Consider the following 57,671-nt stretch of genomic DNA (forward strand, 5'->3'; position numbering starts at 1 on the left):
CCCGGCGCGGGAGCTCGAACTCGCCGTTGTGCACGCCGCTCAGGAAGCCGGCCCACTCGGCGGTGGTGAACAGCAGGACCGGCCCGGACGGGTCCTTCGAGTCCCGGACGGCGACGGCGGCGGGCCCGAAGGCGACGTCCACGCAGGCGTTCGCTTCCGGGCCGCAGAAGCTGGTGCGCCGCCACGCCCAGGCCGCCGAGGCCGTGGTCCCGCCCTCGGTCTCGTCCTCCCGGCGCGGACCAGAGCTGATCGGCTCGTCGGTCAACATTCCCCTTCCTCCTCAATCACGGGGGTGTTGTTGGTGAACCAGTGACGGACGGTGGTTGTCTGGCCCCCCGGTGAGACGGCGGCCGCCCTGGATGTCCACCGCCGCCGTGGCTGTGGACGACTCGATCAAACGAGATGCGCCTGAAGATCACTAGCCTGCGCTGGCGCAGGGTGACCAGGCCCGGCGTGGGCTGGCGGTGGCCGGCCACCAGGCGATATCGTCGCTTTCCGCACCTTTGAGGCCGAGGTCGCCTTCTGGCGTGACCTGGGGCGTCTGGGCGCGGTGGGCCTGCGCCTCCTCGGTGACGTTCCGCCTCGGCCGTGACGTGACACGACGGCATGTATCCGGGGGACCCTTTGTCTGACGGCGACTTCTGGGTGGGTCCCGCGGCGGCTCCCGACAAGTACCGCCTGGTCGAGCAGGTGGGTAAGGGCGGCGAGGGCGAGGTCTGGCGGGCGGTGCTCCCGCTGTCCGCCGCCGGCCGTACCACGGTCGCCATCAAGATCATGCCGGCCCGGCCGGGTGACGAGGCCGAGTGGGAGCAGACCGACCGGCTGCTGAGCACGCTGCACCACCCCGGGCTGGTCCGGGTCACCGACGTGTTCACCGGACCGGGCCAGCACCGCGCCGGTCTCGCCGACCCCGCCACCCGGTCCGGCTACGTCGTCATGGACTTCGTCGAGGGCCTGACGCTGCGGGAGTGGTACAACGAGCACCCCGACACCCTGATCTCCGACCGGATCCGGAAGCTGCGCAACGTCGCCGGCGCGCTCGACGAGATGCACTCCGGGCGGGCGACCAACGTGCCGGTCGCCCACGGTGACGTGAAGCCGGCCAACATCGTGGTGCGCGAGGACGGCGGCACCGTGCTGGTCGACCTGGGCCTGGCCCGGCTCACCGACGCGACCGGAGCGTCCGGGCGCAGCGCGCCCTACGCGGCTCCGGAGATGCGCGTCCCGGGCGCGATGGCGACTCCGCCGGCCGACTGGTACGCCTTCGCGGCGACGACCGCGCAGGTTCTGCTGGGCGCCCGGCTGCCGATGACGCCGGAGGGCTGGCTCGACGAGCGGCTGCTCGCCGAGCGGCTGCACCGCGACGTGCTGACCGCGCGGCGCCCCGCCCTGATCCAGCACATCCAGGACACGCTCGCGTCGCCGCCGCAGGCCAGGACCGGCTCGCTCGCGCTCTGGCTCGACGCGGCCCTCGACACGCTGTCGCAGAAGACCATCACCGACGGCGGCTCCGCAACGCCTCCGTACGTCCTGACCCCGCCCCCGGCCGGCGCGGGGCCGTTCGACGACGGCAGCGACCTGGGGGCGACCCAACCGGATCCGGGGCCCGAGCCGTCGACGCCGGGCGCGCGCCGGGCGGGCGAGGCGGCGACCCGGGTCAGGCCGGACCGTGACGCCTGGTTTCCCCCCGCCGCGCCGGCCTCCGCCGGGCCTCCGCGTCGCGGCCGTCCGGTCTGGGCGGTACCGGCCGCGATCGGCGCGGTGGTCCTGCTGCTGCTCGGCGTCATCGTGGGCATCGTCGAGCTCGGCGGCCGGTCCGGCTCCGGGGCCGGTCCGGCCAGCGGCCCGGTGCCCTCCATCGCCGCGCCCGTCCCCTTCCACGCGCTGGGCAAGCCGCTGGTCGGCCACACCGACCGGGTCCAGTCGGTGGCGTATTCGCCGGACGGGCGGACCCTGGCCAGCGGCGGCGACGACGGCACGGTGCACCTCTGGGACGTCTCCAGACCGGGGGCGCCGCGGGACCTGGGCCGCCTGACCGGTCACACCGCCGCGGTCGACGCGGTGGCGTTCTCGCGGGACGGTCACACCCTCGCCAGCAGCGGCGAGGACCACACGGTGCGGCTGTGGGACGTGTCCCAGCCGTCGGCCGCGCATCTCCTGACCGCTCTGGCCGCTCTGACCGCCGACACTGGCCCGGTCTGGGCGCTCGCGTTCTCACCGGACCGGCGGACCCTGGCCACCGGCAGCGAGGACCACACGGTGCGGCTGTGGGACGTCTCGAACCCGGCGGCCCCGACCGAGCTGGGCGGCCCGCTGACCGAGCCGAACCAGGTCTGGTCGGTGGCGTTCTCCCGCGACGGCCACATCCTGGCCACCGGCAACCACGACGGCCACCTGCGGTTCTACGACGTCTCCAACTGGCGGAACCCGGTCATGGTGGCCGACCTGCTGGCCCACACCAAGCCGGTCCTGTCTGCGGTGTTCGCGCCCAACGGGCACATCCTCGCCAGTGCCAGCACCGACCATCTGGTCCGGCTGTGGGACGTGTCCAACCCGGCCGCCCCGATCCCGCTGGGCAACCCGCTGATCCTGCCCAACGAGGCGTGGACGGTGACGTTCACGCCGGACGGGCGCACGCTCGCCGTCGGCGGCGCAGACAACTCGGTACGGCTGTGGAACGTCCAGGACCCGACGCAGCCGACCCCGATCGGCTCCCCACTGGTCGGTCACACCAACACGGTCACCGGGGTGGCGTTCTCGCCCGACGGCCGCACGCTCGCCAGCGGTAGCTGGGACTACTCGGTGCGGCTGTGGCAGGCGGGCTGACCGGCCTGGCGCGCCCGCGGCCCGGCCGCGAGGCTCATTCGAGCCACGGGAGCGCGACGCGGTGGTTGCGGCCGGTGGGCGGCGCGAGGTAGCCGTTGCTCACCAGGACATAGAGGTACTCGGGGTTGTTGAGCCCGACGTTGTGGTGCAGGCCGAGCCGCAGCGCGCGGTCGTGGGCGTGACCGAGGCGGTCCCGCACGCCCGCCTCGCTGATGCCCAACCGGCTGGCGACCTGCTTGAGCTGCAGCGGCTCGGCCGGTACCTGCGGCGGCCAGGCCAGCAGCGGCTCGAACACCATCCGGACGGCGTCCTCCTGCGGCCTGGACAGCGGGCCCGGCGGCGCGGGGGTGACGGTCGCGCTGGACGTCCGGCTGCCGGGCCGCGGGCCGGCGGGGGTGATGTCGAGCAGGTCGGCCTCCAGCAGCACCCAGTGGTAGCTCGTGTGCGGCTGGTCGAACCGTTGCCCGTTGTGGAACCGGATCGCCACTCGCGGCCAGGCGACGCTCTGGTGGCCGGAGATCTGTTGCGGCGGCTGGCCCCAGGCGTGCAGCGTCGCGCCGTTGGCGTTGCGCAGGTCGAGGTCCCAGCCGGCCTCGGTCGCGGTCACGACGACGGCGACCCGGGAGATGCCGTCACTCGTCACCTCGACGCCGAGCGAGAGCTCCCGTTCCCGCCCGACCTCCACCGACCGGCCGACCGGGAGGCGGGTGCCCACCGGCGGCCTGCGCCGCGCCGGCCCGTGCTCATAGGCCAGGACCCAGCGTTCGTGGGCCGCCGCCGGCTTGGCCGCCGTCCCCTGGGTCGCCATCCCGTCGAACTCCCGCTCTTTACGTGCGTGGAAGGTTTGCGCCTTTCGCCTATCCTGCACGGCGCACGCGTGGAACTGACCGTAGGCGCCGGCAGAAGTGGCCGGTACCCCAGCCGGTTCGCGGGATCGCCTGGTTTCCAGCCGGGAAGAATGACGGCGTGCCCGAACCACGCAGTGAGGCCGGCGTCGCCGGGACCGCCGTCAGCGTCGTGCCCGCCCCGGTCGACCGGAGCGCCGAACGCGGCCCGTTCGACGTCATCGGTGACGTGCACGGCTGCTCGGAGGAGCTGGAGGAACTGCTCGCGAGGCTCGGCTACGAGCTGGACCGCGACCCGGCCGGCCGGGCGGTCGGGGCGCGGCACCCGGCCGGCCGCCGCGTGATCTTCGTCGGTGATCTGATCGACCGCGGTCCTCACCCGGCCGCGGTGCTGCGGCTGGCGATGGGCATGGCCGCCGCGGGCGACGCGCTGGCGGTCGCCGGCAACCACGAGCACAAGCTGGTCCAGGCGCTCGGTGGGTCCGGTGGGTCCGGTGGGTCCGGTGGCCCGGCCAAGGTCGGCCGGCACCTGGCCCAGACGCTGGAACAGCTGGCCACCGAGCCGGTCGCGTTCCAGGCGGCCGCGTTCGCGTTCTGCGCGGGGCTCGGATCGCACCTGGTGCTCGACGGGGGCTGGCTGGTCGTCGCGCACGCCGGCCTGAAGGAGAGCTACCACGGCCTCGACTCGGCCCGGGTCCGCTCCTTCGCGCTGTTCGGCGACACCACCGGCGAGCGCGACGAGTACGGCTTCCCGGTCCGGCGGCCGTGGGCGAACGACTACCGGGGCCGGGCAATGGTGCTGTACGGCCACACCCCGGGCACCGAGCACCGGTGGGTGAACAACACCCTGTGCCTGGACACCGGCTGCTGCTTCGGCGGAGCGCTCACCGCCGTCCGCTACCCGGAACGGGAGCAACTGCGGGTCCCCGCCCGCCGCGTCTACCACCCGCCGACGCGCCCGCTGCATGACATGCCGGCCGCCTAGGCCGCCGGGGCCCGGCCCCCCCGAGCCGGGCCCCGGCGAGTTCTTGATCAGCACCCGCCGGTGTCGTCACCCGGTCGGTCCTGGTCACGGTTCCAGTCCCGGTCGCGGAACCGGTCGGGGTCGCGGCCCGCCCGCCCGGCTGCCGAGCCGGCGCCCACCTTGGCGGAGTCCTCCGCGCCGGCCGGTGCTCGACGGCCGTCGGCCAGGTGGCGCGGGGCACCGACCGGCATCTTCAGCAGCCGGGCGGTCTCCTGTGCGATGCGCGCCTCCGACTCGCTCGGCAGCGCGCGGGCCGCCGTCGACAGCCGGACGCCGGGCTCCGGTCGCAGCACGCGGTGCACGGCCGCGGCCACCAACGCGCCGACGATCGGCGCGACGATGAACAGCCAGAGCTGGCTCAGCGCCCAGCCGCCGGCGAACACCGCCGGCCCCAGGCTGCGGGCCGGGTTCACCCCCGTGTTGTCGATCGGGATCGAGACCAGGTTGCACACCGCCAGCACGAAGCCGATCGCGATGCCGGCGAAGCCGACGGGCGCCTGGATGTGCGTTGCGCCGAGGCAGGTGAAGACCAGCAGCCCGGTGAGCAGCACCTCGGCGAGGAAGGCCCCGCCCAGGCCGAACCCGGCCGGCGAGTGCGCGCCGTACCCGTTCGCCCCGAGGCCCTGCATCCTCGCGGAGTAGCCGAACGGCCCCGCGTCGGCGATGAGATAGATCGCCGCGGCCGCCACGATCGCGCCGACGCACTGGGCGACGATGTAGGCGGCGGCGTCCTTCGGCGCGATCTTCTTGGCCGCGCAGAGCCCGATCGTCACCGCCGGGTTGACGTGGCAGCCCGAGACCGGGCCGATCACGTACATCAGGACCACCAGCGTCAGGCCGAAGGCCAGGGCGACGCCGAGCGTCCCCATGAAGTCCCCCGCCAGCACCGCGGTGCCGACGCCGCCGAGGACCAGCAGGAACGTTCCGATCGCCTCGGCCGCGAGCTTGCGGATCCGTCGCCTGCTCTCGTCGCTCATGCTGCCGTCCGCTCTCGCTTCCCTTCTCGCTTCGGTGGCCGTCCACGCTTTCGCGGCCATACTCGTCCTCCTTCGTCGCGTCGCACGGCCGCCGGCGGATCGTGCCTGCTCACCGCCGGCCGGGTGGCGCGGACGCCGCGGTGGGCCGTCGCTCGCCATCTCGCGCCGGGGTACCCGGCCCGGGCCGGACAACCGCGCGTGTTCGCGATGCGTGGCGAGGTATGCGGAGCGTCGACCGTCCGGCGGCCTGGGCGGCCATCGGGCGAAGAGTGAGGTTGCCGTCGGCGACGGGACCGGTGGGGCGGGGAAACGTATCCTGGGTCCACGCCGTGTTCGGGCAACATCGTCCGTTCGAGCAACATCGTGCGTTCGAGCGGGACCGTCCGTTCGAGCAGCACCGCGGTCGTTTCGCCGTCTGGTCGTGGGGTGGGCCGCCAGACTGAGCGAGACCGCAGACGGGTTGGGGACAGCTCTGACAGGGGCACTGACGTGACCGAGACCGATCCGCTGGCCGGAACCGATCTGGCCGCCGGTACAGCCACGCAACCGACACAGTCGGGTGCCATCCGGCCCGCGATCCTCACCGTTGACGACGACCCGAGCGTCTCCCGGGCGGTGGCCCGCGACCTGCGCCGACGGTTCGGCGAGCGGTACCGCATCCTGCGGGCCGAGTCGGGCCAGCAGGCCCTGGACACGCTGCGCGAGCTGAAGCTGCGCGGCGGCCAGGTCTCCGTGATGATCGCGGACTACCGGATGCCGGGGCTCACCGGCATCGAGTTCCTCGAACAGGCGATGGACCTGTATCCCGACGCCAAGCGGGTGCTGCTCACGGCCTACGCCGACACCAGCGCGGCGATCGACGCGATCAACCTCGTCGACCTCGACCACTACCTGCTCAAGCCCTGGAACCCGCCGGAGGAGAAGCTCTACCCGGTCCTCGACGGGCTGCTCGACGCCTGGTGCCGCTCCGAGCGCCGGACGGTGGTGGAGACCAAGGTCGTGGGTGACCGGTGGTCGGCCCGGTCCTACGAGGTCCGCGAGTTCCTGGCCCGCAACCAGGTGCCCTACCGCTGGTACCTCGCCGACGAGCCGGAGGGCCGCCGGCTGCTCGCCGCGGCCGCCCCTGCCGCCGTGTCCGCGCCATCGAACGGGTCCGCGCCATCGAACGGGTCCGCGTCGACGAACGGGCCCCGGCTGTCGGACGCCTCCGGACTGTTGGACGGGTCGGAGCCGTTGGACGGGCCGGCGCCAAACGGGCAGCCGTGGCCGTCGAGCCTCGCCGCCGCGGCCCTGCCGGTGGTCATCACGCCAGCCGGCGCCGCCCTCATCGATCCGACGGACGCCCAGATCGCGGCCGCGGTGGGCCTGCGCACCATCCCGGACGAGAACTTCTACGACGTCATCATCATCGGTGGCGGCCCGGCCGGGCTCGGCTCCGCGGTGTACGCGGCTTCGGAAGGCCTGCGGACCGTGCTGATCGAGCGCACCGCGACCGGCGGCCAGGCCGGGCAGAGCTCCAGGATCGAGAACTACCTCGGCTTCCCCGACGGCGTGTCCGGAGCCCAGCTCACCGACCGGGCCCGCCGCCAGGCCGTGAAGTTCTCGGCCGAGGTGATCACGGCCCGGGAGATCGTCGAGCTGCGGGCCGACGGGCCGGCGCGCACGGTCCGGTTCGCCGACGGTGGCGAGCTGAGCGCCCACACCGTGGTGCTGGCGACCGGGGTGGCCTACCGCCAGTTGCCGGCGCCGGGGCTCGCTCCGCTGACCGGCCGTGGCGTCTACTACGGCGCGGCGCTCACCGAGGCCGCCGGCTGCGTCGGCGAGGACATCTACGTGGTCGGCGGCGCCAACTCGGCCGGGCAGGCGGCGGTCTACCTGTCGCGGCACGCCCGGACGGTCACGATGCTCGTGCGCGGGCGCTCCCTGACGGCCTCGATGTCGCACTACCTGATCGAGCAGATCGCCGCGGTCCCGAACATCGTCGTGCGGACCTGCACGGAGGTGATCGCGGGCGAGGGAGACGAGCACCTGAGCGGCCTCACCCTGCGCGACAGCGCTACCGGCGCCACCGAGTCGGTGCCGGCCAGCCGGCTGTTCGTGTTCATCGGCGCGGCGCCGCGGACCGACTGGCTCGACGGCGTCGTCGAGCGGGACGGGCACGGGTTCGTCGTCGCCGGCCCCGACCTCGTGGCCGGCGGGCGCCGCCCGTCCGGCTGGACCCTGGAACGGGATCCCTTCCACCTCGAGACCAGCCTGCCGGGAGTGTTCGTGGCCGGAGACGCGCGGTCGGAGTCCGTGAAACGAGTCGCCTCAGCGGTCGGCGAGGGCGCGATGGCCATCGCGCTCGTGCACCGGTATCTCTCGTGAGCGCGTCGTCGTCGGCCGCCGGAGGCCCGCCGCAGGCGGCTGGGTCCGAGGGGCTGCCCTGCGACATCGAGGAGCTGCGGACCCTCTTTCTGTTCGAGAAGCTCGACGAGGACAAGCTGCGCTGGCTGTGCGAGCGCGGCCGGGTCGTCGAGGTCGAGCCGGGGGACCTGACCGTCGAGGGCGAGCCGGCGCGGTTCCTCTACGTGCTGCTCGACGGCGAGGTCGCCATCGTCAAACGGGTCAGCGGCGTGGATGTCGAGGTCAACCGCACCGGCCACCGCGGTGTCTACGGCGGTGCCTGGAACGCCTACCTCGGGGACCGGGTGCCCCAGACGTATCCGCAGTCGATGCGGGCTACCAGGCGCTCCCGGCTCTTCGTGCTCGAGGCGGAGCAGTTCTCGTTCCTGATGCGGGACTGGTTCCCGATGGCGGTCCACCTGCTGGAGGGCCTGTTCTTCGGGATGCGCAACGTCCAGGAGGCGGTCAGTCAGCGGGAGCGGCTGCTCGCGCTCGGCGCCCTCTCGGCCGGCCTGACCCACGAGCTCAACAACCCGGCCGCCGCCGCCGTGCGGGCGACCGCCGGGCTGCGCGAGCGGGTCGCCGGTATGCGGCACAAGCTGGGCCTCATCGCCGCGGGCATCTACGACAAGTCCGTGCTTGTGACCCTCATCCGGCTTCAGGAGGAGGCGGCCGAACGGGTCGCCAAGAAGACGAAGCAGCTGTCCCCGCTGGAGGCGAGCGACCGCGAGGACGAGCTCGGCGACTGGTTCGACGACCACGGCATCGGCTTCGGCTGGGACGTCGCGCCGGTCTTCGTCCAGGCCGGCCTGGACGTCCCGTGGCTCGACCAGGTCGCGGAGCTGGTCGGCGGCGAGCACCTGGGCAGCGCGGTGCGCTGGCTCGGCTACACCGTCGAGACCGAGCTGCTGATGAACGAGATCGAGGACTCGACGACCCGGGTCTCGACGCTGGTCGGCGCCGCCCGGCAGTACTCGCAGCTCGACCGCGGCCCGTTCCAGACCGTCGACCTGCACGAGCTGCTCGACAGCACGCTGGTGATGCTCGCCCGCAAGATCGACGGCATCCGGGTGGTCAAGGACTACGACCGCTCGATCGCCCCGATCGGCGTCTACGCGGCCGAGCTGAACCAGGTCTGGACGAACCTCGTGGACAACGCGCTCGGCGCGATGGCCGGCACCGACGGTGGAACCCTCACGATCCGGACCTGGGAGAGCGACGGGTCGGTCTTCGTGGAAATCGGCGACACCGGCTCCGGGATTCCCGCCGACATCCAGGGCCGAATCTTCGAGCCCTTCTTCACCACGAAGCCGGTGGGCGAGGGCACCGGCCTCGGCCTCGACATCTCCTGGCGCATCGTCGTCAACAAGCATCACGGCGATTTGCGGGTAAGCAACTCCGAGCCGGGCGACACCCGTTTCGAGGTCCGCCTGCCCCGCACCCCACCGTCTTAGCGGCCCCTCGCGCACAAGGTCTCGCGCTCCCGGCCAGCTCGGCCGGTTTCGGCCTCCCATGATCGCCGTTTCGGCCCTCAGGTGGTCGTCCCCGCCGCTGTTTCGTAACCACCAGAGGGCGAAAACAGCGATCAAGGCGACGGGCCGGCGCTCGCCGAGTCATACCTGCTGGTCGTGGAACTGCGCCTTTCCGGCCCACCAGGTATGACCCGATTTGTCCCGTGGCTCCTTTGGGCTATCAGGAGCCGATGACGGGTTCCATGGAATTCGCTCGCTGCGTTGGTGGTTAGGATCGCCGCTGTTGGTCCGGATCGGACCGGCCGTAACGGCCCCACTCTGGTGGCGCCGCACGGCCGAGGGCAGGCGGGGGACAATGCCTCACGACGAAGTACGCCGTGTTCCTGTCACGGAACGTGGCGAGGCTGGGCGCGTCCGTGGTTGGTGACTACGGCCGGCGGGACCGACCTGAGGACACGGTGTCGTCCGGCCGGGCGGCCTCGAGCCGATACGGCCGTGGAAACGGCGAGGAATCGGAACTCCGGCTCTCCTCTCGCGAGCAAGAAGTGCTGGTCAGTGAGCTCGCGCATCTCTACCAGGACGGGCTCGCCGCCCGGCGGTTGCTCGAAGGTCGGCTTCACGTGCCGATGGGCCTGCTTCCGGGCTTCGCGCCGGGTGCGAGTCCCTCGGATGTCTGGTGGGGGATCATCCGGACCCTGGGCGGCGGCATCATTGCCGCGCCGCTGCGGAAACTGCTGGTCGGGGCCCTCACGGACTACCCGCGGAACGATCGTCTCCTGAAGATCGCCCGGCGGCATGACGTCACCGTTCCGGTTCGTCCGGGGAGTCCGTGGCGCCCGTCGGCCGACCGACCCACGAATCCTTCCAGCCGGGGATGGCTTGCAATCGGGGCGGCGGCCATGGCCGTCGTCGTTGTCACGGTCCTGATTTTCGTCGTTCCATGGGGTGGGAAGGCAAACAGTGGTCGGTCGGTGGGGTCGCTGTCACCAACCTCGACGGCACCAGCCGCTTTCCATGCCGTGGGTGGACCGCTGACCGACGCCCACAGTCAGGTCTGGTGGGTCGCGGTGAGCCCCGACGGCGGCACTCTCGCCGCCGCCAGCGAGAACGGCACAGTGCAACTCTGGGACATGTCCCATCCGGCGAAGCCGAGCGTGCTGCCCGCCGTGTCCACCGGCGACGGGACCGGGGCTATGACGGTGGCTTTCGCGCCCGGCGGGCAGACGCTCGCGAGCGGCACCAGAAACGGCACGGTCCAGCTGTGGAATACCTCCAACACGTCATCGGTGACTCCACGCGGTGCGCCGCTCGTCGAGCCAGGCGCTGCCTCGGCCTGGGCGGTGGGGTTCTCGCCGGTGGGGAACCTGTTCGTCAGCGGCGACCACAAGGGCCAGCTCCGGATGTGGAACGTCTCCAACCCGGACGAGCCAAGGTCGCTGGGCGCGTTCGACGGCCAGAGCGGTGAGGTGTGGTCGGTGGCGTTCGCCCCCGACGGTTCGCTCCTCGCGACCGGCGGCCAGTTCGGCTCGGTCGGCCTCTGGGACACCTCCAACCCGAACAAGGCGCCGCGGTTGGTGGGCATGCTGCCTGTCCAGCCCAGCAACGGCACCAAGGCGATCGAGTCGGTGTCTTTCGCGCCCGACGGTCGTACCGTCGCCACTGCCAGTGTCGACCACACGGTGCGGCTGTGGGATGTCTCCAATCCGTCGAGCCCCCGCCTGCTCATCGCGATCAGCGAAGCCAACGAGATGTGGGCGGTGGCGTTCGCCCGCGAGGGTCCTACCCTCGCCGCCGCGGGCGGCGACGGCACCATCCTGCTGTGGGACGTGACCACCCTGAACTCTCCGAGACCGCTCGGCGACCCGCTCTCCGGCCATACCAGCACCGTGACAAAGGTGGCTTTCCTGCCCGATGGCAACACGCTGGTGAGCAGCAGCCGGGATAAGACGGTTCGCGTCTGGGCGACAGGCTGACTGATCGAAGCGAGGCCCGACGCGCGCCTCGGACCTCCTCAGGAAGCAGGCTGGTCGTCGGCCAGCCGCCAGAGCGCGTTCTTCGACGTGACGGGCCCTACGATTTCGGCGAGCCGGGCCCGCCGCAGACTTCCGAGGGCGTTGCGAACCTGAACGTCGGTGAGACCGGTCTGATCGACGATCACGCGGCGGCTGGTCGGCTCGTTGGACAGGCTCGCGAGTACCACGTCACGGTGCGTCCGCGGTGTTCTCTCGTGCGCGACGGCAGGTATGATCTCCTGGCGCGGCTTGTTCCTGCCTTCGCCGGAGGCTAGGCGATAGGTGCTCTGGCCCCGTTCGCCCCGCCGCACCAGTAGACCGCGTTCGCATAGTTCACGGAGGTGCGCAGTAGCTGTCCGGCTGTCGGCGACGCCGGTCGCCTGACGGTAGCTGACGTTGGTCAGGATCTCACCGCGCCGAGCGAGCGCCATCGCGGTCAGCTGCCCTCGGCTCAATGCTTCGACGTTCATCGTCGACAACCAGGAGATGGTTGGCTCGTCGAGCAGCGCGTGGTTCGGGATTGTCACCGCGAACGTCGCGATGTTGTCCTCGAAGCGTGCTGGCTCCATGCCGGCATTGCTCAGCGTGGCACGGACCTGAGCGATGCCCGTGCCCCGATTTTCGCAGACTGTGTGTCCCGGCTCGAGCGGCGTGTCCTCCAGGATCTTGAGCAGCACCAGGTTGCGGGACGAGGCGGGAATGGTGCCTAGTCCGAGCTCCGCGATGTTCAGCGGCCCGAACAGTCCTCCTGGGTTGCGGACGAGCAGCCGGTCCGGATAGAGCTCGACCTGGACCTGCGCACCCTGCGCGGAGGACGAGTAGTCGCGGTGGGCGATGGCATTGACCAGCACCTCCCGCAGGACCTCCTCCGGGTACTCCCATTCCTCGATCCGGAAAATTCCCGCGATGATGCTCCGCTGCTTCATGTGTCGTTTCAGCAGGGCGATGGCGTCCTGGACGATCAGGGGGATCGACCCATCGATCGATCGACTGTCCAGGAACCGCTCGCCGCGTGGACCGGGCTTGGTCGGATCTGGGGTCGGAAAAACCGTGACTGTCACGTTCAGCTGCGGCAGGTGCTGTTGGGGGTAGCGGCCGAACGCAAGCAGCCCGGCGAGCGTGGGTCGTGGTCCGTCCGGGGTGTCACGCAGGACGTTGAGGAGGCGGAGAATTTCGTCGTCGGTGCGCCCGGTGAACACTCCGCGCTGCTCGCGGACCCGCGCCAGGTACGCGTCGACCCGCGGCCGGTCGAGGTCCGCTTCCGATGCCTCGGTCACGACGGACGCATCGTGCCGGACAGGCTTCCGATTCTCCAGGAGGATCTGCACCTCGTACGCCGACAGCTTCCGGTCGCCGTCCGACATGCGGACAAACGAGCTGTCCCACGGCGCCATCGAGGCGAGATGACACGGCCGATGCTCCCGAGGAACACCCGGGATTTCGGCGACGAGCACCTTTGACCCGCTCATGTCCACGATGTCAACCGGAGCGGCGATCGCCGGCTCCATGGACCGGCAGAGCCCCACGAAGCGGTCCCGGATCCCGTCTGGGTCAAGCAGGCCGGTGACCTCGAAGGACGCCTTCTCGTCGACGCCCAGGATGATCGTGCCGCCATCCGCGTTCGCGAACGCGCTGATCGTCTCGTGGAGCGTGGTGGGCATCCCACCCCGTGCCTTCTTCACTTCCACTCGGTAGTTGTCACGCCCGAGCCGGGCCAGGTCGGCGAGGATCCGGCTCACCGTCTCGCGATCCATGCACACCTCATCACTGTGCGGTTCCCCCGTCATGCTACTCGGTAGCATGACGGGAAGTCGGTAGCATGATGAGTAGCATGACGGAATCTGCGGCCGCCGCCCAGTGACCAGCGGGCGATCACGCCCGTGGCTCTAACCGCGGGCGGCTTCGGCTAGGAGGTCTGCCACCGTTTCGAGGTCCTGGTCGGGGATGAGGCCGACCGTGACGCGCAGGTGGTGGGGGCCGAGGGGGCGGCCTCGAAGGGGGTGCCGGGGGCGGCGCCGATGCCGCGGGCGGCTAGGGAGACGAGGGCCACCTGCTCGTCGGCGACCTCCATCCAGAGGTTGATCCCGTCGGGGGCCTGGGCGCGGACGCCGCGGGCGGTGAGGGCCGCGGTCATGGCCTCGCGGCGGTGGGCGTAGACGGCTCGGGCGTGGGCGAGGGTCCGCTCGGTCTCGTCGTCGCCGAGGAGTTCGGCGAGGACGGCCTGCAGCAGGCGGCTGGACCAGCCGGGGCCGAGCATCCGGCGGGTGGCGAGGCCGTTCACCACCGACTCGACGCCACCGACCGCGGCCAGCCGCAGGTCCGGGCCGTGGCTCTTCGAGAAGCTGTGGATGTGGACGGTCGAGCCGGGCAGATGCTGGCCGAGGCTGATCGGGCGCGCGGTGGCGACGTCGCCGCTGTGGTCGTCCTCCACGACGGTGACGGCCCGGCCGGCCAGCAGGTCGGCCAGCTGTTCGGCCCGTCGCGCGGTCATGCTCACCCCGGTCGGGTTCTGCGCCCGCGGCTGTAAGAAAAGGGCGACCGGCTCCGCGCCGGCCGCTGCGCCGAGGGCGGCGCGCAGCGCCTCGGGCCGGACCCCCTCGTCGTCCAGCGGCAGCGCGACCACCTCGGCGCCGACGACGTCCAGCAGGTCGAGCAGCGGTGGGAAGCAGGGGTTCTCGACGAGCACCCGGCTGCCGAAGCCGACCAGCTCCCTGGTCACCCGGTCGAGCCCGTCCAGCGCGCCGTCGACGACGGTCAGCGCGGCCGGCGGGAACGGCCAGCGGATCCGCAACTCCTTCTCCAGGGCCGGGAGCACCGGGTCGTCCAGGTAGCTCAGGGTCAGGTTGCCTCCCTGGGCGACGCGGGCCAGCAGCGGCGCCAGGTCGGGCAGCAGCGTGGCGTCGGGGGTGCCGGTGGAGTAGTCGTGCGGCAGCCGGCCTGGGCTGCGGGTGATCCGGCGATAGCGGCGCGGGTCGGTGGCGGCGGGTGGGCCGGCGAGCACGAACGTCCCGGCCCGGCCGCGCGGGGAGATCACGCCGGCGCGGGCCAGCGTGCGCCAGGCCTGGCTGACAGTGGTCGGGCTGATGCCGAGTTCGGTGGCGAGCTCCCGGACGGTCGGCAGCCGGGTCCCGGCCGGCAGCGCGCCCGCCATCACCAGCCGACTGACGGTGCCCGCGATGCCGCGCGCGGACCGGTCCTCGACCGCCGCGGTGATCGTGCCGAGCATGCGTCCCCGTCTCCCGCCTGAAACAACCCGAACCGCCGCGTAACAAAATGAAACAGAAAGGCGATTGTCCGGCCCCCAGTGTGACAGTAGTCTGCGGTCACGCAAACCCCGTCCACCCGGGCGGATCCGGTCGCTGAGCAGGACGTTCGCGTCGGCGGGGAGCGGACGCCAGCGTGGTGGGCACGACTGTCCGGACGCTGAGAGTGTCGGGGTCGGGACTCTCGGGCGCCGTGCACGTCGGCGCGTCCGGCGTCGTACGTCAGGGTCGGTCGCGCGTCAGGGTCGGCGGAGGGGAGAGCAGCGATGAGCAGGGTGATCCGCGCGGCGCTCGTCCAGGCGAAGTGGACGGGCGACAAGGAATCGATGATCAAGTCGCACGAGGACTACCTGCGCTCGGCCGCCGAGCAGGGCGCCAAGGTCATGTGCTTCCAGGAGCTGTTCTACGGCCCGTACTTCTGCCAGGTGCAGGACCCCGTGTACTACGAGTACGCCGAGTCGGTGCCCGGCCCGACCGTCGAACGGTTCCAGGCGCTGTGCGCCGAGCTCGGCGTCGTGCTCGTGCTGCCGGTCTACGAGCAGGAGCAGCCGGGCGTCCTCTACAACACCGCCGCCGTCATCGACGCGGACGGGACGTACCTCGGCAAGTACCGCAAGACCCACATCCCGCACACGACCGGGTTCTGGGAGAAGTTCTACTTCCGGCCGGGCAACCTGGGCTACCCGGTGTTCGACACCGCGGTCGGCCGGGTCGGCGTCTACATCTGCTACGACCGGCACTTCCCTGAGGGCTGGCGGGCGCTCGGCCTGAACGGCGCCGAGCTGGTCTTCAACCCGTCGGCGACCTCGCGCGGCCTCTCGAACTACCTGTGGAAGCTCGAACAGCCAGCCGCCGCCGTCGCGAACGAGTACTTCATCGGCGCCATCAACCGCGTCGGCATCGAGGACCTGGGCGACGACGACTTCTACGGCACCTCGTACTTCGTAGACCCGGAAGGCAAGTTCGTCGACGGCACCGCCGACCCCCACGAGCCCGAACTAATGGTCCGCGACCTGGACCTAGACCTCCTGACCACAGTCCGCAACCGCTGGGCCTTCTACCGAGACCGCCGCCCCGACCAATACGGCGACCTGACGGCTCCATGACCGACCCGATGAGGCCAGCCCTGGTCTGGCGAGGTGCGGCGGCAGGCGACCACGCCGGCGCGGAGGCGCACCTCGCGGAGGCCCGTCTCCGGAGCGAAGCGACCGGAGCCGGGCCGCAGCGAGGTCGCCGGAGCGCCCGTGAGCGGAGGAGGACGGCGCGCGGAGGTCCCTTGCGAGCGAAGCGAGTAAGGGGCCGGAGCGCGCCGCCCGGACGGAGCGAACCATGAAGATGAAGACGCTCATCACCGGCGGCACAGTCGTAGGCCCGCTGGGCGCGACCCCGCAGGACGTGCTCGTCGACGGCGAGACGATCGCCGCCCTCTACGCCCCGGGTGCCGCGGCCGGCGTCACCGCCGACACCGTGATCGACGCGACCGGGAAGTACGTCGTCCCGGGCGGGGTGGACGTGCACACCCACATGAAGCTGCCGTTCGGCGGCACGTTCGCCTCGGACGACTTCGCCTCGGGCACGAAGGCGGCGGCCTGGGGCGGCACGACCACGATCATCGACTTCGCCGTGCAGCGCACCGGTGAGGTCGTCCAGGACGGGCTGGCCGCCTGGCACGCGCTGGCGGACGGCAACTGCGCGATCGACTACGGCTTCCACATGATCATGGGCGGGGTCGACGACGACGCTCTCAAGGCCATGGACTATCTCGTGGCGCACGAGGGGGTCACCAGCTTCAAGCTGTTCATGGCCTACCCGGGCGTCTTCTACAGCGACGACGGCCAGATCCTGCGGGCGATGCAGAAGGCGACCGACAACGGCGCGCTGATCATGATGCACGCGGAGAACGGCATCGCGATCGACGTGCTCGCGGCCCAGGCGGTGGCCCGTGGCCAGACCGATCCGATCTACCACGGCCTCACCCGGCCGTCGGCGCTGGAGGGCGAGGCCACCCATCGGGCGACCGTGCTCGCTCAGGTCGCCGGGAACACCCCGCTGTACTTCGTCCACATGTCGGCGTCCGAAGCGCTGGCGCAGGTCTCGGCGGCGCGGTCGGCGGGGCGCAACGTGTTCGCCGAGACCTGCCCGCAGTACCTGTACCTGACGCTGGAGGACCAGCTCGGCGCGCCCGGCTTCGAGGGGGCGAAGTGGGTGGCGTCGCCGCCCCTGCGCCCGCGCGACGAGCCGAACCGGGACAGGACACATCGTGACGACCTGTGGCGCGGCCTGCGCACCGACGACCTCGCGGTCGTCTCCACCGACCACTGCCCGTTCTGCTTCAAAGACCAGAAGGAACTCGGTCTCGGCGACTTCACGAAGATCCCGAACGGAATGGGGACGGTGGAGCACCGGATGGACCTCGTCTACCAGGGCGTCGCCACCGGGAAGCTCTCGCTGGAGCGCTGGGTGGAGACCTGCTCGACGACGCCGGCCCGGATGTTCGGCCTCTACCCGAAGAAGGGCGTGATCCAGCCCGGCTCGGACGCGGACATCGTGCTCTACGACCCGCGGGCGACGACCACGATCAGCGCGGCCACCCATCACATGAACATCGACTATTCGGCCTGGGAGGGCTTCGAGATTGCCGGGAAGGTCGAGACGGTGCTGTCCAGGGGCAGTGTCGTCGTCGCGGACGGCGCCTTCCACGGCCGCTCCGGCCACGGCCAGTTCCTGCGCCGCGGCCTCTCCCAGTACCTGCGATGACTGGATCGGCCGAAGGAGATACGTCACAGCCCATGCCAGCCAAGAAACCGGGCTCGTCGAACCCAGGCCACGGATATCAGGGCTTTGGGGGACGAACGTTGGGAGGGCGCGCAGCGCCCGACAGGTAGGGCGCTCAGCGCCCTACCCCACAACCCCTGCGCGAAGGCGGTCCACGGGATACGAAGGGAGCTAAGTAAACGCTCAGTTTGGTGGTGCGGGCGACGCCGGCCAGGATGGGCGTGTCAGGACGAACGGCACCGGGAGAGGTCACCATGCGGGAAATCGGGCACTGGATCGATGGCAAGGCGGTGGCGGGCGGCTCCGGCCGGTTCGGGCCGGTGTGGAACCCGGCGACCGGTGAGCAGGCCGCTCAGGTCGCGCTGGCGAGCCTCGAGGAGATCAACGCGGCGGTCGCGAGCGCGAAGGCGGCGTTCACCGGCTGGCGCCGCACCGGCCTCGGCCGCCGGGCCGAGGTGATGTTCCGGTTCCGTGAGCTGCTGTACGCCAACCGGACCGAGCTCGCGAAGCTCATCACCGCAGAGCACGGCAAGACCGTCGACGACGCGCTCGGCGAGATCGCGCGCGGCCTGGAGAACGTCGAGTTCGCCTGTGGCGCGCCGAGCCTGCTGCGCGGCGGCTTCTCCGAGCAGGTGTCGACCGGTGTCGACGTCCACGAGATCCGCCAGCCGCTGGGCGTCGTCGCGGGCATCACCCCGTTCAACTTCCCGGCGATGGTCCCGCTGTGGATGCTGTCGAACGCGCTGGCCTGCGGCAACGCGTTCATCCTCAAGCCCTCCGAGCGCGACCCGTCGGCGTCGCTGCTGCTCGCCGAGCTGCTCGCGCAGGCCGGCGTGCCGGACGGCGTGTTCACCGTGCTCCAGGGCGACAAGCTCGCCGTCGACACGCTGCTCACCCACCCGGACGTCGAGGCGCTCAGCTTCGTCGGCTCGACCCCGATCGCCCGCTACGTCTACGAGACGGGCACCGCGGCCGGCAAGCGGGTGCAGGCCCTCGGCGGCGCGAAGAACCACATGATCGTGCTGCCGGACGCGGACATCGCGGCCGCGGCCGACGCCGCTGTCTCGGCTGGCTACGGCTCGGCCGGTGAGCGCTGCATGGCGGTCTCCGTCGTCGCCGCGGTCGGTGACTCCGCCGACCCGCTGGTCGAGGCGATCGCCGAGCGGGTCCGCAAGATCAAGGTCGGCCCGGGCCTCGACCCGGACAGCGAGATGGGCCCGGTCATCAGCCGCGAGGCCCGCGACCGGGTCGCCGGCTACCTGGAGACCGCCAAGACCGACGGCGCCACCCTCGTCATCGACGGCCGCGACGACCCGATCTCGTCGGGCCCCGGCTTCTTCCTCGCCCCCAGCCTGATCGACAACGTGTCGACCACCAGCACGGTCTACACCGACGAGATCTTCGGCCCGGTCCTCGCCGTGGTCCGCTGCGAGACCTACACCGAGGCGGTGAAGCTCGTCGAGGACAACCCGTACGGCAACGGCGTCGCGATCTACACCCGCGACGGCGGCGCCGCGCGCCGGTTCACCTTCGACGTCCAGGCCGGCATGGTCGGCGTCAACGTGCCGATCCCGGTGCCGGTCTCCTACTACAGCTTCGGCGGCTGGAAGGCCTCCCTGTTCGGCGACCTGCACATGTACGGCCCGGACGGCATCCGCTTCTACACCAAGACCAAGGTAGTCACCACCCGCTGGCCCGACCCGGCAACGAGCTCGGTAGAGCTGGGCTTCCCCCGCACCAGGTAGGAGGTTGTTTCTTGGTTCGCGGCGTCCGGGCGCGAGCCTCCGGCCCCAACCTTGCTTCGCTGCGGTTGGGACCTCCGGCTCGCGTCCTCCGCCGCGAACGGGCTTCGCTCCGTTCGGTGGGCCAGTCAGGCACTTCGCTTCGCTCGTGCCTGCTGGCCCACCGAACTACGCGAAGCCTTGGGGTACAGCTCGATCGGTAGGGCGGTCAGACCAGGGCTATAGGCCACACCACACAAAACGGGACGGACCGGGAGGCGGGAACGTGGACATCGGGGTTGTTTTGCAGACGAATCCGCCGGCCTCTCGGGTGGTGGAGCTGGCTCGGCAGGCGGAGACGCTTGGGTTCTCGCATGTGTGGACGTTCGACTCCCATCTGCTGTGGGAGGAGCCGTTCGTCATCTACAGCCAGATCCTGGCCGCTACCCGCAAGGTGCTGGTCGGTCCGATGGTCACCAACCCGGCGACCCGGGACTGGACGGTCACCGCCTCGCTGTTCGCCACGCTCAACGAGATGTACGGCAACCGGACCATCTGCGGCATCGGCCGCGGTGACTCCGCGGTCCGGGTCCTCAACGGCAAGCCGACCACGCTGGCGACCCTGCGGGACTGCGTCGGGGTCGTCCGCGAGCTGGCCAACGGGCGCGAGGCCGAGGTCAACGGCACGAAGCTGCGCTTCCCCTGGGGCCTGGACTCCCGGCTGGACATCTGGATCGCCGGCTACGGCCCGAAGGCGCTGGCGCTGAGCGGCGAGATCGGCGACGGCTTCATCCTGCAGCTCGCCGACCCGGACATCACCGCGTGGACGATCGACGCCGTGCGTACCGCGGCGGCCGCCGCCGGCCGCGACCCGGCCACGGTGAAGATCTGCGTCGCGGCGCCCGCCTACGTCGGGCCGGGCGACGAGGCCTCGCTGGCCCACCAGCGTGACCAGTGCCGCTGGTTCGGCGGCATGGTCGGCAACCACGTGGCCGACCTGGTCGGCCGCTACGGCGCGGGCGGCTCGGCCATCCCCGCGGCGCTGACGTCCTACATCGAGGGCCGGACCGGCTACGACTACAACGAGCACGGCCGCGCCGGGAACACCCACACCGCGTTCGTCCCGGACGAGATCGTCGACCGGTTCTGCCTGCTCGGACCGGCCGAGGCGCACGTCCGGCGGCTGACCGAGCTGGCCGCGCTCGGCGTCGACCAGTTCGCCGTCTACCTGCAGCACGACGCCAAGCTGGCGACCCTGGAGGCGTACGGCGAGCAGGTGATCCCCGCGATCGCGGAGCACATCCGGGCGAAGGCCCCCGCGGCCGACACCGAGGCGCGATGACCATCACGGCCTCGATCGACGAGTCGGCCGCCACGGCCGCGCTCGGCGGCAGGGACGCCGCCCCGCCAGGTCCGGCCGTCGGCGGCTGGGGCGAGCGCCTACGCCGTGCCGCGCTCGCGGTCGTCGCGGTGGTGCTGGTCTGCGCGGTCTGGGAGCTGTACAAGCTGGTCGGCTCGCCGCACGGCGGCCGGCTCCTCGGCGTGCCGGTGCTGCCGCGCAACGACGACGTCTCCATGCCGCATGTCTGGTCGGTGCTCGCCCAGCTCGGCCACCAGGAGGTCGCGGCCGACGGCAGCCAGACCGTCGGGCTGGCCGTGCTCAAGGGCATCTGGTACACGCTGCGGGTCGCCGTGGTGGGCCTGCTGGCCGGCGTCGTCGTCGGGGTGCTGCTCGCGGTCCTGATGGCCCGCCTGCGGATCGTCGAACGCGGGCTGCTGCCGTACATCATCGCCAGCCAGACCGTGCCGCTGATCGCGCTGGCTCCGCTGGTTGCCGGGTGGAGCGGCCAGCTGCACCTCGGCGCGCTGCGCTGGCAGGACTGGATGACGGTCTCCCTGATCGCCGCGTACCTGGCGTTCTTCCCGGTGGCGATCGGGATGCTGCGCGGCCTGCAGTCGCCGGCGGCGAGCTCGGTCGAGCTGATGCGCAGCTACGCCGCGTCCTGGTGGCAGACGCTGCTGCGGCTACGGCTGCCGGCGTCGGTCCCGTTCCTGCTGCCGGCGCTGCGGCTGGCCGCCGCCTCGGCCGTCATCGGGGCCATCGTCGCCGAGATCTCCACCGGTACCTCCGGCGGTGTCGGACGCCTGATCATCGCCTACTCCCAGTCCGCGACCAGCGACTCGACCAAGCTCTACGACGCCGTCCTCGGCGCGGCCGTCACCGGCCTGCTCGTCGCCGGGCTGGTCTCGCTGGTCGAGCTGGCGCTGACCTGGCGGTCGGGCCAGCCACGGCCGGGTACCGGACGGGCCGGCGCCGGACCGCCGGCGGCTGGACCTGCCCCGAAGACCCAGAAGGTGACGACATGACCGCGCGACCCGCTGGCGGACCTCCCGGATCGTCCGCGGTCGAGGCCAGCCCCGGCGTTCCCGCGGCGCAAGCGCCTGCGCCCCGCGAAGAGGACCGCCCGGCCGGCGACGCGAATCCGGCCGTGACGGTGCCGGCCGTCGCGGTGCAGGGGGTCGACAAGGTCTTCCCGGTGGCCGGCGGTGGGGCCACCGTCGCCCTCGCCGGCATCGAGCTGACGGTCGCGCCCGGCGAGTTCGTCTCGCTGATCGGCCCGTCCGGCTGCGGCAAGTCGACGCTGCTGCGCCTGGTCGGTGATCTCGTCGAGCCGACGCGGGGCGAGGTGCGGGTCTTCGGTGAGCCGGCCCGCGCCGCCCGGGCCGCGCAGCGCTACGGCATCGCGTTCCAGCAGGCCGGGCTGCTGGAGTGGCGCACGGTCGCCGGCAACGTCGAGCTGCCGTTGCAGGTGCACGGCGTGAGCAGGAAGGAGCGCCGGGCCAGGGCCCGCGAGCTGCTCGACCTGGTCGGCCTCGGTGACTTCGCCGGGCACTGGCCGGCCCAGCTGTCCGGCGGCATGCAGCAGCGGGTGGCGATCGCCCGCGCGCTGGCCGAACGCCCGCCGCTGCTGCTGCTCGACGAGCCGTTCGGCGCCTTGGACGAGATGACCCGGGAGCGGATGCAGAGCGAGCTGGCCCGGATCCGCTGGGAAACCGGGACCACGGTCATCCTGGTCACGCACTCCATTCCGGAGGCTGTGTTCCTCTCCGACCGGGTAGCGGTGATGTCGCCGCGCCCCGGCCGGATCACGGACATCATCGACGTGGACCTGCCCGGCCGGCTCGGCCCGGCCCAGGCCGGCGAAGGCGCACCGGCTGGCCCGGCGGCGCCGGGGGAGACCGGCGGCCCGACCGCCGACGACGGCGATGACGTGCGCGAGCAGGCCGCGTTCTTCGCCGCCGTGACCGCCGTGCGCGAGGCACTGCGGGCCGGAGGCGCGGCGTGAACCCGACCCCGGACGCCGCGGCCCCGGCGGCCGGGCGTGACCGCGACGCCACCCGTCTCGGCAGGTGGACCCGGGCCCGTCTTGCCGTCGTCCTGCCGCCGGTGGTGGTCGGCGTCGTCGGCCTCGCGGTCTGGGAGGGCTACGTCCGGGCGTACCACATCCAGCCGTACCTGCTGCCCGCGCCGTCGGAGATCTGGACGCAGTTCCGGCACAGCTTCCGGGTCATCGTCCAGACGTCGCGGGCGACCGGGGCGAACGCGGTCGTCGGCCTCCTCGTCGGCCTCGTCGTCGGCCTGCTCGCGGCGGTCGTCGCCGCCAGGTCGAAGATCGTCGACGGGCTGCTCGGGCCGCTGGCGGCGGCGATGAACGCTGTCCCGATCATCGCGCTGGCCCCGCTGTTCAACACGATGTTCTCGACGACGTCCACGGTGCCGCGAAGGCTGGTGGTCGCGATCGTCGTCTTCTTCCCGGTGTTCGTGAACACCGTGCGGGGGCTGCGGCAGGTGCCGGACGTGCAGCGGGAGCTGATGCGCTCGCTGGCGGTCGGGCCGTGGCGGTTCGCCCGGACGGTCCAGCTGCCGGGGGCCGTTCCGTACATCTTCACCGGCTTCCGGCTGGCGTCGTCGCTCGCGGTGATCGCGGCGGTGGTGTCCGAATACTTCGGTGGGCGGCAGAACGGGCTCGGCTCACGGATCACCTCGGCAGCGTCGAACACCGCGTATCCCCGGGCCTGGGCCTTCGTGGCCGCCGCCTGTGTGCTCGGGCTCGTCGTCTACCTCGTCGCCGGGCTGCTGGAGTGGCTCGCCACCCCCTGGCGGCGGGGCGGGCGCTCACTGCCCCTCTGACACCCACTGACCCTCTGACCCCACTGACCCCCTGACAACCAACTGCATAGGCGGCACACAAGCGGCGAACCGGGCCGCCGGGCGGGCGGTGTGGCCCGTGGACATCCGGTTCGTCGGCGGGCGGCGCGGCCCGTTTGGATCTTCTTCGCGAGGTACGGGCGGCGTGGCCCGCGGTGTCGGCTGGAGAGCCGCGTCGGGCCTGAAGCGTCGTCACTGGCGCGCCCGGCGCGGCCAGGGAGTACCGGAGGGGTACATGAAACGACGGTTGGCCGGGGGGCTCGCCGCGGGACTCGCCGTGGCGCTCGCGCTCGCGGCGTGTGGATCGAGTTCCGGCGGCGGCAGCACGGGAGGCACGTCCGCGGGACTGACGCCGGTGAAGCTGCAGCTGCAGTGGTTCACCCAGGCACAGTTCGCCGGCTACATCGCGGCGGAGAAGAAGGGCTACTACAAGGACGCCGGCCTCGATGTGAAGATCCTCGAGGGTGGCACCGACATCGTCCCGCAGACCGTGCTGGCACAGGGCAAGGCGGACTACGCGATCGCCTGGGTGCCCAAGGCGCTGGCGTCCCGGGAGCAGGGCGCGCAGATCACCGACGTCGCGCAGATCTTCCAGCGGTCCGGCACTCTGCAGGTCAGCTTCAAGGACAAGAACATCACCGGCCCGGCCGACCTGAAGGGCAAGAAGGTCGGCGACTGGGGCTTCGGCAACGAGTACGAGCTGTTCGCCGGCATGACCAAGGCCAACCTTGATCCGTCCAAGGACATCACGCTGGTCCAGCAGCAGTTCGACATGAAGGGCCTGCTCTCGGGTGACGTCGACGCCGCCCAGGCGATGAGCTACAACGAGTACGCCCAGGTGCTGGAGGCGACGAACCCGGCGACGGGCAAGCTCTTCCAGCCGAGCGACTTCAACGTCATCAACTGGAACGACGTCGGCACCGCGATGCTGCAGGACGCCATCTGGGCCAACACGTCCAAGCTGCAGAGCGACAAGAAGTACCAGGACACGACGACGAAGTTCGTCGAGGCCTCGATCAAGGGCTGGATCTACTGCCGGGACAACCCAGCCGACTGCCGTGACCTGGTCGTCGCCGCCGGCTCGAAGCTCGGCGCCAGCCACCAGCTCTGGCAGACGAACGAGATCAACAAGCTGATCTGGCCGTCGCCGAACGGCGTCGGCCTGGTGGACAAGTCGGCCTGGGACCAGACCGTCTCGGTCGCCAAGGGCACCAAGAACGCCGACGGGCAGACCGTCCTCACCAAGGACCCTGAAGGTCTCGCCTACACGAACGACTACGTCAACAAGGCGCTGGCCGACCTGAAGGCCAGTGGCGTCGACGTCGTCGGCAGCGGCTTCAAGCCCCAGACCGTCACTCTCGCGGCGAACGGAGCCTGAACCGCGCCGGCCCGCTCTCGACCGGTTCCCGCCGGCCGGAGCGGGCCGGCACCACGATCACCCGGCTTGCCCGGCGGCGCGCACCCCACCCGCGCCCGCCGGGCGAGCCGGTCCGGTGTGTCGGGCATCCTGGCGCCGTGGGCTGTCCGCGGCCTCAACCTCGGGTTTCCTTAGGGGCGAGAATTTCCATCGGCCGGCGAACGGCGCACGGGTACGCTCTCGGACCCTCGATCAGGCCCTCGATGACAGGCCGTGGGCGGCAAGGAGGCAGCGGGTCATGACCAGCAGCACCTACGACGACGACCGCAAGCACGTCTTCCATTCCTGGTCGGCGCAGGCGGCGCTGACCCCGCTGGTGGTGAACCGGGCCGAGGGCAGCTGCTTCTGGGACGAGTCCGGCCGGCGCTACCTGGACTTCTCGTCCCAGCTGGTGAACGCCAACATCGGCCATCAGCATCCGAAGGTGATCGAGGCGATCATCGAGCAGGCCGGCAAGCTGACCACGATCGCCCCGTTCCATGCGAACGAGGCCCGTTCGGAGGCGGCCCGGCTCATCGCGTCGCATGCGCCCGGCGACCTGGACAAGGTCTTCTTCACCAACGGCGGCGCCGAGGCGACCGAGAATGCGGTGCGGATGGCCCGGCTCGTCACCGGCCGTCACAAGATCCTCACGACATACCGCTCGTATCACGGCGCCACCGGCGGCTCGATCGTCCTGACCGGCGAGCCGCGCCGCTGGGCCAGCGAGCCCGGCATCCCGGGCGTGGTCCACTTCCACGGCCCGTACCCGTACCGCTCGCCGTTCTACGCGGACAGCGTCGAGCAGGAGGGCGAGCGGGCGCTCGCGCACCTCACCGAGGTGATCGCCCTGGAGGGCCCGCAGACCGTCGCCGCGGTGCTGCTGGAGACGGTCGTCGGCACGAACGGCATCCTCGTACCGCCGGATGGCTACCTGGCCGGGGTGCGCGAGCTGTGCGACCGGCACGGCATCCTGCTGATCCTGGACGAGGTGATGTCCGGCTTCGGGCGGTGCGGCGAGTGGTTCGCCGCCGATCACTGGAACGTCGTCCCCGACCTGATCTGCTTCGCCAAGGGCGTGAACTCGGGCTACGTCCCGCTGGGCGGCGTCATAATGGGCCCGAAGGTCGCGGACGCGTTCGCCACTCGCCCCTACCCGGGCGGCCTCACCTACTCCGGCCATCCGCTGGCCTGCGCCGCCGCGGTCGGCTCGATCCGGGCGTTCGAGGAGGAGGGCATCGTCGAGCACGCCCGGATGCTCGGAACCGACGTCATCGGCCCGGAGCTGGCCAAGTTCGCCGTCAACCACCCGAGCGTCGGCGAGGTCCGCGGCCTCGGGGTCTTCTGGGCGATCGAGCTGGTCCGTGACCGCGAGACCCGCGAGCCGCTCGTCCCGTTCAACGCGGCCGGCCCCGACGCGGCCCCGATGGCAGCCTTCATCGGAGCCTGCAAGGAACGCGGCCTCTGGCCCTTCACCCACTTCAACCGGACCCACGTCGTCCCGCCGTGCACCATCACCGTCGACGAGCTCCGCGAGGGCCTGGCCATCCTCGACGACGCCCTTACCGTCGCCGACAGCTACTACACGGGCTGAGGCAGCCCGAGTCATCCCTGGTGGTCGGGAAACCCCAGGACTGGTGACCACCAGGGATGACTCACCTACCGGCTTACGGTCCCCTTCGCTCGTGCCGTGACGGATCTCACCCGCACCCCCGTCGACCCCCGAAAAAGTCTGTGGCCTGCCCGGATGTGCCAACTCCACCCGGAGAGCCCCTTTTGATCTTGTTTGTCCGGGACGGTAGGGTTGTGTCCGTGCGGCAGCCGTTTCCCCATCCGGACCGTGACCCGTGTTGGGATCCGTGGTCGCGCCAGCCCGAAGGCGCCAAGGGTTCCTGCCTCCGGATGGTGGATGCGTCAGGGGGCATCTCTTTCGTCGTTCGCCCCGGAGACCCGGTGGCCCTCGGATCGGTGTGAGCGGCCCGTTGTCGGTGGGCGACGATTGTCACAACGGCGTCACAGTTGTGTCCCGCCGGATGTCCGGGCGATGTCCGTATCACAGCCATGGTGTCTGCATCATGTCGCCGCTGTGTCATTCCGGCCCGATTCACAGCCGTAAATCAAATGAATGGTTGGCCGGGCGCCGCAAGATGCGCTCTGGGTAATCGTTCCGTACCCTTCGGTGGACGGGTATCGGCCGTGCGCCATCGGCGTAGGTGCCTGATGTCATCCACCTGACCATGGACTGGATCGTCGGGGGGCGGTGAAATGATGGGGCTGCCCTTGGCGGGTGTGGCGTCGACGCGGACCCGCGACTCGAGGATGGCCGCAAGGGTGTTGTCGGGCAGTTGGGATTTCTGGGGGGTCGTCACGTCTCCCCGTCACCCTGGGTGGGTGGCCCCGCGACCGCCGGCCGCGACGCGGTCGGACGCACAGTGGGCCTGGCGCCCGACGCGACCGGAGGTGTTTAAGGCGTGAGCACCCGCTCTCGTCCTGCTGTCCAGGATCGGGCTTCCCGGCCGGTGATCAGCAGGGCTCGGGCGGCCGCGTCCGCTCCCTGGCCACCGCGGACGGCACTCGTCACCGGTGCCTCCAGCGGGATCGGCCGCGCGGCCGCACTCCGGCTGGCCCAGGACGGCACCAAGACTCTCTTGGTCGGCCGCAACGGAGTCGCCCTCGACGAGGTTGCCGCCGCGACTGGCGGCCACCGGTTCGCGACCGACCTGACCGCGGTGGGGGCGGAGACCGCGGTCGCCTCCCGGGCCACCGAACTGCTCGGTGACGTCGACCTGCTGGTCCTGTCGGCGGGTATCGGCGCGGCAGGTCCGTTCGAGGTGATGTCCCCGAACGCGCTGCGAGACCTGGTCACCGTCAACGTGCTCGCGCCGATGATGTTGGTCCGCGCGGTCCTGCCGGCGATGCTCGACCGCGGCGAGGGCCGCATCCTGCTGGTCGGCAGCGTCGCGGGCGCGCTGGGGGTGCGGGGCGAGGTGGCCTACTCCGCGAGCAAGGCGGCACTGGTGGGCTTCGCCGACGCGCTGCGCTCCGAGGTGCGAGGTCGCGGCATCGTGGTGACGCTTTGCTTACCAGGCGCCGTGGACACACCGTTCTTCCACCGCCGCGGTGCCCCGTACGTCCGCCGTTGGCCCAAGGCGATGCCCCCGAGCCGGGTCGCGGACCGCATGCTTGCCGGCGTCGCGCGCGGCAGCGCCGAGGTGTGGGTGCCAGGCTGGATGTCCCTGGCCGCGCGCGTGCACGGAGCGGCGCCGCCGCTCTACCGCAGGTTGGCGAACGTGTTCGGATAGCGAGCGCCGGTCGCCGGCCCGCCGTCGGCGACCTCACGCCGCCCTGACCCGGCGCGCGCCCACCGGCCCGGCTTCCCCTCGACCCCTCAGCAGCGGGCGGACCCGTGCCAACCCCCCCCGACCAGGAACCTGGCCGCGGCCGCGGGTCCCCGAGACTTCAGGAGAACGAGAGGCGCATGACCCCCATCGACGCCCGGACCGCCGCCCCCGGCCGGCGGGCAGAGCCGGCCGGTATCACCGATATCGCGACCTCCACCGATGAGGTGCTGCGTGCCGCGTACGGCGAGAACTTCCCGGTGTCGCCCGTGGTGCTGCCCGCCGCCATCCGTGAGCACTTCAAGGCCATCTACGGGTTCGCCCGGCTGGTCGACGACATCGGCGACGAGGCCCCCGGCGACCGGCTCGCCCTGCTCGACGAGCTCGCGGCCGACCTGGAGCGGATCTGGACCGGCGCGGGGCCGACGCTGCCCGTGCACCAGCGGCTGGCGACGACGGTGGCGGCCTGCGACCTGCCGCCCGAGCCGTTCCTGCGGCTGATCGAGGCGAACCGGCTGGACCAGCGGGTCGACCGGTACCCGACCTTCGACGACCTGCTGCGCTACTGCACCCTGTCGGCCGACCCGATCGGGCGCATGGTGCTCGGCGTGCTCGGCCGGGCGACGCCCGACCGGCTGATCCTCTCCGACCGGGTGTGCACCGCGCTGCAGATCGCCGAGCACCTGCAGGACGTCGCCGAGGACTACGCGGCCGGGCGGATCTACCTGCCGCTCGAGGACCTCGACACCTTCGGCGTCGCCGAGAGCGACCTCGCCGCCCCGACCGCGTCGCCGGCGCTGCGCAACCTGATGGCCTTCCAGGTCGCCAGGGCCACCACGATCCTCGACCAGGGCGCACCGCTGGCCAGCCTGCTGGACGGCCGGATGAGGCTGGCCATCGCCGGCTTCATCGGAGGTGGCCGCGCGGCGCTGCACGCGGTCCGCCAGGCCGGCTACGACGTGCTCGGCGGCGCGCCGAAGGCGAGCAAGCCGCGGCTGGCCGGCGCCGCCCTGTGGGTCGCGGTCCGTTCGTACTCGCCGTCGATGCGTGCCGGCGCCGCCGGGGCCGGCGGCCTGCCACCGTTGTGCGAGCCGCCGCCGCCGTCCCCGAACCCGGCTCGGGCCACGGCCGGCGCCGCTTCCGCGGTTTCCGCTGCGGCCGTGACGGAACCGGCGCCCGCGACGGCGAAGGACCTGGCCGCCACCTCGGTGCCGGCCCCGACCGTGGCAGTGACCACCCTTTCGGGCGTAGTGACCGGCGCCGAGCTGGGGAACACCGAGAGCAGGTCCGTGAACGGGCCGGCCAGCGCCTGGCCTGCGATGACTGAGGCTGACAGCCGGCACAGCCGGCGAGGTGACGAGGGGGAGGCCTCATGACCGCCGCCGCGTCCCGACCCACGGTGACCGAGGCATACGCCGCCTGCGAGGAGATCACCAAGCAGGCCGCGAAGAACTTCTCCTACGGGATCAGGCTGCTGCCGGCGGACCGGCGCGCCGCGCTGTCGGCCGTCTACGCGTTCTCCCGCCGCCTGGATGACATCGGCGACGGAGACCTCCCGGACGACCAGAAGATCGAGGGGCTGGCCAAGGCACGCGCCGACATCCGCGGCCTCGACCCGAACAGCTCCGACCCGGTGCTCGTCGCGCTCGCCGACGCCGCGAAGCGCTTCCCGATCCCGCTGGAGGCGTTCATCGAGCTCGCGGACGGCGTCGAGAGCGACATCGTCCCGAGCACCTACGACACGTTCGACGACATGGTCGGCTACTGCCGGCTGGTCGCCGGCACGATCGGCCGCCTCTCGCTCGGCATCTTCGGCACGACGGAAGCCGCCGGGCGCCGGGACGCCCCCGCAATCGCCGACGCGCTCGGCGTCGCGCTGCAGCAGACGAACATCCTGCGCGACGTGCGGGAGGACCTGCTGGGCGGACGGACCTACCTGCCGCAGGCGGAGCTCGCCGCGGCCGGGGTGAAGCTGGCCGTCGACGCGGACGGCGTCCTCGGCGGCCCGCAGGACGCGCTCGTCGACTACCTGCGAATGGGCACCGCGCGGGCCGAGGAGTGGTACTCCCGCGGCCTGGTGCTGCTGGACCTCCTCGACCGGCGCAGCGCCGCCTGCTGCGGTGCCCTCGCCGGGATCTACCTGCGGCTCAACCGCCGGATTCAGGCCGAGCCGTCAGCTGTGCTGACCCAGCGGGTGTCACTGCCCGCCCGGGAGAAGGCCATGGTCGCCGCCCGCAGCCTGGCTGGCCGGCCCGAGCGTGCCCGCCCGGCGGCTCCGGGTACGGGAGGTGTGGCCCCGTGACGAGTGAGACACACGTGGCACGGCCGCGGGTGGTCGTCGTCGGCGGCGGCCTGGCCGGCCTGACCGCGGCGCTGGTGGCCGCGGACAGCGGTGTCGACGTGGTGCTGCTGGAGGCCCGGCCCCGGCTGGGCGGCGCGACCGCGTCGTTCGACCGCAAGGGCCTGTGGGTGGACACAGGGCAGCACGTGTTCATGCGCTGCTGCACGGCCTACCGGGGCTTCCTGAGCCGGCTCGGCGTCGAGCACCAGACCACGCTGCAGGAGCGGCTGGACGTCCCGGTGCTGCTCGGGGACCGGCTCGGCACGCACGCGAGGCTGCGCCGGACGAAGGCCAGGCTGCCGGCGCCGCTGCACCTCGCCCCCGCGCTGCTCGGCTACAAGGCTCTGGCGCCCGCCCAGCGGGTCACCGCGGCGCTGGCCGCGTTCCAGCTCGGCCGCCTCGACCAGCGCTCGCCGGCCGTCGACGGCCGGTCGTTCGGTGACTGGCTGTCGGCGCATCGGCAGGGCCCGACGGCCACCGAGACGCTCTGGGAGCTGCTCACCGTCGCCACGCTGAACGTGCCGGCGGGCGAGGCCTCGCTGGGCCTCGCGGCGAAGGTGGTGCGCACCGGGCTTCTGGAGCGGGCCGACGCGGCCGACATCGGCTGGGCTGACGTGCCGTTGCAGCAGCTGCACGGCGAGGCCGCGGCCAAGGCGCTGGCCGACGCCGGCGCCGACGTGCGCACCAACGTGAAGGTCCGCTCGATCACCCGGACGGACGCCGGCTACGAGGTGGCGATCGCGAGCGGCGCCGGTCGGTCCGACGCCGCGGTGCTGGCCGCCGACGCGGTGGTGCTCGCCGTGCCACCGCAGGCCGCCGCGGAGCTGCTGCCGCCCGGAGCCCATCCGGACCCGGCGGGCCTGACGGAGCTGGGCACCTCGCCGATCGTGAACATTCACATGATCTTCGACCGCAAGGTGATCGACGGGCCGTTCCTGGCCGTCACCGGTTCGCCGATTCAGTGGATCTTCGACCGCACCGGGGCGTCCGGCCTGTCCGGTACCGGCACGGCGCCGCCAGGTTCGCAGTACGTGGCGCTGTCCCAGTCGGCCGCCGAGCCGTGGATCGACCGGCCGGCCGGCGAGCTCGGTGACGAGTTCGTCGCCGAGATGCGCCGCATCCTGCCCGCGGCGCGGGACGCCGAGCTCGTCGAGGTCTTCGTGACGAGAGAGCGCACGGCAACGTTTCGCCAGGCGCCCGGATCGCTCGCTCTTCGCCCGGGAGCGGCCACCGCTCTGCCCGGGTTCGCCCTGGCCGGCGCGTGGACCGACACCGGCTGGCCGGCGACCATGGAGGGAGCTGTGCGTAGCGGGCTCGCTGCTGCCCGTGAGACGCTGGCCAGCGTGGGGGTGAACGCACGCGAGCCGGGGACGGTTTCGGGCGATGTCACCTGGCCGCGTCTGAGGACCACGCCGACCAGATCAGACGTTCAGCCCACCAGCCCACCAGTCCCGGCGCAGCCCACCTTGGCCGCCAAGGCCACCACCGCGCCCGGGAGCGAGACCGTGACCGATCTCGGTGCCTCGACGGGTACCAGTTCGGCATCCACTCCGACCACGAACAGCGTTGGGAGTAACCCGGCATGACCATGACGGTTCCGGAGGCCATCGAGCGTGGTCGGACGCTAACCGTTCCCGCGTTGCGCCAGACGGTCGCGCGGCTGCACCCGCGTCTTCGGCACGTCGTCGAGTACCACCGCGGCTGGGTCGACGCGGACGGCAACCCGCAGCCCGGCGGCGGCGGCAAGCTCGTCCGCCCGGCGCTCGCGCTGCTGTCCGCCGAGGCGGCGGGGCAGCCCGCGGAGGTCGGCCTGCCCGCCGCCGTCGCGGTCGAGCTGGTGCACGACTTCTCGCTGCTGCACGACGACCTGATGGACGGCGACACCGAGCGTCGGCACCGGCCGACCGCGTGGACGGTCTTCGGCGCGGACGGCGCGATCCTCGCCGGCGACGCGCTGCTGGGCCTGGCGACGCAGGTCCTGCTGGAGGTCGAGGGCGAGCCGGGCCGCAAGGCGGCGGTGATCCTGGGCGCTGGCGTGCAGGACCTGGTCCGCGGCCAGGCCGAGGACCTGCTGTTCGAGAGCCGCTCGGACGTCACGGTCGCCGAGACGCTGCATATGGAGGACGGCAAGACCGGCGCCCTGCTGGCCTGTGCCGCCTCGTTGGGCGCGGTGCTCGCCGGTGCGCCCAAGGAGGTCGTCGACGGCCTCGCCGAGTTCGGGTCACGCCTCGGCACCGCCTTCCAGCTGATCGACGACCTGCTCGGCATCTGGGGCGACCCGGCCGTCACCGGCAAGCCGGTGCTGTCCGACCTGCAGTCCCGCAAGAAGTCGGTGCCGGTCGTCGTCGCCCTTGAGGCCGGCGGCCCGGACGCGGACGAGCTGCGGGCCTTCCTCGTGAGCGAGGGCGACCGGCCGACCGAGGACCTGGAGCGGATCGCGGCGCTGGTCGAGCGGGCCGGCGGCCGTGACTGGACCACCGCCGAGGCGGACCGCCAGCTCAAGACCGCCGGCGCGGTGCTGCGCTCGTTGTCCCTGCCGCAGCAGGCCGAGGCAGAGCTGCTTGCCCTGGCCCGATTCGTGACCGAACGCGACTGCTGAGGAGGGTGCGGCGAGCGCGCACCTGGGCCCCCAACCTGGGCCTTTGATGCTCCCCACCCGAGCCCGGAGGAGATTCGGCTATGAGCCTGACCTCGGACCCGTCCCCGGCGACGCCGGCGACGCAGCCGACGTCCGCGCGGCCGGGGTCCCTTTCGGATCGGCGCAGCCGATCCGAAAGGTCCGCCGTTGCCGGGCCCGTGCTGGTGACCACCCGGCCCGTGGCCCCGACAGCCAAGAGCGGGGCCGCGGCCCCGACGGCCAAAAGTGCCGCCGTGACCCCGGTGGCCACGAGCGGCGCTGTTGCCCCAATGGCCACGAGCGGGCCAGCGCTGCTGCCCGACCTCGCGACTGACCTGGCGGACCCGACCGGTCCGCTGGCCGGCGCGGCGTCGGCCACGGTCCGTGCGGCCGGCGGCGCGGGGACGCGCGCCCCGCAGACCGGCCAGCTCGGCTCCACCGAGCTGGCCGGGCCCCAGGCCGACCAGGTCGCCGAACGGGCGGCCGCGGTGCTGGGCCGCGCGCGCGACCACCTCCTTGGCCTGCAGTCCGAGGCCGGCTGGTGGAAGGGGGAGCTCGAGACCAACGTCACGATGGACGCCGAGGACCTCATGCTCCGCCAGTTCCTCGGCATCCTGCCGCCGGAGCTGGCCGCCGAGACTGGCCGCTGGATCCGGTCGAAGCAGCAGGACGACGGTGGCTGGCCGACCTTCCACGGCGGCCCGTCGGACCTGTCGACCACGTTCGAGGCCTACGTCGGCCTGCGGCTGGCCGGCCACCTGCCGGACGAGCCGCACATGCTGGCCGCCGCGTCGTTCGTGCGGGCGCACGGCGGCCTTGCCGCGACGCGGGTCTTCACCCGGATCTGGATGGCGCTGTTCGGTGAGTGGCCGTGGGACGAGGTCCCGGTGCTGCCGCCCGAGCTGGTGCTGCTGCCGAGCTGGGTGCCGCTTAACGTCTACGACTTCGGGTGCTGGGCCCGCCAGACGGTGGTGGCGCTGACGATCGTCGGTCACTTCCGGCCGGTCCGGTCGCTCGGCTTCTCGATCGACGAGCTGCGGGTCGCGGCGGTGCGTCCCGACCGGGCACCCCTGGTCAGCTGGACGGGTGTGTTCCAGCGGCTGGACGCCGGGCTGCGCCGTTACCAGCGCCACCCGGTGAAGACACTGCGAGAGCTGGCCCTGCGCCGAGCGACCGAGTGGGTGCTGGCCCGCCAGGAGGCCGACGGCGGCTGGGGCGGAATCCAGCCGCCCTGGGTCTACTCGATCATGGCTCTGCACCTGATGGGCTACTCGATGGACCATCCGGTGCTGGTCGCGGCCCTCGACGGCCTGGAGACCTTCACCGTCCGCGAGCAGGTTCGTGAGGGCGACGAGGTCGTCACGGTCCGCCGGCTGGAGGCCTGCCAGTCTCCGGTCTGGGACACCGCGCTCGCCGTCGTGGCGCTCGCCGACGCGGGGCTCGACGCCCGCCACCCGGCGATGCGCAAGGCCGGCGAATGGCTGGTCCGCGAGGAGGTCACCGTTCCGGGCGACTGGCGGGTCCGCCGGCCGAACCTGGAGCCCGGTGGCTGGGCGTTCGAGTTCGCCAACGACATCTACCCGGACGTCGACGACACGGCCGAGGTGGTCCTCGCGGTCCGCCGGCTGCTGGGGTCCGGCTGGGACGACGTCGATCCCACGTTCGCGAAACAGGCCAGAGCGTCCGTCGAGCGGGCGGTCAACTGGTCGGTCGGGATGCGTTCGGCGAACGGCGCCTGGGGTGCCTTCGACGCGGACAACGTCCGCGAGCTGGCGACGAAGATCCCGTTCTGCGACTTCGGCGAGGTGATCGACCCGCCCAGCGCGGACGTCACCGCGCACATGGTCGAGATGCTCGCCGACCTGGGCCGGGCCGACCACCCGGTCACCCAGCGCGGGGTGCGCTGGCTGCTGGACGACCAGGAGCCAGGCGGCTCGTGGTTCGGCCGCTGGGGGGTCAACCACGTGTACGGGACCGGCGCGGTCGTACCCGCGCTGATCTCGGCAGGCGTGGCCGCCGACCATCCGGCGATCCGCTCGGCGGTGCGCTGGCTGGTCGCCCACCAGCACCCCGACGGCGGGTGGGGCGAGGACCTGCGGTCCTACCAGGACGACGCCTGGGTGGGCCGCGGCGAGCCGACCGCCTCGCAGACCGCGTGGGCCCTGCTCGCGCTGCTCGCCGCCGACCCGATGAACGAGGCGGTCGGCCGCGGCGTGCGCTGGCTGTGTGACACCCAGCTGCCCAATGGCACCTGGGACGAGCCGTACTACACCGGCACCGGCTTCCCCTGGGACTTCTCCATCAACTACCACCTGTACCGGCTGGTCTTCCCGTTGACGGCTCTCGGCCGGTACGTGACCCTCACCGGGCGGTCCGCGGCATGAGCAGCAGCATCTCTGCATCCGAGAACACCGGCGATCGACGTCATACTGGCGGCCCGCCGACGGCGGGGGAGGCGTCCGCGTCCTCCCCACCCGAGAGCGCGGCCGCCGAGGCGCAGGCACGGGCCGTTCCACGGATCCCGAAACAGGCGGTCGGCACCGGCCCCAGCTGGAAGCCGGGGCGCCCGCCGCGCCGGTCCAGGCTGGCCGTGGCCGCGGCGCTGCGGCTGGAGGCACTCGCCGCCGGCCGGTCCGGGCTACCGACGGACGCCGTCGTCGTGCGCACCGGCATGGGCCCTGAACGCGCCAGCCGGGCCAACCAGGCGGTGCGCGCGGCGAAGCCGGACGCGGTCGCGGTGGTCGGGCTCGGCGGCGGGCTCGCGCCCGGCGTCCGCCCGGGTGACGTCATCGTCGCGAGCGAGGTGCGCACCGGCGACGGCACGGTCACCGGCCGCTGCCCGTCGGCGCCGCTGCTCGCCGGCGAGCTGAGGCGTGCCGGGCTGACCGTGCACATCGGGCCGGTGGTCTCGGTGCCTCGCCTCGCCGTCGGCACCGCGCGCGCGGAGCTCGCCGCGACCGGCGCGATCGCCGTGGACATGGAGTCGGCCTACCTGTCGCCGAGCGCGGCCGGCAAGCCGTTCGCCGTCGTCCGGGTGATCGTCGACACGGCGGCCGAGCCGCTCGGCCGGATCGACCTGGCCCGCCGCGGTGTCTCCGGCCTGCGCACGCTGCGCAGGCTCGGCGGGCCGCTGGGCGCCTGGGCGGCGGCCGTCGGGCAGCGCCGGGTGCTGCTGGCTGAGCCGCGCGCGTTCTGCGCCGGCGTCGAGCGGGCCATCGAGGTGGTCGAGCGGGCGCTGGAGCTGCACGGAGCGCCGGTCTACGTCCGCAAGCAGATCGTGCACAACACCCACGTGGTCAACGATCTGGCCAGCCGCGGCGCGGTCTTCGTCGACGAGCTCGACGAGGTCCCACCGGGCGCGACCGTCGTCTTCTCCGCGCATGGGGTCGCCCCGGCGGTGCACGTCGAGGCCGCCGGCCGCAACCTCGACGTGATCGACGCGACCTGCCCGCTGGTGGAGAAGGTGCACGCCGAGGCGCGCCGGTTCACCGCCCGCGGTGACACGGTGCTGCTCATCGGCCACGCCGGCCACGAGGAGGTCGACGGCACGCTGGGTGAGGCGCCGGGGCGGATCACCCTGGTCGAGTCGGCCGAGGACGTGCCGTCGCTGCAGGTCGAGGACCCGGAGCGGGTCACGTACCTGATGCAGACGACCCTGGCGGTGGACGAGGCCGAGGAGGTCGTGGACGCGCTGAAGGCCCGGTTCCCGGCGATCGTCGGGCCCGGCTCGGCGGACATCTGCTACGCGACGTCCAACCGGCAGAACGCGGTGCGCCGGGTCGCGAGCGAGGCGGACCTCGTGCTGGTGGTCGGGTCGGAGAACAGCGCGAACTCGCGCCGGCTCGCCGAGGTCGCCCGCCGTGACGGCGTCGCGTCACACCTGGTCGAGAGCGTCGACGAGGTGCGGCTGGACTGGCTCGCCGGCGCGGACACGATCGGGATCTCGGCCGGTGCCTCGGCGCCGCCGAGCCTGGTGCACGAGCTGGCCGACGCGCTCGCCGGGCTCGGCGCCACCACGGTGGCGACGCGGTCGATCGGCACGGAGTCGATCGCCTTCACGCTGCCCAAGGAGGTTCGCCGCCCGCAGGGCGGCTGACCCGGCGGCCCCGCGGCTCCGGTAGTGCGACCGCCGCCCGTGCGCCGACCGTTCGGCGCGCGGTCAGGTGGCCGGGCTCGCCGGGCGCAGGTCCGTGGGGGTCTCGGTGCGGGGCGTCTCGTCGGCTGGCGTCCCGTCGGCTGGGTTCTCAGTGGCCGAGGGCTCGCGGGTCGTCCTGACGACCTCGCGGGGGTCGTCGATCAGGTGGCCGGCCGCGCAGACGTGCTGGACGCGGACGGGCGCGCCGCAGCCGACGTGGGTGAACGTGGCCGGGGGGCCGGCCTCGTCGGACAGATGGCGGTCGCCCCACTGGCGCAGCGCGGTCAGCACCGGGCTGAGCTCGCGGCCGGCCTGGGTGAGCCGGTACTCCGGGCGGGCCCGGGTGCCGTCCTCCCGGTAGCTCACCCGGTCGAGCACACCGGCCCGCACCAGGTTCGCCAGCCGGTCGGTGAGGACGGCGCGGGGGGCCCCGGTGGCGGCCTGGATGGCGTCGAAGCGACGGACACCCAGGGTCACCTCGCGGATCACCAGGAGCGACCAACGCTCGCCGACGATCTCCAGGGCGCGGGCGATCGAGCAGGGGCGTGGGGCCGTCAGGAGTGGCGGGGTGCCCGCGCGGCTCGGTGGGGTAGCGGGTGCCTCCATGACAAGCAAGTCTAGTTGCCCCACCTGGCTAGGTTCATGGATCGAACCCAGATCGTCGAACCGGATCGACCGACAGGTGTCCGGCTGGGTGGAGTGGGGAACTGATGCTTCGGTGGGTGTGAGAGAGCCCGTCCGAGGATCAGGTCCGCCCGATGATCTCGCCGCGTGGGCCTCCCGGCCGTATTCATGCCGACCACAGATGCCGGATTCCCTATCCAACTGCGGTCTTCGCCCGATCTCGGGGAAGCCTGGGGGATCCAACCGCGCGGGCCTAGGGATCAGTTCGTGGAAGGTGAGAATCGACTGCTCGGTAGAAGGTAGGATCGGCCGCTCCGCGGAACGTTCCTGGGGGCTCGCGCGCCCTCGGCGCTGGCGACACGTTCCCCGCCAGGCCGGGTCACTCGAGGTGGGTGTCGGGATGACGACTTCGTCAAGTGGCGGGTTTACCGGGCGTGACACAGACTGCGTCTGCATCGCTGTCCGTGAAAGTGGTGCGCGCCTAGTGCGGATGGCCCGGCCCCGAAACCCACGAAATGGGCGCGGACGGTAGCCAGTCGCGGCCGGGGCGAGATCGTCGTCGTGGATTTACCTGATCGACATGCGCGTTCGACATACAGCTTGTATGTTGCCCCTGGGGTCGACATACAGCCTGTACGTACTCGCTGTATGGTGATCCCCAACGACCCCAGGTCACCACCGGGCGGCCTGACGAGAGGGGGACATCCGCCGTGGCGGTTCAGTGGCGCTACCAGGTGCGTGTCGGGTCCTACCTGGTCAAGCAGAAGATCCAGCGAAAGAAGTACTTCCCGCTCGTGCTTGAGCTGGAACCGCTCTTCGCCTGCAACCTGTCGTGCACCGGCTGCGGGAAGATCCAACACCCCGCAAACGTGCTCAAGCAGCGGATGAGCGTCGAGGACGCTCTGGCCGCGGTCGAAGAGTGTGGTGCACCGGTGGTCGCGATCGCCGGCGGTGAGCCGCTCATGCACCCTCAGATCCACGAGATCGTCAATGAGCTCACCAAGCGCAAGAAGTTCGTCATCCTGTGCTCGAACGGCCTGCTGCTGCGCAAGAAGCTGAAGAACTTCACACCGAGCCCTTACTTCACGTTCATGCTGCATGTGGACGGACTTCGTGATCGGCACGACGCGATCGTGGAGAAGGAAGGCACCTTCGACGAGTGTGTCGAGGCCTTCAAGGCGGCGAAGGCCGCGGGCTTCCGGGTCGGCACCAACTCGACGTTCTTCAACAACGACAGCCCGCAGGACGTCATCGACATCCTGACCTTCCTGAACGACGACCTCAAGGTCGACGCGATCCAGCTCTCACCTGGCTACGCCTACGAGAAGGCGCCGGACCAGGAGCACTTCCTCGGGGTGCAGGAGACGCGGGAGATGTTCTCCAAGGTCTTCTCCGAGGGCCGGCGCAAGAAGTGGCGGCTGAACCACTCGCCGGTCTTCCTGGACTTCCTGGAGGGCAAGCGCGAGCTGGCCTGCACCGCGTGGGGTATTCCCAGTTACTCCCTGTTCGGCTGGCAGAAGCCGTGCTACCTGATGAGCGACGGCTATGTCGGTTCCTACAAGGAGCTCACCGAGACCACCGACTGGGACAAGTACGGCCGTGGCAAGGACCCGCGCTGCGCCAACTGCATGGCGCACTGCGGCTACGAGACCTCTGCCGTACTGGCCACGATGGGTTCCCTGAAGGAAGGGCTCCGCGCGGTCCGCATGTGAGCTGGGGCGCGGAGCGCCCCAGCGGGTCGGACGCTCCGCGCCCGCCCCAACCTTGATTGTCGGCTGAGGCGGAAAGTCGAGGGTCGGCCGCTGTCCAGGGTCGGTGTCTTGGCTGGATGGCGACTGTCGGACGCTTCGCGGCCGACGGTCGCTCCGCCTTGGCTGGGTTGCGATTGTCGGGCGCTGCGCGCCGACGGGGAATTGCTATGGCTGGGTTTCGCCTGATGGTTGCGTAGAAGAGATCGGTGCAAGGAAGGCTCGTTCCCACCCGGGGACGGGCCTTTCCTGTTTTGACGACTACTGGACGGTCGCGGGTGGGCGACAGCGGCCGCGCCGGAATAGCGGAAATGGGGCCAGGGCGTCTGAGGGCCCGGGGCGTCCGGGACGGGCCTCAGAGGGGTTGGGGGGCGGGGCGGGCGTTGTGGACGAGGCCGGACAGGAGGCGGTCGAGGACGACGCCGGTCTCGCGGCGGGCCTGTGACGGGTCGGCGGAGCGGGCGACGTAGAGGCTTGCTTCGGCGAGCAGCGCCGTGACCAGCCGGGTCAATGGCGCGACCGGAATCGGGTCGATCACCTCCTCGGCGATGGCGCGCTCCAGCCATTCCGAGAGCAGCCCGTAGCCGTGCTTCTCGACCAGCGTGTTCCAGGCGTCGTTGCCGAGCACGGCCGGGCCGTCGACCAGCACGATCCGCTGGAAGTCCGTATCCGTCCTGGTGGAGAAGTCCAGCAGCGACTGGAAGCCTCGACGCAGTTGCGTCCAGGCGTCGCCACCGATCGTCGCCTCCAGCTCACTCTTGACGAGAGCGGTCGCGACCTCGCTCGCGACCTCCTTCATCACCTCACGGAACAGGTCCGCCTTGTCGCGGAAGTGGTGGTACAGAGCGCCCCGGGTGACGCACGCATCGGCGACGATCTCCTCGGTGCCCGTGGCCACATATCCCTGTTCCGCGAACCGCCGGCGCGCGGCGGCAACCAACGCCGTTCGTGTTTCCAACGACCGGTTGTCCGGCGTGCGGTCACTCGCTCGGGCGTTGTCCGCCGTGCGCAGATCCTGGCGGGCCCTCGTCACACCTCGATTATGGTGCACAGACCGCTGGCCTTTCACCTCGAACACCCCTGAGGTGGCCGGCTGAAACCCGTCCGGAACACTGCGTGGAATCACGGGGCGGTCAGCGGCGGGCGCGCCCGTCCAAGTGGATTTCGCGGCAGGAACGAGTGGCCCCCGCTGGCAGTCCGTTACGGACTTGACGCGACCTGCTGTGGGCCGGCCGCGAGTGGCACGTCCTCGGTAGTCGTCGCGAGGCGGGTCTCCCGGATCAGCAGCATCGCGACGAGCCCGACCAATGCCAGTGGCACGGCGTACAGCCAGACGTGCCCGACGGCGTCACCGTAGGCGTGACTGACCACGGCCGCGACCGGCGCGGGCAGTCTGGCCAGGTCTGGCACACCGTGCGTATCCGCGACGGCGTTCGCGGGCAGGCCGGCCGAGGCGAGCCCATGGCCGGTCCGGCTGGCGGCCAGATTTCCCAGCAGCGCCCCGAGCGCGGCGACCCCCGCGGTCGAGCCGAGGCTGCGGAAGAAGGCGACCACGCCGCTCGCGGCACCGAGGTCGCCACGCGCGGCGCTGTTCTGCACGGCGACCATGAGGTTCTGCTGGGTCATACCGATGCCGACGCCGACCAGGGCCAGATAGGCGCAGACCGCGACCAGCGGGGTGCCGGCGCGAATGGTCGCGAACAGCACCTGACCGCCGCACATGCAGAGGGCCCCGGCGACGAGGATGCCCTTCCAGCGGCCGGTCCGGGTGATGGCTCGTCCGGCGAGGTTGGCCGAGACCGCCGAGCTGACGACCATCGGCGCGGTCAGCAGGCCGGAGACGGTCGGCGTCTCGCCGCGACCCAGCTGGAAGTACTGGCTGAACAACAGCGGCACGGTGACCGTCACGGCGCCCGTCGCGATGACGCCGGTCACCGCGAGCACGATGGTCCGGTCCCGGAACAGTCGTGGCGGCACGATCGGCTCCGCCACCCGGGTCTCCACCACGACGGCGAGCAGCAGCGTGGCCGCCCCACCGAGCAGCAGCGCCAGCCCGGTACCCGACAGCCAGTCGACCAGGTCCCCGCCGAGCGTCAGCCACAGCAGCAGCAGGCCCACGCCACCCGGGATGAGGATGGCGCCGAGGTAGTCGATGCGCACCGGACGCCGCTCGGTCGGCAGCCGGAGCGTGCGGACCAGCAGCACGAAGGCGACCACCGCGACCGGGACGCAGATGTAGAAGCACCAGCGCCAGCCGAGCCCAGGGGTGTCGACGATCACACCGCCGACCAGCGGGCCGGAGATGTTCGAGACGGCGAACGCGGCACCGATGTAGCCGTTGTAGCGGGCCCGCTCCCGGGCCGGGACCATCGCCGCGATCGCCACCTGCGTCAGCGAGCTGGTACCGCCTGCGCCGACGCCCTGCACCCCGCGCGCGGCGATCAGCCAGGCGGAGGAATGGGAGAGCCCGGCGAGGCAGGACCCGATCGTGAACAGGGTGAGAGCCAGCAGGAGCAGGATCTTCGGGTTCAGCAGGTCGGACAGCTTTCCCCAGAGCGGCACGGTCGCCGTCATCATCAGCAGCGTCATCGCCGCGACCCAGGTGTAGTCGGTCGAGCTTCCGTGCAGGTCGGCCATGATGCGCGGCAGCGCGTTCGCCACGACGGTGCCGGCGATCATCGTGACGAACAGTCCCAGCACCAGCGCCCAGACGGCCTGGCTGATCTCCCGCTGCGTCATCGGCCGGTACTCCGGACCGGACGAGTGAGCCGTGGCCGTCGCCTCCGCTGGCGTGGGGTCGTCTTCGGGCGCCGGACCCTGGCTGGCCGAGCGTTCCGCGGACGTCGTCATGGTCGGTCCTCGGAGGTAGGCGGGGTTCTGTGGAGCGGATCGAACCTAACCGGAAGGAATGCTTCCGCGCGCAGATCCGTCGCGTTTGCCACGTCCCACCCAAGTCCGGCCCGCGCGCCCCCGTGGCCGGAGTAACGGAGGTGTCATCCCCGGGGCCTAGGCTGACGTCAGCGGCGGGAGCTCCCCAGGAGCGAGCCGCGCCAGCAGCGCGGATACGAGACCGGGAGGCGTCGGTGCACCTCGACCACGATCACCACGAGCATGGTTCCTCGCTGCTCGGTGGCGTCCAGGGTTCCGGGGGTTCGGCCGGCCCGGGGCTGACGGCGGCGTGGCGGACGGCCGCGCCGGCGGCGCCGCGGGCGGTTCCCGCCGGCCGGGCGCTGCGCATCGGGATCGGCGGGCCGGTCGGCAGTGGCAAGACCGCGCTCGTCGCGGCGCTCTGCCGCGCGCTGGCGGACAAGGTGGACCTGGCCGTCGTCACCAACGACATCTACACGACCGAGGACGCCGACTTCCTGCGTCGCGCCGGAGTGCTGGACCCGGCCCGGATCCGCGCGGTCGAGACCGGCTGCTGCCCGCACACGGCGATCCGTGACGACATCACGTCCAACCTGGACGCCGTCGAGGACCTGGACGCTGCCTTCGGCCCACTGGACCTCATCCTCGTGGAGTCCGGCGGCGACAACCTGACCGCGACCTTCAGCTACGGACTGATCGACCGGCAGATCTTCGTCGTGGACGTCGCCGGCGGTGACAAGGTGCCGCGCAAGGGTGGCCCCGGCGTCACCAGCAGCGACCTGCTCGTCATCAACAAGACCGACCTGGCCCCACTCGTCGGCGCCGACCTCGGCGTGATGGAGCGCGACGCGACGGCGATGCGGGACGGCCGCCCGGTGCTTTTCACCAGCCTCGTAGAGGACCCGGCGGCGACCGACGTCGCCCGCTGGGTCTTCAGCCAACTCGTCGAGGCCCGGGCCGCCGGCGCCGGCATCTACGAGTCCAACCTCACCCCGCTCGCCTCCGTCGGCCTCGACGTACCCGGCACGCAGTGAGGCTCGGGACCGACGTCGGCCCGCGAGACCGGTGACGGCGCTCGCGGCCTCCGGGCCCGCGCAGACTGGCGGTAGGACGTCGGACAGGCCGGCCACCCGGTCTCCCCTGACGGGCTCGGGTGCTGCCGATGGTGGCCCGACGGTGGTCCGGGCTCACGCCGTCGTGCGGGTCGAGGCCGGCCCCGACGGCTCGGCGCGGGTGACCGAGCTGCGTTCGGCCGTGCCGTTGGTGATGCGGCACACGTCGACCTCCCCGGCCGCTAACCTCGTTCCAGGCCTTCCGGCAGAGGCGCGGCGGCTGGAGGACCTGGTGCCACCGGCGCTGCCGATGGTCACCGTGCACCTGGTCGGCGCGGCCGCCGGTCCGCTGACCGGGGACCAGCTGCGCCTCGACATCAGCGTCGGCACCGGCGTGCGGCTGGTGCTGCGGTCGGTCGCGGCGACGCTCGCGATGCCCGGGCACGGGGCGGGACCGTCGGTGCTGGAGATTCACGCGGACGTCGCCCCCGGGGGCGCGCTCGACCTGCTGCCGGAGCCGACGGTCGCGGTACGCGGCTGCTGGCACCGGATGGTCGGACGGGCGACCGTCGCCGCGGGCGGCTGGCTGCGATGGCGGGAGGAGATCCTGCTCGGTCGGTTCGGCGAGCCTTCCGGCCGGATCGAGACCGATCTACGGGTCGATGTCCGCTCCGCGCCGGCTGGCGGGGACGCGGGGTCCGGTCGCCGCCCGCTGCTGCGTCAACAGCTGGCCCTCGGCCCTGATACCCCGGGCCTGGGCGGCGCGGCGCTGGTGGGCTCGGCCCGGGCCGTCGGCTCCCTGCTGATCGCCGCGCCTCCGGACGACGACGGCGGCGTCCCGACCGGCTCGACCGGAGCCTCGGATCAGGCGCGGGTTCAGGCCTCGGGCCGGACGGAGGGAAGCCCTCTGGGGCGGGCCCCGGCGGTGGGTCTGGCCGGGCTTGGCGTCACCGCGTCGGTGAGCCCGGCCGAGCCGGCGACCGCCGGGCGCGTTCCCGGCGGTGCCGCGGTGCTCCCGCTGGCCGGCCCGGGCGTCCTGGTGACGGCCCTCGCCGACGACGCCGTCACCCTGCGCCGTCACCTAGGGGACTGATTCGCCGCCACCTCGGGGACTGAGAGGTCGGCTGGCGAACGCGGCGCTAGGCGAGGTGCGCGAAGACGACCACGTTGTCGACGTAGTGGCCGGTGGAGTGGTCGAAGACGCCCCCGCAGGTGATCAGGCGGAGCTGGGCGCCCGTTCCCGAGTGGTAGACCTCCTGGTCGGGGAAATCGGCCTTCGAATACTCGGCCGCGCGGTCGACGACGAACTTCGCCGTTGTTCCGTCGGCCCGCTCGACGAGGACCAGCCCGCCCGGCCGCAGGCGGTTGAGGTGGTAGAACACGGCCGGACCGGTCTTCGAGTCGACGTGGCCGGCGATCACGGCGACGCCGTCGTCGCCTGGCTCCGGGCCGGCGTGGTTCCAGCCAACCTCGCTGAACCCGGCCGGAGCCAGGAGGCGCCCGGCCGCGTCCAGACCCAGGGGCACGACGGGCGCCGCCACCCCGATGTCCGGCACGGTCAGCCGGACCGGGTCCGCCGCCTTGCCCGCGGAGCCGCTCCCGGAGCCCGAGCCCACCGAGCCCGAGCCCGCGGCGCCGCTTGTCGAGGCCGGGTCGGCGCCGGTGCGGGCTGGGGCTGTGGTGGCGGAGACCCGGCCCGCGCCGGCCCGCGCGCCGCAGGCGGCGAGTGAGGCCGACGCGAGCACGAGCGCGAGCACCATCGTCAGCCCGGCGGGAAGCCGACCGGTCACCCGCGCGCGCTCACGCGCCGGCGCCGAAGACCGAACATGCCGAGGGCGCCAAGGCCAGCCGCCGCGCCGGCCGCGACCGGAACCACGAGGTCCGCGCTGTGACCCGGGTTCCGCTGGGTGCCGCCGAGGCCGGTGTCAACTCCGCCGCGCGGCTCGACGGCCGCGGGCGTGCGGCCGTCGGCCTGCCCGGGAACGGACGTCAGCTGGGGGACGTCGGCCCGCGGCGGCGTGCCCGTCAGCTGGCGCGGCTCGGCCGGCGCGGGTGTCGGCGCCTGCGGGTCGATCGGGATCGGGGCCGGCAGCGGGGCCCGAGCCGCGGTGGAAGCGGTGGGGGCCGGCGTCGCGGCGCTGGCGGCCGTCGCCGGTAGCACCACGCCCCCGGCCAGGGTGGCGGCGAGCGCGGAGGTCGTGACGAGCCGACGAGTGGCTCGGGAGGTCAGGTTCATCTCTGGGCTGCCTCGATCTCTTTCGGGGCCTCCGGGCCGATGGCGCGCCCGGAGGCCCAGGGCCGGGGGGGGGGGGGGGGGGGGGGGGGGGGCCCGGCGCCGCTCCGGGGGGGGGGGGGGCGCGGCGGGGGGTTCGATCCGGCCGAGACCGAGCCTCTCGGTGGCGAGTGGGCTGACCATGAGACGACGGTGAGAGGCCTCTCATGGAGGAGCCGGTGGCCTCGCCCGGGGGCCGACCCGGCATTCGCGCCTCGCCTACGATGGCGGGCATGGCGGATCACCCGATTGCGCCGGAGCCGGCGGCCGGCCCACCCCTGCCACCGGCCCAGGCTCGTCCCGAGAGCAGCGCGGCAGCCAACGGCAGCGCGGCAATCGAGGACAGCGCGGCAGCCGAGGGCAGCAGCGCGGCGGCCCAGGCCCGACCAGAGGGCAGCGCGGCGGCCAACGGCAGTTCGGCAATCGAGGGCCGCGTGGCGGCCTGGCGGACCAGCCTGGCGGTGCTCGCGCTGTCGGCGGTCGTCGGCGGACTGGTCGCCGGGGTCCTGTCCGCCGCGCACGAGCCGAGCCCGCCGGACCTTGGCGGCCCGATTCTGGCCAAGGGGCCGGTGCCCACCGTGTCCCCGGCTCCCGCTCGGCCGGCGCCGGACGCGACGCCGACGCCGACGATGCTGACGCCCCCGGCGCTGACGCGGGAAGGCCTGGCGAGCAACGCCAGAGCCTCCGCGGCCGCCGAGGTCCCGATCCGCCCAGTCCCGCTGCCGGTCTCCGTGACGGAACCCGGGAGTCTTCAGATCCCGGCGGCGCCCGAATCTGACCCACGGACGGCAGCGCCCGCGCCGGCGTCCGCCAGCGCGACGCCCTAACTCCAGGTCCAGGCGCCTCACAGGCCGCTGGAGATGAGAGCCTTCTCATCGTGTCCTCATCCGCCGCTTTGGTCCGCGCGGCACGCTCGGCGGCATGGCGCGTCGGCGGCCGAGGTCCCACGGGCCGGCGAGCGGGCTGATGAGGATTCGCGCCGTGGCGGGCTCCGCGCGGCTGCGCATCCTCGGCTGGCAGCTGCTGCTCGTCGCGCTCGCGCTGGCCGGCTCGGTGCTGGCCGCGCGCGAGGTGCTGCTCGCGCGGGCCGACGAACGGGTCGACCAGGGCCTGGCCAAGGAGGTCAGCGAGCTGCGCAGGTTCGTGGAGAAGAACGTCGACCCGGCGACGCGGCGTTCACAGTTCACCGACGTGCGCGCGTTGCTGGAGGCGCACCTCGAACGGGCGATCCCCGACCGCAACCAGACGATGCTCGCGCTCGTCGACGGCAAGCCGGTCTTCCGCAGTGCCGAGACACCGCCGTACCGGCTGGACACGGACCCGGCGGCGGTCGTGGCCTTCGTCTCCTCGGCGGCGTCGGGTCGGCCGAGCTACGGCTGGGTGGGAACCCCGGCTGGGGAAGTCCGCTACGTCGCGGTCCCGGTGAGCACGCAGGGCCGGCCCGAGCGCGGCATCTTCGTGTCCGCGGTCTTCGTCGACCGAGAGCGGGCCGAGGTCGACGCGGTCGTCCGGGTGCTGAGCGTGGTCGGGTTCGGCGCGCTGGCGGTCGCGGGCGCCGCCGGCTGGATGGTCGCCGGGCGGGTTCTCGCCCCGGTGCGGATGGTGCGCCGGACCGCCCAGTCGATCACCGAGACGGACCTCTCGCGCCGGATCCCGATCGGCGGCACCGGCCCGCCGCGAGTTGGCCGCCGCTCGGGTCGCGGCGGCCGGGGCACGCGGGGCGACGGTGCCGGCCGTGACGAGATCACGGAGCTGGCGCGCACGTTCAACGGCATGTTGGACCGGCTGGAGGAGGCGTTCGGGACGCAGCGCGCCTTCGTCGACGACGCCGGGCATGAGCTGCGCACCCCGATCACCATCATCCGCGGGCATCTGGAGCTGCTCGGCGACGACCCGGACGACCGGGCCGACACGGTGGCCCTCGTCCTCGACGAGCTCGACCGGATGAGCCGCATGGTCGACGACCTGCTGATGCTCGCGAAGGCCGAGCAGCCCGACTTCCTGCGCCGGGAGGCGGTCGACCTCGCCGCGTTCACCGAGGACCTGTTCGTCAAGGTGCGGGCGCTGGCGCCGCGGGCGTGGCGGTTGGAGGGGGCCGGTGCCGGCCGGCTGCTCGTCGACCGGCAGCGGCTCACCCAGGCGCTGGTGCAGCTGGCCCAGAACGCCACCCAGCACACCGGGCCGGGCGACCCGATCGGGATCGGCTCCGCGGTCGACGGCCGCGTCGCCCGCTTCTGGGTCGCGGACTCCGGCCCCGGCGTGCCGCCGGCCGACCGGGCCCGCATCTTCGAGCGCTTCGCTCGCGGCGCGCGCGCCCGGCCGACCGTGGCGCCGGGCGGGGCCGGTGGCGGCGGAGCGGGACTCGGCCTCGCGATCGTGCGCGCCATCGCGACGGCGCACGGTGGAACGGTGCGGGTCGGCGGCCCGAGCGGGCGCGGGCAGGGTGCCGTGTTCATCCTGGAGCTGAGCCTGCTGCCCGACCACGTGGACCGCGACCACGAGCCGCGTGACGGGGAAGGCCGCGCCGGCGGATCGTGGCCTGCTGGGGTCGAGCCGCCGGAGTTCGCCTCGGGTGACGACGGGCAGCCGAGCGGGTTCGAGGGCCGCGGGGCCGGCAGAGGCGGCGGGAGGCAAGCATGACGAACCGGGTCCTGATCGCCGAGGACGAGCAGCGGATCGCGTCGTTCGTGGCGAAGGGGCTGCGGTCGAACGGCTTCGTCCCGACCTGCGTCGCCGACGGCCAGTCGGCGCTGGAGGTCGCGCTGTCCGGCGAGGTCGACCTGTTGCTGCTCGATCTCGGCCTGCCCGACCTGGACGGCTTCGCCGTGCTACGCCGGCTGCGGGCCGCCGGCTCGCGGCTGCCGGTGGTGGTGCTGACCGCCCGCGACGGGGTGCGTGACACGGTCGCCGCGCTGGAGGGCGGGGCCGACGACTACGTCAGCAAGCCCTTCCGGTTCGAGGAGCTGCTCGCCCGCGTCCGGCTGCGGCTGCGGCCTGACCGCGGGGCCGACCCCGAGCCGACCGTGCTGCGCAGCGGTGACCTCGCCCTGGACCTGCGTACCCGCCAGGCGCGTGTCGGCGACCGAGTGATCGACCTGACGGCGCGGGAGTTCGTGCTGGCCGAGACGTTCCTGCGCCACCCCGGCCAGGTGCTCGCCCGCGAGCAGCTGCTGTCCGCGGTCTGGGGCTACGACTACGACCCGGGCAGCAACATTGTCGACGTCTACGTCGGCTACCTGCGCCGCAAGCTCGGTGCGGCCAGGATCGCGACGGTCCGCGGCATGGGCTACCGGCTGGAGACGGCCGTCAGGACGTGAACATCCGGACCGGGGCGGCGCGGTGGCGCTCGGCGAGCAGGTCGAGGCGGACCGCCGACGGGGCTGGCAGCAGGTCCGGGCTGCCGGCGGCGATCGCGGCCGCGGCCGCGGCGGTCGCGGTGGCCGCGACGTTCTCCAGCTCCATGGCCAGCCGGGCCTGCATCCCCGTGACGGCGAGCGGGTCGAGCCCGAGCAGCCGGGTCGCGGCCGAGGCCGGGCCCGACACCGCGCCGTAGCAGGCGACCAGCGCCGCGTCCGCTGGTTCGAGCCCGGCGGCGGCCGCGACGACGCCCAGGGCGACCGGGTGATGCGGCGCGGCCGGCAGCGCCGCGCCGGCCAGGTCCCAGGCGGCCCGCCCGGCCCGCAACAGCGTCCGGCCCTGCGCCCGGCTCGCGTCCCGCTGAGCGGGGGACGGTGTCCGGGCGTCGAGTTCGGCGTCCAGTGCGGCGAGCAGCTCGCCGTCCTGGCTGGCCTCGCAGGCGGCGGCGGCGAACGCGGCGGACAGCAGGCCCGCCGTCGTCAACCGGCCGCGTAGGAACCCGGCGAGGTCGTCCAGCCCGCGGATGCCCCCGTCGACGATCGCGGCCTCCATTCCGCCCGAGTGCGCATGCCCGCCCGCGGGCAGCCGTCCGTCGGCCAGCACCAGCAGCGCCGCCCTGGCACCCGACCGACCCGCCCGGCCGGCCAGCGCCTGGCCCGACGGGCCAGGTCGTTCGGCCGACATGTCCGTCATCACAGACCTTCCACAAGGTAGTAGTAGATCATGTTCATGATCCAGTCGTCCCGTCGGGGCCCCGCGCCCGTCGCCACGTTCTCCCGCCAGGACATCCTGGCCGCCGAGCTGTCCGGTTCGCGAGGCGGCCGGTCAACTGTGCCGCCGGGCCTGGTTCAGCCGGGTCTGGTTCAGTCCGGCCTGGCACAGCCCGGCCGGGCGCGGGGAATCGCCGTGCTGCTTGCCGCCGGGCTGGTGGTCGGTGGTCTCGCCGGCTGCGGCCAGCATCACCCGCCGAAGCCGACGAACCTGACGTGCGCCGCGAACTACTCGGTGCAGTGGAGCGGCAAGCACGACCGGTGGGAGTGCCTGCCCAACAAGTCGTCGTCGAACAGCGGTAACTCGTCGTCGAACTCGTCTCGTCGCGGCAACCGGCGGCACTGACCTGCGCTGCCGGTGATCCCAGTTACGTCACCCGAGGGTGCTGCTGGTCGGTAATGCGGTCGTAACCGCCGCGTCCTAACGTCAGAGTCGTCAGCGCGCAGGTCGTGCGGGACGCGGGGCGTGGACGCGGCCGCTCGCCCGGGACCTGCCTGACCGAGACCCCGTGACGATCCCCGGGGCCGGACCTCAGGGAGGCTGCGCATGCGTTCGACCGTGCTCGCGACACCGGCGACGTTTGGTGTGTTCGAGGCGGACTGGGCCCGCGACCCGGGCGCCGACGACGCCGAGCCGTCCGCGCTGGCCGAGATCGAGGAGTTCTACCGGGCCTTCGGCTACGTGCTGCTGCGCGGCCTGGTGCCCGAAGAGTTGACGGCGCGGATGGAGGCGGAATGCGCGGCCGTCCAGGCCGACGTGCTGGCCGGGCGGCTGCCCGAGCGGTATGGCTCGACGAAGTACCTGGACGCGGCCGAGAAGGCGGAAAGGTTCGTCAACTACGTCGAGCACGTCCAAGAGCTGTCTCCAGCCGTCCTGGAGACGGCGAAGCTCCCGGCCTTGCTCGCGGTGATCCGCCGGCTGATCGGCGACTCGGCGTGGCTCAACGGCTCCGAGCAGGCCGGCGTCGTCTACCAGGACTCCCGGCCCGGCCGGGAGTCCGGCTACACCCGGATCGGCTGGCATTCCGACTGGCAGGCGATGCCCAGCGTCGACATCTGGCCCGGCCTGGCCTTCACCTTCCATCTGGACGCCACCAGCCCGGCCAACGGATTCCTGCGGGTCGTCCCCGGCAGCAACAACTGGGCGACGCCCGCGCCGTACCGCAACGTCAACAGCGTCGAGGTTCCCGACGACGCCCGCCCGGCCGGCGGCTACACCGACACTCCACCGCCCGTCGAGATGCCGCTCGGCTTCGACAAGATCCCGGGTGAGGTGCCCGTCTACACCGAGCGCGGCGACGTGATCCTGCACGACGGCTACCTCTGGCATTCGGCGTCGCGGGCCACCGACGACGAGGCCGTCCGCCGCCACGTCCGCGGCGGCTACTGGAGCGGCCCCCCAGCCAACTACCGCCCCCAGTTCCTCAAGAACGCCGCCCGCTAGCCCCAACTCGGTCCGGCCCCCGCAGCCTCCGTCGCGTTTGGGCTGGTGGGGCGTGTGGGGGATCTCGGTCGGGGAAGCGACAGGCTGTGTGGGCGGATTCGTCGTGCTGGTGACGCGGGGGGCGTTGCTGCCCGACCTACGCTTTGCCGCGACAAGCCAGATCGATGGGGCCGGCTGCGGCCGAGTGGCCGAGACGGCGGGGGTGCTGAGTTTCATGAGCCAGGGCGAATCGACGGGTGGCAAGGTCCCGGCGCGGGGCGTCGCAGAGCTGGATGAGGCGTCGTGCCGGGTCGAGGACGCCTTTGACCCGGCCGAGGTGGCCCGGTTCGAGCGCCTCGAGCCGGTGGTGCGGCGCGCGGCGGCCGAGCATCGTGACCTGCACAGCCGGGGCGTGCGGTTTCTGGCCCGCCAGGGCATCCGTCAGTTCATCGACCTGAGCTACGGGCTGGCGACGCCCCGCAGCACCCACCGGATCGCCAGGGCGATCGACCCGGACAGCCGCGTCGTCTACGTCGACGTGGACCCGACCGTCCGCACGGCGGGCACCGCGCCCGAGAACCGGCACACGACGCTCATGACGGCCGACCCGCGCGATCCGGCCGCGGTTCTCGCCAGCCCGCAGGTGCGCGCCTTCATCGACCTCGACGAGCCGGTCGGCCTGCTGATGCTCGGCGTCGTCCATCACCTGGGTGACGACGACGACCCGGCCGCGGTCGTCGCCGGCTACAAGGACGCGCTGGCCGGTGGCAGCTACCTGTTCCTGAGCCACTACCTGGGTCGTGGCGCGGCGACGGCCGAGCTGGAGGCGACGCTGCTGGCCCACCGGGGCACCGGCCGGTTCCGGTCCAGGGCCGAGATCTCCGCCTACTTCGGTGGCCTCGCGACCGTCCCGCCCGGCCTCAGCTACGCGGCCATGTGGCGCCGGGAGACGATGTTCTCGGGCCGCGTGGACGCCGGGGTCCGGCTGGTTCTGGGCGGTATCGGCCGCAAGGCTTAGCGCGAGTCATCCCTGGTGGTCGCGGGACCAGGCGTGTCCTGCCCACCAGGGATGACTCGGCCGGGGCTCAGCGCGATCAGAACAGGAAGTAGCGCTGGGCCATCGGGAGTTCGCGGACGGGGGCCGGCTCGATGGCCTCACCGTCGATGGTGACGGTGAAGGTGTCGGGGTCGACCCGGATGTCCGGGGTCGCGGTGTTGTTGATCAGGTCGGCCTTGCCGCGGCGGCGGACGTCCAGCACCGGGACCATCGGGGTGGCCAGCTCCAGCCGCGCAGGCAGGCCGGCCTCGATCGCCGCCGGCGCGACGAAGGTCAGCGACGACGCGGCGGCCGGGCCACGGGCGGCGCCGAACATGGGCCGGGGCAGGATCGGCTGGGGCGTCGGGATCGAGGCGTTCGCGTCGCCCATCGCGGCCCAGGTGATGAAGCCGCCCTTGAGGACGAGCGAGGGGCGGACGCCGAAGAACGCCGGCTCGTAGAGCACGAGGTCGGCGAGCTTGCCGACCTCGACCGAGCCGACCTCGCCCTCCAGACCGTGCGCGACGGCCGGGCAGATCGTGTACTTGGCGACGTAGCGTCGCGCCCGCAGGTTGTCCGCCCGCCCGTCACCCGGCAGCGCGCCGCGCCGGGCCTTCATGACGTGCGCGGTCTGCCAGGTGCGCAGGACGACCTCGCCGATCCGGCCCATCGCCTGCGAGTCCGAGCCGATCATCGAGATCGCGCCCAGGTCGTGCAGGAAGTCCTCGGCCGCGATCGTCGACGGCCGGATCCGGCTCTCCGCGAAGGCGAGGTCCTCGGGGATGCTCGGATTCAGGTGATGGCAGACCATCAGCATGTCGAGGTGCTCGTCGAGCGTGTTGACGGTATGCGGCCGGGTCGGGTTCGTCGAGGACGGCAGGACGTTGCCGGCCGCGGCGACGGTGATGATGTCCGGCGCGTGCCCGCCGCCGGCACCCTCGGTGTGGTACGCGTGGATCGCCCGGCCGGCGATCGCCGCCAGCGTGCTCTCGACGTACCCGGCCTCGTTCAGCGTGTCGGAGTGCAGCGCGACCTGGACCCCGGCGGCGTCCGCGACCCGCAGCGAGGCGTCGATCACGGCCGGGGTGGTGCCCCAGTCCTCGTGCAGCTTGAACGCGGCGGCCCCGGCGCGCAGCTGCTCCCAGAGCGAGTCCTCGCTCGTCGTGTTGCCCTTGCCGAGCAGGACGACGTTGACCGGCCAGTCGTCCATCGCGGACAGCATCCGGGCGAGGTTCCAGCCACCCGGGGTGACCGTCGTCGCCTTGGTGCCCTCGGCCGGCCCGGTGCCGCCGCCGATCAGCGTCGTGATGCCGGCGCCCAGGGCCTCGGGGACCTGCTGCGGGCAGATGAAGTGGACGTGGCAGTCGATCGCCCCGGCCGTCATGATCTTCCCGTTGCCGGCGATGATCTCGGTGCCGGGCCCGATGACGAGGTCCGGGTGGACGCCGTCCATCGTGTCCGGGTTGCCGGCCTTGCCGAGCGCGACGATCCGGCCGTCGCGGACGCCGACGTCGGCCTTCACGACGCCCCAGTGGTCCAGCACGATGACGCCGGTGATCACGAGGTCGGGCGCGCCCTCGGCCCGGGTCGCCCTGGCCTGGCCCATCGACTCGCGGATGACCTTGCCGCCGCCGAAGACCGCCTCGTCGCCGGTGCCGGCGCCGCGAGGCCCGCGGCTTAGATCCGCGGTGACCTCGATGAACAGGTCGGTGTCGGCCAGCCGGACCCGGTCGCCGACCGTCGGTCCGTACAGCGCGGCGTACCGCGACCGGTCCAGCGAAGCCATGTCTGTCCTCTCACCTAGGAGTCTGACCTAGGAGAAGGTGTCAACGGGGGAGCCTGAGGCGCGTTCTGGTCGTCCGGCCTGCGCGGAGGACGGCTAGAACGGGAGCGTCAGCGGACGGTCGGGGCGGCGTCGCGCTCGTCGAGCTTGCCGGCCCATTCCGGCCGCAGGCCCGGGACGTCGCGGAAGCCGGCGAGGGCCACCAGGGTGACCTCGCGTTCGATCCCCGGCTCGAAGCGGACCGCCGTTCCCGCGGGCACCGCGAGCCGGTGGCCCCAGGCGGCCGAGCGGTCGAAGTCGAGCGCCGGGTTCGCCGCGGCGAAGTGGTAGTGCGAGCCGACCTGGACCGGCCGGTCGCCGCCGTTGCGCACCACCAGGGTGAGCGTCGGACGGCCCGGGTTGATCTCGATCGGGTCGTCGTCGTGCAGGACCTCGCCGGGAATCATCGGCATCCGCTCGTTCCTGGGGCCGCGGCTGGCTGGCTGTTCGGCGGGTGGCACCGGCCGGTGGCGGCCCGAGGCAGGCCGGTCACGGGATCGGGTGGTGCACCGTGACGAGCTTGGTGCCGTCCGGGAAGGTCGCCTCGACCTGCACCTCGGCGAGCATCTCCGGGATGCCGTCGAGGACGTCGTCCCTGGTCAGCACGGTGCGCCCGGCGGCCATCAGCTCGGCGACGGTGCGCCCGTCGCGCGCGCCCTCCAGCAGGAAGGAGGTCAGCAGCGCGACCGCCTCCGGGTAGTTGAGCCGCAGACCGCGGCCCCGGCGCTCCTTGGCGAGGTTGGCCGCGACATGGATCAGCAGGCGTTCCTGTTCATGCGGGCTCAGCAGCACGGCGCCAAACCTAGGGCCAGCAGATGTCGACCGCGTAACACCGACCGCTGGCGCGTCGCCGTCGTCGCGAACGCGGGGACTGAATTCGTCACGTTGGGTCACTGTTGTTGGCGTTTGCTCGCCGTCGGTCGGACTTGACCCGCGTTCGACCGGCAGGTCGGGCCTGCGAGGCCGGGCCGGATTCGTCACAACCTGCGGGAGTTACACCGTGTTCACAAAGGGGCGATGGCCGCGACACGGCTGCTTTCTAACGTCCCGTGGAACCGCCCGGGAGGGCCGGATGGGCCGGCGGTGGGGAACTCAACCCCGGGGCGACGATGGGGGTTCGGTGACAACGGGATTCGACAGGCGCAGCTTCCTGCGGCGCGGTGCGGGCATGGCCGCGGGCGCAGCTGCTCTGGGTATTGGCGGCAGCGAGTTTCTGGCCGCGTGTGGGAGCAGCGGCTCTGGGGGGAGCTCGGCGGCCACAGGTGGCGCGACGTCGTTCGGCGCGCTGACCTACCGGCTCTCCTGGATCAAGAACGTGGAGTTCGCCGGCGCGTACATCGCCGACCAGAAGGGCTACTACAAGGCGGCCGGCTTCACGTCGGTCAACCTGATCAGCGGTGGCCCGAGCGCCACCCCGCAGGACGCCGACGTGGCGACCGGCAAGGCGTTCATCGGCATCTCGGCCCCGGACATCACCGGTGCCGCGATCCTGCAGGGCGCGCCCATCAAGATCATTGGTGCGCAGTACCAGAAGAACCCGTTCGCGATCATGTCGCTGGCGAGCAAGCCGATCAAGACGCCCGAGGACATGATCGGCAAGAAGATCGGTGTCCAGGCCACCAACGAGTCGGTGTGGTCCGCGTTCCTCGCGGCCAACAACATCGACCCGTCGAAGATCGACAAGGTGCCGGTCCAGTTCGACCCGACGCCGCTGACCACCGGTCAGGTCGACGGGTGGTTCTCCTTCATCACCAACGAGCCGAACCTGCTCAAGGTGAAGGGCATCGACACCGTCACGTTCCTGCTGGCGGACTTCAAGTACCCGCTGGTCTCCGAGACGTACATGGTCACCACCGACACGCTCGCGAAGGACAAGGCCAAGATCAAGGCATTCCTGTCCGCCGAGATCAAGGCCTGGCACGACCAGATCGCGAGCCCGGGCACGGGGGCGAGCCTCGCCGCCACCGTCTACGGCAAGGACCAGGGCCTGGACACGGCCGAGCAGACCCTCGAGGCCAAGGCCCAGAACGAGCTGTTGGTCACCGCCGACACCAAGGCGAACGGCCTGTTCACCATCACGCCGGCCCTGATCGAGGAGAACATCGCCACGCTCAAGCTGGCGAAGGTCGACATCAGCGCCGACCAGCTCTTCGACACCAGCATCATCGACGAGCTGTACAAGGAGCAGCCGGACCTGAAGACGATCCCCGCGCTGGGCTGACCCGCCACGCTGATCGTCCCGTCCCCGTCCCAGCCCTAGAGGAGAAGCCGAGACTGACATGAGCGCTTCCGCCACGCCCACACCGGAGCCCGCCGTCGACACGGCGGCAGTCACCTTCGGGGAGGAGGCGGCCGTCCCGACCGCCGCCGCCGAACCGGCACCGGCCGCCGTCGCCGAACGGGTAGCTGGGTCCGGGGTCAGCGTGACCGGACTGCGCAAGGAGTTCAGGCTCGGCCGTCGTTCGGTCGTCGCGCTGGACGACGTGAACCTTTCCACGGCGGAGGGCTCGTTCCTCACGCTGATCGGGCCCTCCGGCTGTGGGAAGTCGACCGTCCTGCGCATCCTCGCCGACCTGGAGGCGCCGACCCAGGGGGAGGCGCTCGTCCACGGCGAGCGCCCGGCCGCGGCCCGCCGCGCCCACCACCTGGGCATCGCCTTCCAGGACGCCGCGCTGCTGCCCTGGCGGTCCGTCGAGGCCAACATCCGGCTGCCGCTGGAGGTCAGCGGCAAGAAGGCGGGCCGAAAGGTGATCGCCGACCTGATCTCGCTGGTCGGTCTCACCGGGTTCGAGAAGGCCCGCCCGGCGCAGCTGTCCGGCGGCATGCGCCAGCGGGTGGCGATCGCCCGCGCGCTGGTCGTCGAGCCGAAGGTGCTGCTGCTCGACGAGCCGTTCGGCGCCCTGGACGACATGACCCGCCAGCGGCTGAACTTCGAGCTGCTGCGGATCTGGACCGAGCGGGCTACCACGACCCTGCTGGTCACCCACTCGATCCCGGAGGCGGTCATCCTCTCCGACAAGGTCGCGGTCATGACCCCGCGGCCGGGCCGGATCAAGGAGATCGTCGACATCGACCTGCCGCGCCCGCGCACCTCGGAGATGCTGCGGACCCCGCGCTTCCACGAGCTGCACGACGAGCTGTCCGGCCTGCTGTTCGGGGGCCAGGACGAAGACGAGCGGGCCGCGTGAGGCCGGCATGACAGCTCTTCAGGACACTCCCGCCGGCGCGGTCGCCGCCCCGTCCAGCGGCAGCCCCCCTCAGGACGGTTCCCGGGTCCGCGCGGGCGCGCCCTCCTGGCTGGGCGGCCTGATCGGCACCCTGGCGATCATCGCGCTCTGGTGGATCCTCGCGGTCACGGTGCT

At 72.2% G+C, this 57,671-nt stretch carries 44 protein-coding genes and 3 pseudogenes (1 of these 47 only partly in view); 33 read left to right on the top strand and 14 right to left on the bottom strand.

Features of this window, described 5'->3' with window-relative positions; all coding sequences use genetic code 11:
* On the bottom strand, positions 1–268 hold a 268-nt coding region (locus I6A60_RS03865), incomplete at its 3' end, for a DUF397 domain-containing protein (protein ID WP_203055562.1).
* Positions 269–624: 356 nt separating this feature from the next.
* On the opposite strand from I6A60_RS03865, the gene I6A60_RS03870 reads away from it, so the two are divergent.
* On the top strand, positions 625–2,826 hold the full coding sequence (locus tag I6A60_RS03870) for a WD40 repeat domain-containing serine/threonine-protein kinase (RefSeq protein ID WP_203012002.1): 2,202 nt from the start codon (positions 625–627) through the stop codon (positions 2,824–2,826).
* Positions 2,827–2,860: 34 nt separating this feature from the next.
* Here I6A60_RS03870 and I6A60_RS03875 read toward each other — a convergent pair whose 3' ends face one another.
* On the bottom strand, positions 2,861–3,634 hold the full coding sequence (locus I6A60_RS03875; RefSeq protein WP_203012001.1) for a hypothetical protein: 774 nt from the start codon (positions 3,632–3,634) through the stop codon (positions 2,861–2,863).
* A gap of 56 nt (positions 3,635–3,690) precedes the next feature.
* Here I6A60_RS03875 and I6A60_RS03880 point away from each other — a divergent pair.
* Positions 3,691–4,635, top strand: a pseudogene (locus I6A60_RS03880) (metallophosphoesterase); the annotation flags it as partial.
* 263 nt (positions 4,636–4,898) lie between these two features.
* Here I6A60_RS03880 and aqpZ read toward each other — a convergent pair.
* Positions 4,899–5,672: pseudogene (aqpZ, locus tag I6A60_RS03885) on the bottom strand (aquaporin Z); the annotation flags it as partial.
* Between the two features lie 522 nt (positions 5,673–6,194).
* On the opposite strand from aqpZ, the gene I6A60_RS03890 reads away from it, so the two are divergent.
* The 3 genes from I6A60_RS03890 to I6A60_RS03900 all read left to right on the top strand — a co-directional run bounded on the left by I6A60_RS03890 (position 6,195) and on the right by I6A60_RS03900 (position 11,502).
* Positions 6,195–8,039, top strand: a complete 1,845-nt coding sequence (locus I6A60_RS03890; RefSeq protein WP_203022104.1) for an FAD-dependent oxidoreductase — start codon at positions 6,195–6,197, stop codon at positions 8,037–8,039.
* 53 nt (positions 8,040–8,092) lie between these two features.
* The gene (locus I6A60_RS43095; RefSeq protein ID WP_305038722.1) at positions 8,093–9,511 is read left to right on the top strand and encodes an ATP-binding protein; all 1,419 of its coding nucleotides are present in this window, start codon (positions 8,093–8,095) and stop codon (positions 9,509–9,511) included.
* 476 nt (positions 9,512–9,987) lie between these two features.
* Positions 9,988–11,502, top strand: a complete 1,515-nt coding sequence (locus I6A60_RS03900; RefSeq protein ID WP_203022100.1) for an effector-associated domain EAD1-containing protein — start codon at positions 9,988–9,990, stop codon at positions 11,500–11,502.
* 38 nt (positions 11,503–11,540) lie between these two features.
* Here the strand turns inward: I6A60_RS03900 and I6A60_RS03905 are convergent, their stop codons facing one another.
* A complete protein-coding gene (locus I6A60_RS03905; RefSeq protein WP_203022101.1) occupies positions 11,541–13,295 on the bottom strand; it encodes an ATP-binding protein in 1,755 nt (584 codons plus the stop codon).
* Positions 13,296–13,427: 132 nt separating this feature from the next.
* Positions 13,428–14,767 (bottom strand): annotated as a pseudogene (locus I6A60_RS03910) (PLP-dependent aminotransferase family protein).
* Between the two features lie 303 nt (positions 14,768–15,070).
* Between I6A60_RS03910 and I6A60_RS03915 the strand changes: the two are divergent.
* The 16 genes from I6A60_RS03915 (at position 15,071) to ispH (ending at position 37,298) form a co-directional block, all read left to right on the top strand.
* Entirely contained in the window at positions 15,071–15,910 is an 840-nt protein-coding gene (locus I6A60_RS03915; RefSeq protein WP_203022103.1) for a nitrilase-related carbon-nitrogen hydrolase, read from the top strand.
* 229 nt (positions 15,911–16,139) lie between these two features.
* Positions 16,140–17,561, top strand: a complete 1,422-nt coding sequence (gene hydA, locus I6A60_RS03920) for a dihydropyrimidinase (RefSeq protein WP_203023714.1) — start codon at positions 16,140–16,142, stop codon at positions 17,559–17,561.
* A gap of 272 nt (positions 17,562–17,833) precedes the next feature.
* The gene (locus tag I6A60_RS03925) at positions 17,834–19,324 is read left to right on the top strand and encodes a CoA-acylating methylmalonate-semialdehyde dehydrogenase (protein WP_203023713.1); all 1,491 of its coding nucleotides are present in this window, start codon (positions 17,834–17,836) and stop codon (positions 19,322–19,324) included.
* 262 nt (positions 19,325–19,586) lie between these two features.
* Positions 19,587–20,642 (top strand): TIGR03842 family LLM class F420-dependent oxidoreductase, encoded by a 1,056-nt coding sequence (locus tag I6A60_RS03930; protein WP_203023712.1) that lies wholly within the window; start codon positions 19,587–19,589, stop codon positions 20,640–20,642.
* Positions 20,639–21,667, top strand: a complete 1,029-nt coding sequence (locus tag I6A60_RS03935; RefSeq protein WP_203023711.1) for an ABC transporter permease — start codon at positions 20,639–20,641, stop codon at positions 21,665–21,667. Before I6A60_RS03930 ends, I6A60_RS03935 begins: the two co-directional genes overlap by 4 nt.
* Positions 21,664–22,647, top strand: a complete 984-nt coding sequence (locus I6A60_RS03940; RefSeq protein ID WP_203023710.1) for an ABC transporter ATP-binding protein — start codon at positions 21,664–21,666, stop codon at positions 22,645–22,647. The genes I6A60_RS03935 and I6A60_RS03940 overlap by 4 nt, the downstream gene beginning before the upstream one ends.
* Complete coding sequence (locus tag I6A60_RS03945) at positions 22,644–23,492, top strand: ABC transporter permease (protein WP_203023709.1); 849 nt, start codon at positions 22,644–22,646, stop codon at positions 23,490–23,492. Before I6A60_RS03940 ends, I6A60_RS03945 begins: the two co-directional genes overlap by 4 nt.
* Positions 23,493–23,745: 253 nt before the next feature.
* On the top strand, positions 23,746–24,888 hold the full coding sequence (locus I6A60_RS03950) for an ABC transporter substrate-binding protein (protein WP_203023708.1): 1,143 nt from the start codon (positions 23,746–23,748) through the stop codon (positions 24,886–24,888).
* Between the two features lie 277 nt (positions 24,889–25,165).
* Positions 25,166–26,500: an aspartate aminotransferase family protein gene (locus I6A60_RS03955; protein ID WP_203023736.1), complete on the top strand. Its 1,335-nt coding sequence runs from the start codon at positions 25,166–25,168 to the stop codon at positions 26,498–26,500.
* Positions 26,501–27,377: 877 nt separating this feature from the next.
* Positions 27,378–28,208, top strand: coding sequence for an SDR family oxidoreductase (locus I6A60_RS03960; protein ID WP_013427024.1), 831 nt, complete (start codon positions 27,378–27,380; stop codon positions 28,206–28,208).
* A 176-nt stretch (positions 28,209–28,384) separates the two neighbouring features.
* Positions 28,385–29,620: a squalene synthase HpnC gene (gene hpnC / locus I6A60_RS03965; RefSeq protein ID WP_203023735.1), complete on the top strand. Its 1,236-nt coding sequence runs from the start codon at positions 28,385–28,387 to the stop codon at positions 29,618–29,620.
* Positions 29,617–30,546 carry a presqualene diphosphate synthase HpnD gene (gene hpnD, locus I6A60_RS03970; protein ID WP_203023734.1) on the top strand — a complete coding sequence of 310 codons (930 nt, stop codon included), beginning with the start codon at positions 29,617–29,619 and terminating at the stop codon, positions 30,544–30,546. Before hpnC ends, hpnD begins: the two co-directional genes overlap by 4 nt.
* Positions 30,543–32,171, top strand: a complete 1,629-nt coding sequence (gene hpnE, locus I6A60_RS03975) for a hydroxysqualene dehydroxylase HpnE (RefSeq protein ID WP_203023733.1) — start codon at positions 30,543–30,545, stop codon at positions 32,169–32,171. Before hpnD ends, hpnE begins: the two co-directional genes overlap by 4 nt.
* A complete protein-coding gene (locus I6A60_RS03980; protein WP_203023732.1) occupies positions 32,168–33,184 on the top strand; it encodes a polyprenyl synthetase family protein in 1,017 nt (338 codons plus the stop codon). Before hpnE ends, I6A60_RS03980 begins: the two co-directional genes overlap by 4 nt.
* 80 nt (positions 33,185–33,264) lie before the next feature.
* Positions 33,265–35,586, top strand: coding sequence for a squalene--hopene cyclase (gene shc, locus I6A60_RS03985; protein ID WP_203042450.1), 2,322 nt, complete (start codon positions 33,265–33,267; stop codon positions 35,584–35,586).
* Complete coding sequence (ispH, locus tag I6A60_RS03990) at positions 35,583–37,298, top strand: 4-hydroxy-3-methylbut-2-enyl diphosphate reductase (RefSeq protein WP_203021920.1); 1,716 nt, start codon at positions 35,583–35,585, stop codon at positions 37,296–37,298. The genes shc and ispH overlap by 4 nt, the downstream gene beginning before the upstream one ends.
* 63 nt (positions 37,299–37,361) lie before the next feature.
* Here ispH and I6A60_RS03995 read toward each other — a convergent pair whose 3' ends face one another.
* Complete coding sequence (locus I6A60_RS03995; RefSeq protein WP_203021919.1) at positions 37,362–37,943, bottom strand: helix-turn-helix domain-containing protein; 582 nt, start codon at positions 37,941–37,943, stop codon at positions 37,362–37,364.
* 728 nt (positions 37,944–38,671) lie between these two features.
* On the opposite strand from I6A60_RS03995, the gene hpnH reads away from it, so the two are divergent.
* Positions 38,672–39,673 carry an adenosyl-hopene transferase HpnH gene (gene hpnH / locus I6A60_RS04000; protein ID WP_203021918.1) on the top strand — a complete coding sequence of 334 codons (1,002 nt, stop codon included), beginning with the start codon at positions 38,672–38,674 and terminating at the stop codon, positions 39,671–39,673.
* 391 nt (positions 39,674–40,064) lie between these two features.
* Here hpnH and I6A60_RS04005 read toward each other — a convergent pair whose 3' ends face one another.
* Entirely contained in the window at positions 40,065–40,721 is a 657-nt protein-coding gene (locus I6A60_RS04005) for a TetR/AcrR family transcriptional regulator (protein WP_374113406.1), read from the bottom strand.
* Positions 40,722–40,909: 188 nt separating this feature from the next.
* Entirely contained in the window at positions 40,910–42,559 is a 1,650-nt protein-coding gene (locus I6A60_RS04010; protein WP_238434719.1) for an MFS transporter, read from the bottom strand.
* Positions 42,560–42,792: 233 nt separating this feature from the next.
* Between I6A60_RS04010 and ureG the strand changes: the two genes are divergently transcribed.
* A complete protein-coding gene (ureG, locus tag I6A60_RS04015) occupies positions 42,793–43,611 on the top strand; it encodes an urease accessory protein UreG (protein WP_203021917.1) in 819 nt (272 codons plus the stop codon).
* A 142-nt stretch (positions 43,612–43,753) separates the two neighbouring features.
* Positions 43,754–44,722: an urease accessory protein UreD gene (locus tag I6A60_RS04020; RefSeq protein WP_203021916.1), complete on the top strand. Its 969-nt coding sequence runs from the start codon at positions 43,754–43,756 to the stop codon at positions 44,720–44,722.
* Positions 44,723–44,768: 46 nt separating this feature from the next.
* Here the strand turns inward: I6A60_RS04020 and I6A60_RS04025 are convergent, their stop codons facing one another.
* Positions 44,769–45,419 carry a class F sortase gene (locus I6A60_RS04025; RefSeq protein WP_307873515.1) on the bottom strand — a complete coding sequence of 217 codons (651 nt, stop codon included), beginning with the start codon at positions 45,417–45,419 and terminating at the stop codon, positions 44,769–44,771.
* Positions 45,416–45,865 carry a hypothetical protein gene (locus I6A60_RS04030; RefSeq protein ID WP_203021915.1) on the bottom strand — a complete coding sequence of 150 codons (450 nt, stop codon included), beginning with the start codon at positions 45,863–45,865 and terminating at the stop codon, positions 45,416–45,418. The genes I6A60_RS04025 and I6A60_RS04030 overlap by 4 nt, the downstream gene beginning before the upstream one ends.
* A 269-nt stretch (positions 45,866–46,134) precedes the next feature.
* Between I6A60_RS04030 and I6A60_RS04035 the strand changes: the two genes are divergently transcribed.
* From I6A60_RS04035 to I6A60_RS04045, 3 genes are all read left to right on the top strand, one after another.
* The gene (locus I6A60_RS04035; RefSeq protein WP_203022949.1) at positions 46,135–46,728 is read left to right on the top strand and encodes a hypothetical protein; all 594 of its coding nucleotides are present in this window, start codon (positions 46,135–46,137) and stop codon (positions 46,726–46,728) included.
* 139 nt (positions 46,729–46,867) lie between these two features.
* Positions 46,868–48,541, top strand: a complete 1,674-nt coding sequence (locus I6A60_RS04040) for an ATP-binding protein (protein ID WP_203022950.1) — start codon at positions 46,868–46,870, stop codon at positions 48,539–48,541.
* Entirely contained in the window at positions 48,538–49,218 is a 681-nt protein-coding gene (locus tag I6A60_RS04045) for a response regulator transcription factor (RefSeq protein WP_203022951.1), read from the top strand. The genes I6A60_RS04040 and I6A60_RS04045 overlap by 4 nt, the downstream gene beginning before the upstream one ends.
* Here the strand turns inward: I6A60_RS04045 and I6A60_RS04050 are convergent.
* The gene (locus I6A60_RS04050) at positions 49,208–49,951 is read right to left on the bottom strand and encodes an urease accessory protein UreF (RefSeq protein ID WP_238434720.1); all 744 of its coding nucleotides are present in this window, start codon (positions 49,949–49,951) and stop codon (positions 49,208–49,210) included. The two genes, I6A60_RS04045 and I6A60_RS04050, sit on opposite strands and share 11 nt — an antisense overlap.
* Before the next feature lie 30 nt (positions 49,952–49,981).
* On the opposite strand from I6A60_RS04050, the gene I6A60_RS04055 reads away from it, so the two are divergent.
* From I6A60_RS04055 to I6A60_RS04065, 3 genes are all read left to right on the top strand, one after another.
* Positions 49,982–50,374, top strand: coding sequence for a hypothetical protein (locus tag I6A60_RS04055; RefSeq protein ID WP_203022952.1), 393 nt, complete (start codon positions 49,982–49,984; stop codon positions 50,372–50,374).
* A gap of 201 nt (positions 50,375–50,575) precedes the next feature.
* Positions 50,576–51,472, top strand: a complete 897-nt coding sequence (locus I6A60_RS04060; RefSeq protein ID WP_203022953.1) for a phytanoyl-CoA dioxygenase family protein — start codon at positions 50,576–50,578, stop codon at positions 51,470–51,472.
* 214 nt (positions 51,473–51,686) lie between these two features.
* Positions 51,687–52,469, top strand: a complete 783-nt coding sequence (locus I6A60_RS04065; protein ID WP_203022954.1) for an SAM-dependent methyltransferase — start codon at positions 51,687–51,689, stop codon at positions 52,467–52,469.
* A 76-nt stretch (positions 52,470–52,545) separates the two neighbouring features.
* Here the strand turns inward: I6A60_RS04065 and I6A60_RS04070 are convergent, their stop codons facing one another.
* The 3 genes from I6A60_RS04070 to I6A60_RS04080 form a co-directional block, all read right to left on the bottom strand.
* On the bottom strand, positions 52,546–54,273 hold the full coding sequence (locus I6A60_RS04070) for an urease subunit alpha (RefSeq protein ID WP_203022955.1): 1,728 nt from the start codon (positions 54,271–54,273) through the stop codon (positions 52,546–52,548).
* Positions 54,274–54,380: 107 nt separating this feature from the next.
* Positions 54,381–54,716 carry an urease subunit beta gene (locus I6A60_RS04075; protein ID WP_203022984.1) on the bottom strand — a complete coding sequence of 112 codons (336 nt, stop codon included), beginning with the start codon at positions 54,714–54,716 and terminating at the stop codon, positions 54,381–54,383.
* Between the two features lie 82 nt (positions 54,717–54,798).
* A complete protein-coding gene (locus tag I6A60_RS04080; protein WP_013427000.1) occupies positions 54,799–55,101 on the bottom strand; it encodes an urease subunit gamma in 303 nt (100 codons plus the stop codon).
* A 280-nt stretch (positions 55,102–55,381) separates the two neighbouring features.
* Between I6A60_RS04080 and I6A60_RS04085 the strand changes: the two genes are divergently transcribed.
* The 3 genes in view from I6A60_RS04085 to I6A60_RS04095 are tightly spaced (at most 58 nt apart) and all read left to right on the top strand, a layout consistent with a single transcriptional unit that may run on beyond the window.
* Positions 55,382–56,530: an ABC transporter substrate-binding protein gene (locus I6A60_RS04085; protein WP_203022956.1), complete on the top strand. Its 1,149-nt coding sequence runs from the start codon at positions 55,382–55,384 to the stop codon at positions 56,528–56,530.
* Between the two features lie 58 nt (positions 56,531–56,588).
* Positions 56,589–57,497, top strand: coding sequence for an ABC transporter ATP-binding protein (locus I6A60_RS04090; RefSeq protein ID WP_203022957.1), 909 nt, complete (start codon positions 56,589–56,591; stop codon positions 57,495–57,497).
* A 7-nt stretch (positions 57,498–57,504) separates the two neighbouring features.
* A protein-coding gene (locus I6A60_RS04095; protein ID WP_203022958.1) for an ABC transporter permease crosses the window boundary here: on the top strand, positions 57,505–57,671 show its start. The gene runs 682 nt beyond the window's last position; only the first 167 of its 849 coding nucleotides appear in the window; its start codon is at positions 57,505–57,507; its stop codon lies beyond the right edge, outside the window.

This window comes from Frankia sp. AgB1.9 (genome assembly GCF_016786355.1).
Classification (GTDB): Bacteria; Actinomycetota; Actinomycetes; order Frankiales; family Frankiaceae; genus Pseudofrankia.

What these genes read in the sequence shown, in the direction of transcription:
- I6A60_RS04090 (WP_203022957.1), top strand. Translation starts at nt 56,589, where the DNA reads ATGAGCGCTTCCGCCACGCCCACACCGGAGCCCGCCGTCGACACGGCG.
- I6A60_RS04050 (WP_238434720.1), bottom strand. Translation starts at nt 49,951, where the DNA reads ATGACGGACATGTCGGCCGAACGACCTGGCCCGTCGGGCCAGGCGCTG.
- I6A60_RS04040 (WP_203022950.1), top strand. Translation starts at nt 46,868, where the DNA reads ATGAGGATTCGCGCCGTGGCGGGCTCCGCGCGGCTGCGCATCCTCGGC.
- I6A60_RS04075 (WP_203022984.1), bottom strand. Translation starts at nt 54,716, where the DNA reads ATGATTCCCGGCGAGGTCCTGCACGACGACGACCCGATCGAGATCAAC.
- shc (WP_203042450.1), top strand. Translation starts at nt 33,265, where the DNA reads ATGAGCCTGACCTCGGACCCGTCCCCGGCGACGCCGGCGACGCAGCCG.
- I6A60_RS04035 (WP_203022949.1), top strand. Translation starts at nt 46,135, where the DNA reads ATGGCGGATCACCCGATTGCGCCGGAGCCGGCGGCCGGCCCACCCCTG.
- I6A60_RS04085 (WP_203022956.1), top strand. Translation starts at nt 55,382, where the DNA reads ATGGGCCGGCGGTGGGGAACTCAACCCCGGGGCGACGATGGGGGTTCG.
- I6A60_RS03935 (WP_203023711.1), top strand. Translation starts at nt 20,639, where the DNA reads ATGACCATCACGGCCTCGATCGACGAGTCGGCCGCCACGGCCGCGCTC.
- I6A60_RS03995 (WP_203021919.1), bottom strand. Translation starts at nt 37,943, where the DNA reads ATGGAGGCACCCGCTACCCCACCGAGCCGCGCGGGCACCCCGCCACTC.
- I6A60_RS04045 (WP_203022951.1), top strand. Translation starts at nt 48,538, where the DNA reads ATGACGAACCGGGTCCTGATCGCCGAGGACGAGCAGCGGATCGCGTCG.
- I6A60_RS03950 (WP_203023708.1), top strand. Translation starts at nt 23,746, where the DNA reads ATGAAACGACGGTTGGCCGGGGGGCTCGCCGCGGGACTCGCCGTGGCG.
- I6A60_RS03875 (WP_203012001.1), bottom strand. Translation starts at nt 3,634, where the DNA reads ATGGCGACCCAGGGGACGGCGGCCAAGCCGGCGGCGGCCCACGAACGC.
- I6A60_RS04055 (WP_203022952.1), top strand. Translation starts at nt 49,982, where the DNA reads ATGTTCATGATCCAGTCGTCCCGTCGGGGCCCCGCGCCCGTCGCCACG.
- I6A60_RS04060 (WP_203022953.1), top strand. Translation starts at nt 50,576, where the DNA reads ATGCGTTCGACCGTGCTCGCGACACCGGCGACGTTTGGTGTGTTCGAG.
- I6A60_RS04030 (WP_203021915.1), bottom strand. Translation starts at nt 45,865, where the DNA reads ATGAACCTGACCTCCCGAGCCACTCGTCGGCTCGTCACGACCTCCGCG.
- ispH (WP_203021920.1), top strand. Translation starts at nt 35,583, where the DNA reads ATGAGCAGCAGCATCTCTGCATCCGAGAACACCGGCGATCGACGTCAT.
- I6A60_RS03915 (WP_203022103.1), top strand. Translation starts at nt 15,071, where the DNA reads ATGAGCAGGGTGATCCGCGCGGCGCTCGTCCAGGCGAAGTGGACGGGC.
- I6A60_RS03925 (WP_203023713.1), top strand. Translation starts at nt 17,834, where the DNA reads ATGCGGGAAATCGGGCACTGGATCGATGGCAAGGCGGTGGCGGGCGGC.
- I6A60_RS03980 (WP_203023732.1), top strand. Translation starts at nt 32,168, where the DNA reads ATGACCATGACGGTTCCGGAGGCCATCGAGCGTGGTCGGACGCTAACC.
- I6A60_RS04010 (WP_238434719.1), bottom strand. Translation starts at nt 42,559, where the DNA reads ATGACGACGTCCGCGGAACGCTCGGCCAGCCAGGGTCCGGCGCCCGAA.
- I6A60_RS04070 (WP_203022955.1), bottom strand. Translation starts at nt 54,273, where the DNA reads ATGGCTTCGCTGGACCGGTCGCGGTACGCCGCGCTGTACGGACCGACG.
- I6A60_RS03940 (WP_203023710.1), top strand. Translation starts at nt 21,664, where the DNA reads ATGACCGCGCGACCCGCTGGCGGACCTCCCGGATCGTCCGCGGTCGAG.
- I6A60_RS03955 (WP_203023736.1), top strand. Translation starts at nt 25,166, where the DNA reads ATGACCAGCAGCACCTACGACGACGACCGCAAGCACGTCTTCCATTCC.
- hydA (WP_203023714.1), top strand. Translation starts at nt 16,140, where the DNA reads ATGAAGACGCTCATCACCGGCGGCACAGTCGTAGGCCCGCTGGGCGCG.
- I6A60_RS03905 (WP_203022101.1), bottom strand. Translation starts at nt 13,295, where the DNA reads ATGGATCGCGAGACGGTGAGCCGGATCCTCGCCGACCTGGCCCGGCTC.
- hpnC (WP_203023735.1), top strand. Translation starts at nt 28,385, where the DNA reads ATGACCCCCATCGACGCCCGGACCGCCGCCCCCGGCCGGCGGGCAGAG.
- I6A60_RS04065 (WP_203022954.1), top strand. Translation starts at nt 51,687, where the DNA reads ATGAGCCAGGGCGAATCGACGGGTGGCAAGGTCCCGGCGCGGGGCGTC.
- hpnD (WP_203023734.1), top strand. Translation starts at nt 29,617, where the DNA reads ATGACCGCCGCCGCGTCCCGACCCACGGTGACCGAGGCATACGCCGCC.